The organism is Myxococcus sp. CA005, from assembly GCF_006518205.1.
GTDB lineage: Bacteria > Myxococcota > Myxococcia > Myxococcales > Myxococcaceae > Myxococcus > Myxococcus xanthus.
The window spans coordinates 55154-112824 of record NZ_SRLV01000006.1 but is presented as its reverse complement, the minus strand read 5'-3'; the positions used below and the strand labels follow the sequence as shown (position 1 = coordinate 112824).

Sequence of the window (57671 nt, the reverse complement as noted above, 5' to 3'; positions counted from 1 at the left end):
GACACCACCATCGTGAGCGGCCCAGCGGCGGTGACGAACGCCACCAGCGCGACGTTCGACTTCAGCTCGAACGAGAGCCCGGTGACGTACCAGTGCTCGCTGAACGGCGCGCCTTTCGCGGCCTGCACGGATCCGCAGTCGTACACGGCTCTGACCGAGGGCGAGCACACGCTGGCGGTGCGTGCGGTGGATGCAGCGGGCAACATGGACCCGACGCCCGCGACGTATGCGTGGACGGTGGACACGACGGCGCCGGACACGACGATTGTCAGCGGCCCTTCGGGGACGACGACGTCCCCCAACGCCACGTTCGATTTCAGCTCGAATGAGAGCCCGGTGACGTACCAGTGCTCGCTGGACGGCGCGCCCTTCGTGGCCTGCACCGACCCGCAGACGTTCACGGGCCTGGCGGACGGTGCGCACACCCTGGCGGTGCGCGCGGTGGACGCGGCGGGCAATGAGGACCCGACGCCCGCGACCCGGACGTGGACGGTGGATGCCACCGCCCCGGACACCACCATCGTGAGCGGCCCAGCGGCGGTGACGAACGCCACCAGCGCGACGTTCGACTTCGCCTCGAACGAGAGCCCGGTGACGTACCAGTGCTCGCTGGACGGCGCGCCTTTCGCGGCCTGCACGGATCCGCAGTCGTACACGGCCCTGACCGAGGGCGAGCACACGCTGGCGGTGCGTGCGGTGGATGCAGCGGGCAACATGGACCCGACGCCCGCGCAGTACGCGTGGACGGTGGACCTCACGTCCCCGGCACTGCCGACCATCGACTCGCCCGCGGACCAGGAGGAGGTCGCCACCACGACGCCGACGCTGACGGGAACGGGTGAGCCGGGCAGCGACATCTACCTGGAAGTGGGCGGCGCCACCTACGGCCCCGTCCTGGTCGATGAGGACGGCAACTGGACCTTCACCGTGCCGGATCCGCTCGTCGAGGGTCCGCACACCGTGTCCATCACCAGCGTCGACCCGGCGGGCAACTCCGCGGGCCCGGTGACGAGCACGTTCATCGTCGACCTCTCGGCGCCTGACACGTTCATCGACTCCGGCCCGACGCTGCTGACGCGGGACTCGTCCGCCACCTTCGACCTTCGCTCGGAAGGCGGAGGCGTGGCCTATGAGTGCAGCCTGGATGGGGGCGTCTATGTGGCTTGCGCCGACCCCGCGACCTTCACGGGTCTGGCGGATGGGGACCACCTGCTCCTGGTGCGCGCGGTGGACGCGGCGGGCAACGTGGACCCGACGCCCGCGCAGTACGCGTGGACGGTGGACACGACGGCACCCGACACGCTCGTCGTGAGCGGCCCGGCGACGCCAACCTCGTCGAATTCGGCCTCGTTCGAGTTCGCGGCCTCCGAGCCGGGCTCCTCCTATGAGTGCAGCCTGGACGGCGCGGCCTATGTGTCGTGCGAGGAGACGGTGACGTTCGACGGCTTCGCGGAAGGGGAGCACACGCTCCTGGTGCGCGCGGTAGACGCGGCCGGCAACGTGGACCCGACGCCTGCCGAGCACACCTGGACGGTGGATTTGACGCCGCCGGTGGCGCCGCTCATCACCACGCCCGCGAACGGCGCGGTGCTGGATGACGGGGTGGTGACCATCACCGGCACAGCCGACGGCGCTGAGTCCGTGACGCTGGTGCTGGATGGCGTGCCCTACGGCCCCATCCCGGTCGATGCCGGTGGCAACTGGACCTTCACGCCGCCGGTGACGCTGCCGGACGGCCCGTACACGGTCACCGTCACGGCGACGGATGAGGTGGGCAACACCAGTGCTCCGACGAGCTCCACCTTCACGGTGGATACGACGGCGCCGGATACCGCCATCGACAGTGGCCCGGCGGTGGTGACGAACGTGGCCACCGCGGACTTCGTCTTTTCGTCGAACGAGTCTCCGGTGACGTACGAGTGCTCGCTGAACGGCGCGCCTTTCACGGCGTGCCCAGCCCAGGCGCAGTTCGGCCCACTGCCGGACGGTGACTACACGCTTGCGGTGCGCGCGGTGGATGCGGCCGACAACGAGGACCCGACGCCCGCCGAGTACACCTGGACGGTGGATGCAACGCCGCCGGTGGTGGTCATCACCACGCCCGCGAACAACTCGGTGCTGGACGTGCCCGTGGTGACGTATTCCGGAACGACGGAGGCGGGCAGCACCGTGACGGTGGTGGTGGATGGCGTCCCGGTGGGCACGGTGGTGGCGGACCCGTCGGGCAACTGGTCGCTCCCCGTGAGCGACACGCTGTCGGAAGGTCCCCACTCGGTGTCCGTCACGGCGGAGGACGAGGCGGGCAATACCAGCACGACGGTGACGCACACGTTCATCGTGGACGCGGAGCCGCCGGAGACGACGTTCACCTCGACGCCGCCCGCGCTCTCCAACAGTGATTCGGCGACGTTCGACTTCGACTCGGACGAATCCCCAGTGACGTACGAGTGCAGCCTGGACGGCGCGGCGTACGTGCCGTGCTCGGACCCGGCCACCTTCACGGGCTTGGATGACGGCGAGCACACCCTGGCGGTGCGCGCAGTGGATGAGGATGGCAACGAGGACCCGACGCCGGCCAGCTACACCTGGACGGTGGACACCTCCGCGCCGGACACCCTCATCATCTCCGGCCCGCCGCTGACGGAAGCGCCTGGCACCGCGACGTTCGACTTCGATTCGGACGAATCCCCGGTGACGTACGAGTGCAGCCTGGACGGCGCGGCGTACGTGCCGTGCTCGGACCCGGTCACCTTCACGGGCCTGGCGGAAGGCAGCCACACGCTGAGCGTCCGCGCGGTGGATGAGGCAGGCAACGTGGACGGCACGCCGGCGATCTACAACTGGTCGGTCGCGGTCGACACGGATGGCGACGGCCTGACGGATGCCGAGGAGGTTGTGCTGGGCACCGACCCGGAGAACCCCGACACGGACGGTGACGGACTGCCGGACGGCATCGAGGTGAATACCGCGGGGACGGATCCGCTCGACGACGACTCGGATGATGACGGCATCCTGGATGGCAACGAGGACGCCAACCACAACGGCATCGTCGATGAGGGCGAGACGGACCCGAACAACTGGGATACCGATGGCGACCTGCTGTCGGACGGTCTGGAGCTGGGCCTCGCCGAGCCTCAGGGCGCCAACACGGACATGACGCGCTTCGTGGCGGACTCCGACCCGACCACGACGACGGACCCGCTCAACCCCGACACGGACGGCGGCAGCGTGCGTGACGGCATCGAGGACGCCAACCGCAACGGCCGGGTGGACCCGGGCGAGACGGATCCGCTCAACCCCGCCGACGACGTCGACTCCGACGGTGACGGCATCGACGATGCGACCGAAATCGCGTGGGGCCTGGACCCCAACGACGCGGACAGCGACGACGACGGCGTGCCGGACGGCATCGACGGCATCACCGACACGGATGGTGACGGCCTCATCGATGCGTTGGACCCGGACAGCGACAACGACGGCATCCTGGACGGCACGGAGATGGGCGTGACGCTGGAGAGCGCTCCGGCGGACACGGACCGCACCTCGCCCAATTTCCGTCCGGACGCGGACCCGAGCACCACCACCGATCCGAAGAACCCGGACACGGACGGTGACGGCCTGCTGGACGGCGAGGAGGATGCCAACCACGACGGCCGCGTCGACAGCACGGAGACGGACCCGAACAACCCGGACACGGACGCTGACGGCCTGACGGACGGCGTGGAGGTGCGTGGCTCCAACCCCACCAACCCGCTGAACCCGGACACGGACGGCGACGGCTTGCTGGATGGCGCGGAGGACGCCAACCGCAACGGCTCCTTCGACAACGGCGAGACGGACCCGAACAACGCCGACACGGACGGCGGCGGCGTGAACGACGGCGAGGAAGTCACCGGCGGGACCAACCCGCTGGACGGCAACGACGACTTCGTCATCTCCGGCCGTGGGTGCAGCACGAGCGGGGCGGGCACCTTCGCTCCGCTGGCGCTGCTGCTGCTCGGGCTGCCCCTGCTGGGCCGCTTCCGCCGCTCGGCGGGGCGGGCCGGTGGGGCCCCTGTGGCCGCCGCCGTGCTGGCGCTGGCGGTCCTGATGGTTTCGCGGCCGGCCGTGGCGCAGGTGCCCACGCTGTCCGCGTCCCAGTCCATCGACGTGCAGCAGTACAAGCCGGGGCCGAGCTCGAAGGACATCCTGGGCGTCCAGAGCGCCCAGGTGCATTCCCACCTGGGTTGGAACGTGGGCGTGTCCGTCAACTACGCGGACAAGCCGCTCAACTTCATGGACCCACGCTCGGGCCGGTTCATCACCGCGCTGGTGCGCAGCCAGGTGGGTGTGGACCTGATGGGCTCGGTGGGCCTCTTCGACCGCTTCGAGCTCGGCGTGCTGCTGCCGGTGACGCTCCAGCGTTCGCAGGCGGCGCCCATGGTGGACCCGTCCTTCGCCCAGGGCGTGGGCTCGGGCGGCATCGGTGACCTGCGCCTGGTGCCCAAGGCCCGCCTCCTGGAGGAGGGCTCCTTCGGCCTGGCCCTGACGGTGCCGGTGGTGCTGCCCACGGGCGGCGGCTCCGACTTCCTCGGGGGCTCGGGCGTGGGCGTGCAGCCGCGCCTGGTGGCCGAATACGGCGAGCGGTTTCGCGTGGCCGCCAACGTGGGCGTGGACTTCCGGGAGAAGCAGCAGCTGCGCAACCTGAACCTGGGCAACGCGGTGTCCTACGGCGTGGGCGCCGAGCTGCCCTTCACGGTGAGCGAGGTGCCGCTGGCGCTCGCGGCCACGCTGGTGGGCGCGGTGAACCTGGAGCAGCAGGACACCGAGGAGCGCCCGCTGGAGCTGTTGGCGGCGCTGAAGTACCGCGCGCTGGGCGGCTTCTCCGCGCACGTGGGCGGTGGGCCGGGGCTCACCCGCGGCTACGGCACGCCGGGCTTCCGGCTGCTCGCGGGCTTCAGCTACAGCCCGGAGCCGTCTCGTGAGCCGAAGCAGGTCGCGCCGGTGGACACGGACGGCGACGGCATCCTGGACATCGACGACGCCTGCCCGACGGAGCCCGAGGACAAGGACGGTTTCCAGGATGAGGACGGCTGCCCGGACCCGGACAACGACGCGGACGGCATCCCCGACACGGCGGACACGTGCCCGAACGAGCCCGAGACGGTCAACGGCTTCGAGGACACGGATGGCTGCCCGGATGTGGCGCCGCCTCCGCCGCCGGTGGACACGGATGGCGACGGCATCATGGATCCGGATGATCGCTGCCCCAACGACCCTGAGGACAAGGACGGCTTCCAGGACGAGGACGGCTGCCCGGACCCGGATAACGACCGGGACGGCATCCCCGACGCCGAGGACAAGTGCCCGAACGAGCCGGAGACCATCAATGGCTTCCAGGACGAGGACGGTTGCCCCGACAAGGGCAAGGTGAAGGTGCTCGTCGATGGCGAGCGCATCGTCATCCTGGAGAAGGTCTACTTCGCCACTGGAAAGGACGTCATCCTGGCCCGTTCGCACCCGCTGCTGAAGCAGGTGGCCGCGGTGCTGCGGGCCAACCCGCAGGTGGAACTGGTCCGCATCGAGGGCCACACGGACGACCAGGGCAATGACGCGAAGAACCTGGACCTGTCGCAGCGCCGCGCGAACAACGTGCGCGCCTTCCTGGTGAAGGAGGGCATCGCCGAGGGCCGCATGGAGGCGGTGGGTTACGGCGAGACGAAGCCGGTGGACACCAACAAGACGGCGAAGGGCCGTGAGAACAACCGCCGCGTGGGGTTCACCATCCTTCGCGTGGGGAAGGTGGAAGTGGAACGCGAGGCGCGCTGACCCACTGGCTCTGATTCCCTGGTGAAACACACCGGGTGATTTCAGCGAGGGTGGCTCCGAAAGAGATTTCGGGGCCACCCGTCGTTTTTTGGGGCATGCTGCGCCCCACCCGCCAAGCAGTGCCGTGTATCGCGAGTCAAGGGGCGAAGTTCACCCACCGCGTCGCACGCCTGCACGTCCATGCATTGGCGTAAGTGCGCGTCAGGACTCAGACGCGCAGCATCCCGCTACAGGCTCGTAGCGGAATACTTGCCAAAGCGTGGGACTTGCTGATGATTGTGGGGGTTGGGAGCACGCGCGCTGCATCGTGCGACTCCGGGCGAGAGGACCACCATGGACCAGTTCGATCAGAACAAGCAGGCCGCCAAGATTCGGGTCGTCGGGGCGGGTGGGGCCGGCTGCAACGCCGTCAATACGATGATCCTGTCCAAGCTGGACCGGGTGGACTTCATCGCCGCCAACACCGATGTCCAGGCGCTCGCCGCGAGCAAGGCGCCCACCCGGCTTCAGCTGGGCCAGACGCTGACGAAGGGCCTGGGCGCGGGCGCCAACCCGGAGATGGGCCGCGAGGCCGCCCTGGAGTCGCGTGACCAGATTGCCGCGGTGCTCGAGGGCGCCGACATGGTGTTCGTCACCGCCGGCATGGGCGGCGGCACCGGCACGGGCGCCGCGCCCATCATCGCGGACATCGCCAAGAGCCTGGGTTGCCTCACGGTGGGCGTCGTCACCAAGCCCTTCCTCTTCGAGGGCAACAAGCGCCGCAAGCAGGCCGAGCAGGGCATCGTGGAGCTCAAGGCCGCGGTGGACACGCTCATCACCATTCCGAACCAGCGCCTGCTGTCGCTCTCCAACGAGCCGATGCCGCTGCTGGAGACCTTCAAGCGCGCGGACGAGGTCCTGCTGAACGCCGTGCAGGGCATCAGCGACCTCATCCAGTACCACGGTTACATCAACGTCGACTTCGCCGACGTGAAGACCATCATGAGCGACAAGGGCATCGCGCTCATGGGCACGGGCAACTCGACCGGTGACAAGCGCGCGCTGATTGCCATGCAGCAGGCCATCGCCAGCCCGCTGCTGGAGGACGTCACCATCGACGGCGCCACGGGCCTGCTCATCAACATCACCGGTGGCCGCGACATGACCCTGCAGGAGGTCAACGAGGCCCTGACGCTGGTGCACGACGCCGCCGACAGCGAGGCGGAAATCATCTTCGGCTCGCTCATCGACGAGAACATCTCGGATGAGGTGAAGATCACCATCATCGCCACGGGCTTCGTGCACCGCGACGCGCCCAAGGTCCGCACGGTGGCGCCGGTGGTGCAGGTGCCGCTGTCGCGTCCGGCGCCGTCCGTGCTCGCGAACGCGCGCGAGGAAGTCGCCAGCCTGGTGCCCACGAAGGGCAGCGGCTCGCGGCCCCTGACCGTGGAGAGCGCCAAGTCGGTGAGCGCCCGCACCGCGGTGGTGAAGGACGCGCCGCTGCCGCTGGACGAGGACCAGTTCGACATCCCCACCTTCCTGCGGCGGCAGGGCCAGACGGAACTGCCGTAAGGGGCAGGGGAGACGCGGGGCTCAGCGAGCGGGAAGCTGGGCCACGCTGGCTTCGTCGCGTGCGGACAGGGTGTCCGCGCGGGCGAAGAGGCCGTCGACTTCCGAATAGAGCGCGTCCACGCGCTCCGGGAGCCGGGCCGCGGGCAGCACGCCGTCGCCGGACACTTCCTCCAGGCGCGCGTGGGCCCGCTGCAGCAACTGGAGCGCCTTCAGCAGGGAGAGGCCGCGGCGCGTGCCCTCCTCGGTGAAGAGGGTGCCGCTCTGCGTCAACGTCTCGAGCGTGGTGCGCACGAAGCGCACGCGGTCCGTGTGCCGGCCACGGTAGAGGTCCAGGCGCTTGGCGCGCCGCGCGTGGTGCAGATTGACCACGCCGCCAGGGCTTGAGGAGGTGGGGGGCGTCACGGGGAACAAGGTACGACACCGCCTCGTAGACCCGCAAATTTACTGGACTGTAGGGACCTGTTGCACGTCCGTTCGCACCCTTGTCTTGGGAGGGAGCGAGGGTTAGGTTCGCCGCCCTTTCGCACCCGCACCCCAGGGGTTTCGCCATGTTCCAGAAGCTGCTCATCGCCAACCGGGGAGAGATTGCCCGCCGCATCGGCGTGGTGGCCCGGGGCATGGGGCTCAAGACGGTCGCCGTCTATTCGGACGCGGACGCTGAGCTGCCCTTCGTGAAGGAGGCCGACGAGGCGGTGCGCATCGGCCCCGCGCCGGCCAAGGACAGCTACCTCAATACCGCCGCCATCCTGGAAGCCGCGAAGCAGACGGGTGCGCAGGCCATCCACCCGGGCTACGGCTTCCTGTCGGAGAACGGCGAGTTCGCCCAGGCCTGCGCGGACGCGGGGCTCATCTTCGTGGGACCGCCGCCGGAGGCCATGGCGCGGATGAAGGACAAGAGCCAGGCCCGAAAGTTGGTGTCCGCCGCGGGGGTCCCCGTGGTGCCCGGCAGCGAGGGCGTGGTGCCCGACGTGGCCAGCGCGCTGGCGGAGGCCGAGCGCATCGGCTACCCGGTGCTCGTCAAGGCGGCCAGCGGCGGCGGCGGCATTGGCATGGCGGTGGCCAGGAACGCCGCGGAGATGGAGAAGGTCTACCGCCAGTGCACGGACCGGGCGAAGGCCGCCTTCGGCAAGGAAGGCGTGTACGTGGAGCGCTACTTCCCGGCGCCCCGGCACATCGAGGTCCAGATTCTGGGGGACCAGCACGGCCACCTCATCCACTGTCTGGAGCGGGAATGTTCCATCCAGCGGCGCCACCAGAAGGTGGTGGAGGAAGCCCCCTCCGTGCTGTTCGCGGACGGGCGCAACCCGGAGCTGGCGCAGAAGCTCTTCACGGCCGCGGTGGCCGCGGCGAAGGCCTTTGGTTACGCCAACGCCGGCACGGTGGAGTTCCTCTACTCGGACGGTGAGGTCTACTTCATCGAGATGAACGCCCGCCTCCAGGTGGAGCACCCGGTGACGGAGCTGACCACGGGGCTGGACCTCATCGGCTGGCAGCTGCGCATCGCCGCGGGCGAGCGCCTCACGGTGAAGCAGGAGGACGTGAAGCGGCGCGGGGCGGCGCTGGAGTTCCGCATCTACGCCGAGGACCCGGTGAAGTTCTTCCCGTCTCCCGGGCCGCTGAAGGTGTTCCAGCCGCCCACGGGCGAGGGCGTCCGGCTGGACGCGGGCTACGGCGAGGGCAACACCGTCACGCCGAACTACGACCCGATGATTGCCAAGCTCATCGTCACCGGTGAGACGCGGGCGCAGGCGATTGAGCGCTCCGTGACGGCGCTCCAGTCGTTCCGCATCGAAGGCATCAAGACGAACATCCCGCTCCACCTGCGCATCGTGCAGGATGCGGCCTTCCAGGCCGGCGAGCTGGACACGAACTTCCTGGAGCACCACGCCAAGCCGGCGTAGCGGGGCCCGCTCCAGCCCCAACCACCCCTGAGGAGGCACGGATTCATGGCGGACGTAGCGGCGCACATCACCGGCACGGTGTGGAAGATTGAGGTTCAGGTCGGCCAGCAGGTCAACGCGGGCGACACGCTCGTCATCCTCGAATCCATGAAGATGGAGATGCCCGTGGAGGCAGAGGATGGCGGGACGGTGAAGGAGATTCGGGTGAAGGAGGCGCAGTCGGTCAACGAGGGCGATGTCCTCGTGGTGCTCGGCTAGCAGTGGAGCCCGTCGTCGCGACAGGTGCTTCGCTGAACGTCGAGGACCGCGACGACGGGGTCCGGGTGTTGACGCTGTCCAACCCGGCTCGCCGCAACGCGCTCGATGACGGCCTTCTGGCGCGGCTGGACGCGGCGCTGGAGCCCGCCCCGCATGTGCGCGCCTTGCTGGTGCGCGGCGCGGGCGGGGCTTTCTGTTCCGGCTATGACTTGACGCACCTGGGCCCGCCGGGCGCGGGCGGACGGCTGCCGGATGACTTGCTGGTGGAGTGCCTGTTGAAGCTGGAGTCCCATCCCGCGCCCAGTGTGGCGCTGGTGGAGGGCGCGGCGGTGGGCGCCGGCTTCGACCTGGCGGCCTCGTGCGACTTCCGCATTGGCACGCCCAACGCCGTCTTCCTCATGCCCCCAGCGAAGCTGGGCATCGTCTACTCCCCGGAGGGGCTGGCCCGTGCCGCGCGGCTGGTGGGCGTGGCGCGCGCCAAGCAGCTCTTCCTCGCGGCGCGGAAGCTGAGCGCGCGGGAGGCGCTGGAGTGGGGGCTGTTGGATGACTGCCTGGCGGACGCGGAGACGCGCGCGCTGGCGCTGTGCGCCACCCTGGCCGGCCATGCACCGCTGGCGGTGTCGGGGATGAAGGAGTCCTTCGGGCGCCTGGCTCGGGCCCCGTTGGAGGAGGCGGACCGGGCGCGGCTGCGCGGCTTGCGCGCGGCGGCCTTCGGGAGCGAGGACGCGAAGGAGGGGCGGGCGGCCTTCCTTGAAAAGCGCCCGCCCCGCTTCTCCGGCCGCTAGTCAGGGCGGCCGGCGGGGCACTGCCACGGCGACATCAGGTATCGCCGAAGAGCTCGCCCATGCGCAGTTGCAGGGCCGAGGCAATCTTGTACAGCGAGGAGATGGAGGCGGAGGACTCCGCGCGCTCAATCTGCGACAGCAGCGACACCGACAGGCCCGTGCGCCGCGCCAGTTGCTTGAGCGTGAGCTCCTGCGTCTTGCGTGCGTCGCGGATGGTGCGGCCAATGGCGCGGTGCAGGTCCGCCTCCGGGTCCTGGGACAAGCCCTTCTTCTGGAGGGCGTTGCGGACCGCGGTGATGAACTGCTCCGGCTCCATGGGCTTCTTGACGTAGTCGGAAGCCTGCGCCTTGAGCGAGGCCACCGCCGTGTCCACCGTGGGGTACGCGGTGGCGACGATGACGGCCACGTCCGTGTCGTACTTGCGAATCTGCTCCAGCACCTCGGTGCCCGACATCTGCGGCATCATCATGTCGAGGATGACGAGGTGGAAGTCGGAGCCCCGGAGGATTTCCACCGTCTGGGTGGGGTCCGTCGTGGTCACGACCTCGTAGCCTTCACGGGTCAGGACCAGCTTGAGGTAGTCGCAGTTGTCCTGCTCATCATCAACTACCAGGATGCGAATCTGCACAGCGTCTCCTCGCTGCAGTTCAGTGCCATGGGACCGGAATACCCCCGGGGGGCGAGGGTGATTCCGGCAGACCACTACTTCTTGGGATTCTCGTAACTCTCGACCAAACCCTTCACGCGCTCGTAGTACGCGTGATTGGGCGCAAGTTCCAGGAATCGCTTGTAGTGAACCGCGCCCTTCTCGGGCTGGTTGTCATTCGCGTAGGCGGACCCGAGGTAGAGGTGGCACTCGGCGCGGGTGGGTTCCAACTCGAGGCACTTGTTCAGCTGCTCGATGGCCTGCCGGTAGCGCAGACCCTTGATGTGCTCGAAGCCGTCCGCCTGGGCCTTGGCCGCCGCGGACTGCGCGGCGGGCGGCGCCTTCTCCGTGCCGGAGGAGGGAACCGCGGCGGGCGGAGCTGCCTTCTTCCGGGCCTCGGCGACCTGTGTCTTCAGCGCCGCGTACTCCTTGGCGAACGCCTTGGTGGCGGCGCTCTCGCGCAAGGCTTCCTCGGCCTCCGGCAGCTTGCCGTCGCCCAGGGCGTTGCGGACGTCATCGAGCCGCCGCTTCATCAACTGCTCGGCGCGCGCCTCGTCGAGCCGGGTCTCCACGTCACGGGGGCGCTGGCCGTTGGCATCCTTGATGCGCTCCAGCGCGTCCACGGCCGTGTCGAAGTCACGCGCCGCAATCGCCTTGTCAGCAACCGCGCGCTGCTCCTCCATGGAGGGGCCACGTGGGGGCGGAGGCGTTTCAGGCGTCTGCGCCGCCGCGGCTGCCGTCGTGGGCGGGGTGTCGTTGGCCGCGGCCTGTTCCTCGATGGCCGGCGGCGGATCCTCGTCCAGAGGGGGCGTGGGCGTGTGCGCGATGACGGGGGGCGCCGTCGGCTGGGTGCCCTGCTGGTTCATGTACCAGAAGGCTCCGCCGCCTCCGCCGAGCAGCAGGGCCGCGAGGCTCGCCACCAGGGGCAGCTTCGAGCGCGAGCCACCACCCGCGGCCACGTCGTCCGACGCGTCACCGGCGCTGACGAAGCGCAGCTTCACGTGCCCCAGTTCGATGATGTCACCGGTGGCGAGCGTGGCCTGTGCGTAGCTCTCACCGTTGACCGTCATCCCGTTGGCGGACTGCATGTCGATGACGCGCCACTCGCCTGCGTCCTCGCGGACGAGCTTGGCGTGGGTGCGCGACAGCGACCGATGATCCAAGGTGATGTCGTTGTCGTCGGTGCGGCCGATCCGCAGCTCCGTGCGGATGCAGGCGAACTCCTGGCCCTTGAGCTCGTCCGGAGACAGCACGAGCAGGCGGGGAGCGTCCTCGGCAGGCACGTCCAGCACCTTGCGCGGCCGATCCGCCTCCACCTGGTCCAACCGGATGATGGAGGTGGAGTGACGGCGCGCGTCCGCGGCGCTGAGGGAGGGCGGGGTGTGCTCGCTCTCCTCCGGCTCGTCGTCGTCGGAGTCGTCCTCCTCCGGCTCGGGCTCCGGCCGGCGGGCGGGCACTTTGGTGGTGATGGGGCCTACGGCATTGGCCGCGCCCTCCGCTTGGAGCGCGAGGTCGTAGTCGCCAATCTGGACCAGGTCACCCTCTTTCAGGGGCGACTGACCCGCGATTCGCTCGCCGTTGATCCGGGTGCCGTTATAGCTCCCCAGGTCTTCCACTACGACGTGGCCATTGAGTCGCACCAATCGTGCGTGACGGCGAGACACATTCCGTTCCGTCAGGCGGATGGTGTTTCCCTCCTGACGGCCGATGGTGATCTCGTCACGCACGAAAGGAACAACGGTCTTGCGCCCCTCGTCGTCTTCGATGATGAGCTTCAGCACGGGTCCGATCCGCGTACAGTCATAGCAGAACGGCCTTTCCCTGTACAAGCCATGTATCCCCCTCAAAAGACACGACTTTCTCCCGAGGAAGAGGGGCAGCCGAGGCTGTTGTCCATCGGTCAATCGGCCGGTGGAATGCGACTTGGGGGGGCGCCCTGGCTCACGTTGATCCTCGCCACCGTGCTGGTGGGTATCCACGGCGCGGCGCGAGCCGCGGGGCCGGTGGGGCTGGACACCCTGCTGCGGTGGGGCGCGAAGGCGGGGCCTCTGGTGGTGGACGCGGGCCAGGTCTGGCGGCTCGTCACCGCCCACTTCCTGCACCGGGACTTCCCCCACCTGGCGCTCAATGTCCTGGTGCTGTTGGCGGCGGGAAGCGGCCTGGAGCGCCTGTGCCGACGCCGGGACTACGCAGCGCTGCTGGTGGCGGCGGGGCTGGCCACCATGGCGGGCTCGCTCGGCAGCTCCGGGGGCGTGAGCGTGGGGGCTTCTGGGCTCGTGTATGCCTGTGTGGGTGCGCTGCTTGTCCTGGGCCGGCGTCACCGGGCGAAGCTGCCGGCGCGGTGGATGTCCAGCGAGGCCGCGGTGCCCACGGTGCTCGTCTTCCTATGGATGGGGTGGACGTCGGTAGGCGTGGACAACGCGGGGCACCTGGGCGGTTTGCTCGCGGGGCTGCTGGCCGGCGTCTTCCTGGAGCCGCGCTGGCACCCGGACACGGGCTGGCTGCGCCCGGTGGGGATGGTGGTGGCGGCGGTGGTGGTGACGGGGGGCGTGGTTGCGGAGCGCTCCGTCTGGCGCATGGAGCGGGATGACGGCTTTGGCCTCTCCGTGGCCCTGCCGCGCGACTGGCGGGGCGACGTGGACGGGCAGGGCCGGCGGGCCTTCTCCAACGGACTGCCGGGGCGTGGCCGCGCGACCTTCTCGGCGGAGGCCATCGAGGCGGGGGAGCCAGGAGACGGCTCGGTCCAGGCGCGGCAGTTCCAGCAGGAGGTGCTGGTTCAGGGCGCTCCGAGCCCCGAGGGGCGGACGCTGAAGGTGACGGAGCCGGTGGCGGCGCGCGTGGGCGGGCGGAGCGCGCAGCGGCTGCATGCGGAGTTGGAGGGGCCAGGGGGGCCCACTCACCTGATGGCGCTCTTCGTGCCACGGGGGGAGTGGGTGTACCGGCTGGTGTTCACCTGGCCCGCGGCGTACCCCGCCTATCGCGAGGTGGTGGACCGGATGGTGGCGGAGGTCCGCTTCGACGAGCCGTCCGTCCTACGCGAGGCGCGGGCTAGAGCGCTGCTCGTTCCGGGGGCGCCGGGACCGTTGCGCGCATTGGGCGGAGTGCTGCGCCGCCTGGGCCTTCCCAAGGAAGCAGTGGCGCCGTTGAGCGAGTCCGTGCGGTTGGCGCCCGCTCATGTGGAGACGCGTGTCGAACTGGCGCGCGCGTTCCTGGAGGCATCGCGCGTGGAGGAAGGGTGTCACGCCGCCGCGGAGGCGCGGGTGTACGGGCCTTGGGACACGGGCGCGTTGGAGGCGGGTGTGCGCTGTGAGCTGTCACGCGGCAACGTCGAGCGGGCCCTGGAGCGCCTGGTGGAAGCGCGCCGGGTGGACCCTCAGGATGCCCGACTGCGCGCGGCGGAACTCGCGCTGCGGACGGTGCTGGAGGCTGCGCCGCATCGCTGAAACCCAGGTCGGAAAATGTAGGCGAAACTCCTGAGAATCGTCGCAGATAACCCCAATGTAGGCCGAAGGCACACGCAGAGGGGGGACACCATGACGAGGATTTTTGGAAAGCCGACTGTTTCGCCCAGCAAGCCGCCCATCAATCTGGGCGCCACCGGGGTGGAAATCGGGGACCGGACCGTCAACGCACTTCAGCTTGGAGCGACCGGCGCGAAGAGCGTGGGAGGCAAGAGCGGGACACCGGAGCAGGTCCAGACGCCGCCGCACTCGGTGATGAGCCAGGTGGGCAGCATGTCCGGCACGGCGAACAACGCCATCAACGTGGCGGACACCTTCGAGTCGGGCGTCCGCGTCATCAAGGATGGGCTGCAGGGCAACATGCCTTCGTCGATGCCCTCGACGACCGTCGCGAAGACGGTGGGCAAGGCCGTGCCGTTCCTGAACGTCTTCAGCACGCTGTCCTCGTTGTCCAACACGCGGGACGTGTTCACCAACCCGACGTCCACGCCGTCGCAGAAGGCGCACGCGGTCATCGACTCGGCGACCTCTGTTCTCTCCGCGGTGCCTTACCCGCCTGTGGCGCTGGGGGCGACGCTCGTGAACGTGTTGAACGGCGCCGTCACGCCGACAGAGCCGAAGTGAGCCAGCGCTGGGCGCTCCTTGGGGGGAGCGCCCGAGCGACAGGCTTCAGTCTTCGTCCTTGAGCAGGAAGTCGTTGTTCGCATCATCGGGCGCCGAAAACTCGGACCGCGAGCCCGACGTTCGCGGTCCACTCACTGCGCCGGTCCAGCCCCGCGTCCCGGTGGACATAGGCCCCGCTCACCTGGAGCACCACGGGTTGGTCCGCCACCGCGAGCACGACGCGCTCCAGGCCCACGTCCGTCCTGGCGCGGAAGTGCAGCCCTCGCTCGATTCCGATGCTCCAGCCCGCGAGCCCCGATGCTCGCAGGGCCCACAGTCCGTCCCGTGACTCCACGCCCGCGTCGAACATCAGCTCGGTGAAGGGCGCCACCGTGTGCGAGACGCCCTCCCGGGAACGCCGCACCGCGTGCCCGGCGACGGGCCCCACGCCGAACCACACCCGCTCCGTCTCCGCGCGCATCGGGTCCAGCAGCAGGCCCAGCCGTCCCGTTTCCAAGGTCCAACCGGGGCCCTCCCAGACGCGGCGCTCCAGGTGTCCCAGTCGCAGCGCCACCGTCACGTCGAAGGGGAAGGGAATGCGCGCTGGCCGCGCCGTGGGCACCAGGATGAAGCCTTCCTCCAGGTGCCGGCGCAGCGTCCCGTCATACGCCGTGAAGGTGAGACCACGCTGCTCTCCATCCCACGCCTCCAGACCGAGCAGGCGGTGGTTGTTGAACCAGGGTGAGCCCTTGCTCCGGCTGCTGCGTCCGCTTCGGATGTGCACGCCCGTGCGCACGGCCTGCGCCATCGCCGAGCCGCTGAGCCGCGTGTGCATGCCCACCACGAAGCCGTCGCCAGGGTCGAAGCAGATGGGGTAGCGCTCACCGCGTTCGTCCAGGGCCACGCAGGCGTCGTCATCGGGCACGCCCCGCGGCATGTCCGCGGCAGTGGCCAGCAGCAGCGCCAGTCCGAGCATCAGCATGGAGGCCTACTCCTTCACGGACGTGGCCATGGGCGCGGAGCGGCGCGCGGGAGCCCAGAGGGAGAAGCGCAGGCCCGCGGACGCGGACCATTCCCACTGCTCGGGGACGCCCGCGATGTCGCCACGCTTCATGCCGCGGCCATCCACGAGCAGGCTCAACGGCTGGTCGTTGATGGCCAGGATGATGACCTCGTAGCCGGCCTGGAGCCGCAGCCGCTCCGGCCTCAGCGGGCGGCCCACGACGGCCGGGGCCAGCAACACTTTCTCCGCCTCCACTCCCAGCCGCAGGTGGTGGAAGCCGTCCTGGTCCAGCGTCAGGTCTGCTTCGAGCGCCGCGCCAGGGACGAAGGTGTTGAAGCCATTCGCGTAGTCCCGCTCGAAGGATGGACCGGCGCGCACGCGCACGTAGGACACCAGGTCCTTCGAATGCCACAGGTCCACCGTGGCGTGGAGCGTGCCCCAGGTGAGGAAGCGCCCCACTTCTCCGCCGCGTTCGAGCTCCTCCACGCGGAGCGTCTCCATCCACAAGCCCAGGTTGAGGTGGAGGTCATGCCGCCGCGGCTTGCCGAAGAAGGTCGTCACGCGGAAGAGCGGGTCGTCGCGCTCGACGCTGAAGTCGTAACGCGCCGCCGTCAGGTCGAGCGAGGGCACGCCCAGGTGCAGCTCCGTCTCCAGGAAGCGGAGCCGGTGCAGCCGCTTCCCCCGGTGGGACGGTGCCTCCACCGCGATGCCGAAGTCGGCGCGCATGCGACCCTGCACCTGGCCGTCATGCCACAGAGGCGCCCATGCGCCTCCGAGCCAGACGCGCCGGTTCAGGTCGAAGTTGAACTGCATCACCCGCCCGCGCTCGTCGCGGTACCAGCCGGGTGGGGCCGCCGCGCGGGCCGGCTCCATTCGATAACCCTTCACCCGCTCCGCTGTTTCCTCATCGAACGCGATGGAGCAGGTCGTCACCCGCGCTTGCAGCCGGTCCGTCTCCACGCCCTCGGCGTCCAGCTCCCTCAACGGGGACACCCGGCACGCCTGGGCGGTGTCGTCACACTGGGCCCGCCACTCGCCGGAGGGAACGTTATTCGTCGGTGGCAGCCGCAAGCACACCGTGGGGGCGTGCCACGCCTGGGCTGGAAGCGGGGTGGTGGGCGGCTGAAGGACGGGGGCCTCGTTCCCTGGCTGCGCGAGCAAGAGGGCGCAAGCCAGGGACACTGCGGGGGCGAGCATGATGTCTCCTCGGCGGCCATTTCCCGTCGGCCTCGGGAAGCACCGCCGGCCCCGGGCGTTTCAAGCGCCGTGCCTCTGCCAAGGAGCCATGCTTTCGCGGGGTTGGCGCCCCTGTCGTGTACATCTCCCTGCACAGCGGCGCGCAGTCTGGCTCACGGCGGAGGCCGTTGGCGGTGGTCGACCGGAGGGGGCCGCGGGGATATAACGCCGCGTCCTGCCGAGGGTGGGCCGCCCACCGCCCGGAACGACTCAAGGAGCTTCAGTCCGTGGAGAGCGAAGTCGAACAGCAGCGGGAGCAGACTTTCGCCGAGGCCATCCTCGGCAAGGACTTCTTCCAGGCGAAGTGGGCGAAGCGGTGGCTGGAGCTGTCCCTCAGTCTGCGCGTCGTGACGGCCACGGCGGGCTTCGCGGCCCTGCTCTTCCTTCCCTACCTGGGCGCGGTGGGGCTCTGGGACCCCTGGGAGACGCACTACGGCGAAGTCGCGCGGATGATGATTGTCCGCCAGGACTACGTGTATCCCTTCTGGGAAAGCTCGTGGTTCTTCTCCAAGCCGCCGCTCACGATGTGGATGCAGGCGCTGGGCATGAACGTGGTGGGCGCGGCGAACCCGGGTGGGATGCTGGGCCTCTATACGGAGTGGGGCATGCGGATGCCCTTCGCGCTCCTGAGCATCACCGCGGTGGCGCTGCTGTCACTGGCGGTGGCACGCGTGGTGTCCCGGCGCGCGGGGTTGGCCACCGGCTTCGTGCTGGCCACCATGCCGCTGTACTTCCTGCTCACGCGGCAGACGGTGACGGACACGCCCTTCGTCACCACCTTCATCTGCGCCATGGCGTGCGCGCTCATCGGCCAACTGGATGCGACGACGAAGCACCGCGCCGCCTGGTGGTACGGCTTCTATTTCTTCGCCGGCCTGTCCGCGCTGGCCAAGGGCCTGCTGGGCGTGGGCCTGCCCGCCGTCATCCTGGTGTTGTACGCGGCCCTGTCCGTCATTCCCTGGGACAGCGACAGCCTGGACGCACACCTGAAGTGGCTCACGCAGTCCCGCTTCCGCAAGGACGTGCGCGAGGGCCGTCAGCCCATGCCCGTGCTGTGGGGGCAGATGTTCAAGATGCACCTGGGCACGGGCATCCTGGTGTTCTTCGCGGTGGCGGGCCCCTGGTACCTGACGCTGTCCCTCTTCGGCTCCGTGGACGATGAGGGCAAGCTCTTCTGGTACCGCTTCTTCGTCCACGACCACCTCAACCGCCTCACGGCGGGCGTGCACACCACCACGCCGGGTGGCACGTTCATCTACTTCATCGAGCAGGGGGGCTTCGCCATCTTCCCCTGGGTGGCGCTGCTGCCCGGCGCCTTCTCGGTGGTGGCGCGGCTGAAGCTTCGCTCGGAGAAGGCGGCGGACCACCTGGCCATCATCGCGGTGCTGTGGGTGGCCTTCTCCTTCTGGCTGCTGTCGTCCAGCGCCACCAAGTTCCACCACTACGTCTTCCCGGTGCTGCCGGGCGTGGCCGTCCTCCTGGCGCTCTTCATCGACCGGCTGTGGGAGGAGGGCATCTCCGCGCACGCGGTGAGCCTCATCTTCGGGTTCCTGCTCTTCGTCCTGGTGGGGAAGAACATCGCGGAGAACCCGAAGATCTTCACCGACCTGTTCGTCTACAACTACGACCGGACCTATCCGCAGGACCTGGTGACGAAGCCCATCGCGTTCTTCACCTCGCGCTCGCTGTGGACGGGAGATTTGGTGACGCTGGTGCTGCTGGCCTTCGGCGTCTACCTGTCCTTCGATGCCTTCTCCGCGAAGGGGCGGGCGCGGACGACGCCGAGCGCGCGCGCCGTGGCGTTGATGCTGCTCCTGGGCGGCGTGGCGACGCTGGGCGCGGTGAGCGCCCAGGCCCAGGTGTCCGCCAAGGCGCTGGTGGGCGTAGCGGTGCTGGCGGTGGCTGGTTATCTGGCATGGGAGTCCATGCGGCCGGGCGCGGAGGGGCGCGCGTCGCTCCAGACACTGGCCGGCGTGCTGGCGGTGGTGGGCATCGCGTTCGCGGTGCGGGGCTTCCGCCAGCCGGCGGCGGAGGACTCGCTGCTCAAGGCGCTGTCGGAGCCCGTCAACATCAAGAAGACGCTGGGCTTCACCTTCGCGGTGGCGGGCGGCATGGCGGTGGTGGCGTCGCTGATGCGAGCGCGGGCGATGCTGTTCGGCACCTTCTGGGTGCTCGCGGCGGGCATGGCCCTCTGGTTCAACTGGAGCCACTGGGTGGACCTGTCCCACCACTGGACGCAGCGCGACCTCTTCTGGCGCTACTACGCGCAGCGTCAGGCGGGCGAGCCCATCGTCGCGTACATGATGAACTGGCGCGGCGAGACGTTCTACTCGCAGAACACGGTGGAGCAGTACCGCGTGTCGGACGCGAACGCGCGCATGCGCGCCCTGGCGCAGCGGCCGGGTCGTGAGTGGGCCCTGGTGGAGCACAACCGGCTCAACCTGCTGCGCACCGCGGTGGGCTCGGACAAGGTCGTCACGCCGGTGGACCGCGACATCAACAACAAGTTCGTCCTGGTGACCATCGATTGAGCGGCATCCACGTCCAGGACCTGGGCAAGCGCTTCGGAGACCGGGTGGCCGTGGAGGCGTTGTCCTTCCACGTGCGGCCCGGCGAGGTATTCGGCCTGCTGGGGCCCAACGGCGCGGGGAAGACGACGACGGTGCGCATGCTCACGGGGCTGCTTCAGCCCACCGAGGGCGAGGCCACCGTGTGGGGCCACCGGGTGGACCGCGACGGCGAGCCGCTGCGCAAGGTGGTGGGCCTGCTCACCGAGCAGCCCGGCCTCTACGACAGGCTCACCGCGCGGGAGAACCTGCGCTTCTTCATGAAGCTGCATGAGCTGGACGAAGCCGCGGCCTGGCCTCGGGCCCGGCACTACCTGGAGCGCTTCGGGTTGGGTGGGCGCGAGGAGGAGCCGGTGGGCGGCTTCTCCAAGGGGATGCGGCAGAAGCTGGCCATCGTCCGGACGCTGGTGCACGACCCGAAGGTCATCTTCCTGGACGAGCCCACCAGCGGCTTGGACCCGGAGTCCGCGCGCACCGTGCGTGACGCCGTGGCGGAGCTGGCGTCGGAGGGGCGCACCATCGTCCTGTGCTCGCACAACCTGGCGGAGGTGGAGCGCCTGTGTGAGCGCGTGGCGGTGGTGAAGCGCCGCCTGCTGGCCATGGGCCCGGTTCGCGAGCTGCGGCACGCGGGGCAGGCGCTGGAGGTTCGCGTGGAAGGGGAGGCGGAGCGCTTTTGTCTCGCGCTGGCCCAGTTGCCCTTCGCGCCCAACGTGCTGGCCGAAGGGCCGAAGCTGCGGGTGATGCTGGCGGACGATGCGCAGGCGCCCGACGTGGTGGCGTGCCTGGTGGGGGCGGGCGCGCGGGTGCACAGCGCGGTGCCCACCCAGCGTCCCCTGGAAGAGGTCTATCTGGAGCTGCTGCGCGAAGGGAGGGGGTAGCCCATGGCGTTCCGTCCGAAGCGGGCCCTGGCGGTGTTCTGGAAGGACTTCCTGGACCTGCGAAAAAACGTGGGCCTGCTGGTGTCCATGATGGTGCTCCCGGCCGTCATGGTGCTGGTGCCCATTGGCGTGGTGTGGACGTACGTGCGCACGCCAGACCACGCGGACCTGCGCAGCGTGGCGCTCTTCTACGACCCCACGCTGCCGTTGGGCGCCAGCGCCGCGCGCTTCCTCATCGACAAGACGCTCACCGACTGGTTCGGCATGTTCCTGGTGATGCCGGTGTTCGTGCCCATCCTCATCGCGTCCCAGAGCGTGGCGGGGGAGAAGGAGCGGCGCACGCTGGAGCCGCTCCTGGCCTCGCCCGTGACGGCGGCGGAGCTGGTGACGGGCAAGAGCCTGGCGGCGCTGGTGCCGTCCGTGGCGATTACGTGGACGGCCTTCGTCCTGTTCTGCGTGGGCGTGGACATCGTCGCGTGGCCGCTGGTGAAGATGCCGCTGATGCCCAACGCGCTGTGGACCTTCGGCGTGTTCGTCATCGCGCCCCTGTTCGCCTTCTTCGGCAACGGGGTGGCGGTGCTCATCTCCGCCCGGGTGAGCGAGGCGCGCATGGCCCAGCAGCTGTCCGCGCTGGTGGTGCTGCCCATCGTGGGCATGGTGGGTGGGCAGGTGGCGGGCGTGCTCAAGGCGGGCTTCGGCTACTACCTGCTCCAGGGCGCGGTAGTGCTGGTGCTGGACGCCCTCCTGCTGTGGGCCAGTATCCGCCTGTTGGACCGTGAGCGGCTGGTGAGTCGCTGGGGCTAGCGCGGACGCCGGCCGTCGCTTTCCAGGGCATCCAGCCTGTCGAGCGGCTAGGCTTTCGCCAGTAAAACTGGCATGTTGCGAGCAGGTGTCGGTACGCGAGCGCGCGCGCTTTCGTCCGGGATGCCATGCTCTTAAATAAAAGGGTTGGGGTGGCGGCGCGGGTTGACCGGCTGCCAACGCGGCCACGGAGGCGCTGACGGCAATGGGTATCTTCGACAGCATCAAGGGTGAGGCGAAGCGCAACTTCATCGCCCGGGCGGACTCGGCGAAGGGCGACATCATCTACAAGTATCCGGAGAACAACGTCCGGATGCTGACCCAGCTCACCGTCGATGCGGACGAGGTCGCCCTCTTCGTGAAGGACGGCAAGGTGGAGGGCAAGCTGGGGCCCGGCCGCCACTCGCTGGACACGAACAACATCCCGTTCCTGTCCCGCCTCATCGAAGGCTTCACGGGTGGCAACCTCTTCATCTCCGAAATCTTCTTCGTCTCCACCCGGGAGTTCGCCGGCGTGAAGTTCGGCGGCCCCATCGGTGACGTGCGCGACCCGGAGACGGGCCTGGGCATCGGCACCATGGTGTACGGCGACTTCTCCATCCGCGTGACGGACCCGGAGCGCCTGGTGGTGGGCCTGGTGGGCATGGGCCGCACCGGCAACGACGAGCTGCTCGGCTGGTTCAAGAACCAGGTGCTGAAGGTGACGCGCGACCGCATCGCGGAGCTGCTCGTCAAGAAGCGCTGGCCGCTGCTCGACGTGACGAGCGGCGCGTACACCGAGGAGATCGAGACCGAGGTCATCTCCGGGCTCAAGCCCCACGTGGACGGCTACGGCCTCACCGTGGTGCGGATGGGCAACTTCCACGTCTCCATCAAGGAGGAGGACGAGGCGACGCTGAAGAAGCTGGGCAAGGACGTGGCGTACTCGCGTCTGGCCGGTGGCTTCCAGCAGTACGCGCAGGGCCAGGCGATGCTCGGCGCGGCCGAGGGCATGGCCAAGGGCGGTGGCGGCGGTGGTGGTGCGGGCAACGCGCTGGGCGGCATGGGCATGGGCATGGGCTTCGGCATGGCCCAGCAGTTCATGAACCAGCAGCAGCACCAGCAGCGGCCTCCGGAGCCCGCGCCCGCGGCGCCCCCGGCGGACACGCGCAGCCCCGCGCAGCGCCTGAAGGAAATCAAGGAGCTGAAGGACGCAGGCGTCCTCAGTGACGAGGAGTACAATGCGAAGCGCGCGGAGCTGATGAAGCTCCTGTAGTTCCCTTCGTGTACCCCTGCGGTACCCAGAGCCTCCGTCCGACACCGGGCGGGGGCTCTCGTGTTTTCCCTGACATGCACTGGGGCTGGATGGACCTCAAACGTTCCCTGCGCTAGATAGCGGGCGCCGCGGTCGTCGTACGGTGTGCGTTTCAGGGCGCCCCACCTGGGGACTCAGATGGCGTGCGCCGTGCACGAGCGCGTGTGGGACGTGTCGCAGGAGATGCGTATTCCTGCGGGCCGGACGTCCCCGTGCCAGCCATGCGCTGGCCGCTCGTTCCCAGGGAGACAGGCGTTGATGCCCCTTCGTTTCAAGTCCCGCTCGGCGTTGTTGTGGCTCACCATTTCACTGTCCGCTTGCCGTGAGGATGTTCCGCCGGCGCCGGTCGTTCCGCCCATTGAAGACCCGCGGGAAGAGCAGTCCGTTCCGTACGTGTCCATCGATGGCATGGACAATGCGTCCGGCTTCCTGCGGGGCACCATCCAGGGGCAGGGCGACATCAGGGCCGTGGAAGTCCACGTGGACGGCGTGCTGCTCGGCTGGGCCGAGGTGAATGGTGACCAGTGGAGCATCCAATGGCTGCCCGGCGCGGCGATGCACTCCATCGAGGTGGTGGCCCATGACGGCTCGGGCACTCCGGCCCGCGCGTCGCTGGCGCTCCAGCCGTTGGACTTCGCCACGCCGCACGCGCTCTACCAGCCCCCGTCCCTGCTGACGCTGCCCACGAGCGAGTCCGCGACGACGCGCTACACGCTGGATGGCTCGACGCCGACGGCCCACTCGCCCATCTACACCTCGCCGTTGGTCCTGATGCGTTCACAGGGCGAGCCCACGCCCCTGTCCCTCATCCCCACGAATCCGCCGGAGACGCCGGTGGAGTGGCGATGGCTGCCGCCTCGCGGGCCGGTGAGCCGCGCCGCCGTGGTGCGGTTCCAGCAGTTCCAGGACGCCACGCCCGTGGGCGCCTCCGGCACGCGGAGCTATCTCATCGACAAGTCACATGGTCCGTTGCCGGTGATGTCGCTGACGGTGGACGCGGAGCACTTCTTTGGCTTCGAGCACGGCATCTACGTCCCCGGACGGATTCACGCGGAAGACCCCATGCCGGACGTGATGTGGGGCAACGGCAACTATCACCAGAGTGGCAAGGACTGGGAGCGCCCCCTCCACGTGGAGTGGTTCGAAGTGGAAGGCCAGCCGGTGATTTCGCAGGGGGCGGGCGTGCGCATCCACGGCTCGGGCAGCGCGGCGCTGCCGCACAAGAGCCTGCGCCTGTACGCGAAGGAGGACTACGGGCCGAAGACGTTCCGCGCGGCGGTGTTCCCCGGCGAGGCGCTGGATGAATACACGCGGCTCATCGTCCGCACGTCGGGCCAGGACCTGCTGTACTCCAAGATTCGCGACTGTGCGCTCCAGGGTCTGCTGCGGGAGACCGCGCTGCACCTGCAGGCTTGCCGCCCCACGGTCCTGTACCTCAACGGCGAGTACTGGGGCCTGCATGAGCTGCGCGAGCGATATGACGAGTACTACCTCGCGTCGCGCCACGGCATCGACCGCAAGAAGGTGGCCATCCTGGAGCTGGATGGGATGCTCGACACCGGCGAGGAAGGCGACGAGTCGCACTACCTGGCGCTGCTGGACTTCGTCCGGAACAACGACCTCTCGCTGCCGGAGAACCTGGCCCACGTGGAGTCGATGATGGATGTGGACGACTTCATCGACTATCAAATCGCGGAGATCTTCTTCGCGAACACGGACTGGCCCCACAACAACGTCAAGTTCTGGCGCTACGTCCAGCCGGAGTCCGGCGGGGCCGCGGCGAAGGACGGCCGCTGGCGCTGGCTGGTCTACGACCTGGACAACGCCTTCCTCGGTGACCCGGGCTACGACTCGCTGGCCCGGGTGATGACGGACGAGGCACTGCCGGAGTGGTCCGTGCTGCTCATCCGCCAGCTGATGACGAACGCGGACTTCAAGAACCGCTTCGTGTCGCGCTTCCAGTGGCACCTGGACAACACCTTCAGCGAGGAGCGCGTGACGGCGCAGCTGGAGTCGCTGGCCGACCTGATCGCCGCGGAGATTCCCGCGCACATCGAGCGTTGGGGCTATCCGGAGTCCGTGGAGTCGTGGCGCTACTACGTGGACGCGATGCGTGACTTCGCCACGCAGCGGCCCACGTACGTGCGCCAGCACCTGGAAGTGAGCTTCGGTCCCTTCTAGGGCGCCGGCGCGGGCGGGGCGGGGGGCGCGCTGAAGTCCTCCAGCCCCGGCGCGGCGGGGAGGATGGCGTCCTCCACGCCTTCGAGGTTGAGCTTCATGGGCACCTGGAGCGTGGTGCCCAGCCGCAGCAGCAGCACGTCCGGCTCGATGCCCTTCTCACCAATCGCCTGGGCCACCTCGCGCGCGGACATCGCGTTGCCCTTGGCCCACAGCGTCTTGAGGAACTCGCCCGCCTGCGACGTGCGCCACCACGCGGGGCCGAAGCGCGCCTTGAGCTGCGCCTGGAGCTGACCCGCCAGGAACCAGGCGCGGAAGCTGTCCGCGGATTGGAAGAAGTCCTCCTGGTCCACGAGGTAGCGCTCGGTGTCCTCGTCCGTCATCGGGATGTCGTCGGTGCGCGACATGATTTCGCGGTACAGCGCCTTCGGGTCGGCCTCGACGCGGCGGTGCAGCTCCAACTGGTAGAGCAGCCGGCCCGCGGCATGGCGGATGAGGAACAGCTTATGCGCGCTGGACGCGGCCAGGTACTGCGCGCGCTGCTCGCCGCTGACGCCCGCGTGCTCCTCCAGCCACACCGGGTCCTCGGCCAGGTCCTCGAAGAGGGCGGAGTAGGCCTCGCCCACGGTGGGGTTGCCCAGGCGCGCCAGTTCGAAGCGCGTCTCCGTGGTGAAGGCCGCGTGCAGCGCGTGGCCGAACTCGTGGAGCACGCGTGCCTGGTGCAGCACGCCCGTGCCCGGCTTGAAGGAGATGCGCACGTCGGAGGGCACGCGCACCGCCAGCGCCAGGGGGCGTGAGCTCTTGCCCTTCACGTCCCGCGCGTCGATGGTGACGTGGGGCAGCTCACCCAGGTCCAAGCCCATGCCCGCCAGCGTCCCGTGGGCCTTGAGCAGGGACTCGCCCTTGGGGAAGGCGTCCTCCACCTCGCGCGAGCGGAACAGGCGGGGGATGTCCGCGCGGGTGATGTCCTTGAACGCCATGCCCAGCTCGCGCTGGCTCAGTCGCTCCATCACCACGCGGTAGGGAGCCTGTGTCGCCTGGAGGATTTCCTCCGCCAGCACGCTCAGCCGTCCCAGGTCCGACTGCCGCAGCTCGCTGCCGAAGGCCTCGTAGGAGGCGAAGCCCAGCTCCCGCACCAGCTCGTCCGCGCGCTCCTCTCGGCGGCGCAGCGTCTGGTTGAGGCGTTCAATCGCGGGCGTGGCCGCGGCGTACAGGGCCCGGCGCCGCGCCACCGTGCGCTCGTTGGCGAGCAGCCGCTCCAGGTCCCGGTAGCGCACGTCCTTCCCGTCCACGGGGAAGGTGAGGGATGCTTCCAGATTGGCGGCCGCGTCGTTGAACTCGGCCAGCGCGTGGGACAGGTACTCGCCGGCGAAGTGCGAGTGCAGCGCGGTGAGGGCACGCACCTCGCGGGCGTCGTCCGTGAGCTGGCGCAGCCGGTCGATTCTGCGGATGTTCTCGATGGTGAAGAGCGCCTCCTGGCCGGCGTAGGTGGCGGCGACGTCCACGTGGCGGCCCTCCGTCCAGAAGTCCCACACCAGGCGGCTCTGGGCTTCGAGGAGGGTTTCGGCCTTCGAGGACATGGCGCTGACATCCGCCTCGAGCTGCTGCTTCTCGGAAAGGACCTGCCGGCCATCGGCGGGCGGGCCCTTGGGGCAGGCAGTGAGGCAGCAGGCGAAGGCCAGCAGCAGGGGAATCCTTGGGTGCATGTGGCTCCTCATGTTACTTGCGCGCTGCCCATGCCCAATCTTTCTCAATGGCGGGCCGCCCGGGGACGCCAGTCCCTCTACTCCGCCCTGCGACGTTTCTTCGCTGCCCACGGCTACCTGGAGGTGGAGACGCCGCTGCTCATCCCCACTCCGGGGATGGAGCCGCACATCAACGCGTTCGAGGCCGGCTTCATCCCGGAGACCGATGTGGGCTCCGCGCGGACGCTCTACCTGCACTCCAGCCCCGAGTACGCCATGAAGCGGCTGCTCGCGGACGGTGCCGGGCCGTTGTTCCAGCTGTGCAAGGTGTTCCGGAATGGGGAGGTGTCCCCGACCCACAATCCGGAATTCACGATGCTGGAGTTCTACCGGCCTCACGCGGACTACCACGCCATCATGGATGACCTGGAAGGGGCGCTGGCGGAGGCCGGCCGCGGCGCGACGGAAGGGGAGCCCGGGGCGGACCCGCTCTTCTTCACACGCACCCCCTACGAGCGGTTGACGGTGCGTGACGCGGTGCTGCGCGCCACCGGCGTGGACATCCGCCAGCATTCGGATGGCCCATCATTGAAGCGGGCGGCGGAGGCGGCCGGGGTGCGCACCGGGAACGCGGAGACGTTCGACGACGTCTTCTTCCACCTCTTCCTCCAGAAGGTGGAGACCGGCTTGGGCCACGAGCGGCCCACCTTCCTCATTGAGTACCCGGCGTCCATGGCGGCGCTGTCCCGGCTGAAGCCCGGTGACGCGGTGGTGGCGGAGCGGGTGGAGTTGTACGCCAAGGGTTTGGAGCTGGCGAACGGGTTTTCCGAGCTGACGGACCCCGTGGAACAGCGGGCACGATTGACAGAAGAACAGGAGCTCAGGCGCCAATTGGGCCGGGCCGTGTATCCTCTGGACGAGCGGTTCCTTGACGCGGTAGGGCGAATGCCACCCTCGGCGGGCATCGCCGTCGGGCTCGATAGAATCCTGATGCTGCTGCTCGGGGTCCAGCGCATCTCGGACGTGCTCCTTTTCCCCGCCCACGAGTTCGTTTGATTCGCAAGCTCCTGCAGACGGCCTTTGCTGGAACGGCGGCGGTGGGCATCACCGGTGTGCTGTCTCCCGTGGTGTCGGCGCTGTCGCTGCGCGACGCCAAGGACGCGGACGGCGTGCTGGTGCTGTGGGCGCGCTCGCTGCTGGCGTCCGCGGGGGTGCGGCACGAGGCGGTGGGCGTCGAGAACGTCCCCACCGACACCCACGTCGTCTTCGTGAGCAACCACCAGTCGCACTACGACGCGCTGGTGAACTTCGCCCACATCCGCAAGCACACGCGTTACGTGGCGAAGGCGGAGCTGTTCCGCATCCCCGTCTTCGGGCCCGCGCTCCGGCGCGCGGGCAACATCCCAGTGGAGCGCACCGGGGGGGCGGGAGACAGGGCCCGCCTGTCGGAAGCCGTCACGGCGCTGCGGGAACGGGTGAGCGTGCTCTTCTTCGCGGAAGGCACGCGCAGCACGGATGGGCGGCTGCGGCCGTTCAAGAAGGGAGCCGCGACGCTGGCCATCCAGGCGGGCGTTCCGGTGGTGCCCCTGGCCGTGTCAGGGACGCGCCTCATTCTTCCCAAGGGGGGTCGGGCCGTGCGGTGGGGACAGCGCGTGGCGCTGGTGGTGGGAAAGCCCATCCCCACCCAGGGACTGACGATGCAGGACCGCGACGCGCTCACGCGCCAGTTGGAAGACGCGGTCGCAGAACTCTATGCCGAGGCCTGCAAGCGCTCGGGAGACACGCCATGAAGAAGCCAATCCAGACCACATCCCAGGCGCACCCGTGGCACGGAATCACCCCGGGCGAGGACGCCCCCGAAATCGTCACCGCGTACATCGAAATCGTCCCCACGGACGCGGTGAAGTACGAGCTGGACAAGGAGTCCGGCATCCTCAAGCTGGACCGTCCGCAGCGCTTCAGCAGCCAGTGTCCCACGCTCTACGGCTTCATTCCGCAGACGTACTGCGACGAGCTGGTGGCGAAGCGCTGCGCCGAGCGTACGGGCCTGAAGGACATCAAGGGCGACGGCGACCCCATCGACATCTGCGTGCTGACGGAGAAGGTCATCTCCAGCGGCAACCTGCTGGTGCGCGCGATTCCCATTGGCGGCTTCCGCATGGTCGACGGTGATGAGGCCGACGACAAGATCATCGCGGTGCTGGAGTCCGACCTGGTGTACGGCGAGCTGCAGCACCTCGCGCAGCTTCCGCGCGCGCTGCTCGACCGCCTCAAGCACTACTTCCTCACCTACAAGCAGATTCCCGGTGAGGGGAAGCGCAGCGTGGAGATCGCCGAGGTCTACGACCAGCCGGAGGCGCTCGAGGTCATCAAGCGCAGCATGAAGGACTACGAGCGCATCTACGGCCCGCAGGTCACCACGAAGGCGCGCGCTGTCCGTACGCGTGGCGCGGCGGTGGAGGCGAAGATCGCCAAGCCCGCGAAGGCCAAGACGAAGGCGGCGCGCAAGTCGCGCGCGTCCTGAGCCCGCTCAGCGGACCTCGACCAGCCGCACGCGCTTGTAGATGCGGCGGTCCAGCGGCAGTCGGGTGTCGATGAAGCCGAGCGCTTCATCGAACTCGAAGCTGAAGGTGGGGATGGGCGGGCTGATGGAGATGAGCAGCTCGAACTCCCAGACGCTGGTGAGTCGCGAGCGGCCGCCCACGGCCTCGTCCGGCGGCGGGGGCAGCTTCTCCGCCGTGGCGCGCACGTCCTTGAGGGCCTCCTTGTCGACCTCGGGCTGGTGGCTGGGTTCCAGAAGGTGCACGTCCACGAGCTGGCCCGTCGCGTCCTGGACGACGCGGATGAGGGCACGGCGCGTGGTGCGGAACTCCTGACGCATCTGCTGGCGCAGCTCGCGGCGGGCATTGAGCGTGGGGTCTCCGGCGGTGCTGAGCGGCCTGCGCCGGTCTTCGCCCGGGCCGTTCTTCGCGGCGAACGAGCCCGACGCGCCGTAGTCCGCCGCGCGCTCCGCCCAGATGCGCGAGTACGCACGGCCGCGCTCCATGCCCATGTCGAAGTAGCCCTGGAGGCCGTGCGCCTTCACGGAGCGGTCGGCGTCCCACGCCTTCATCAACGCCTTGCCGAGCTGGCCGTAATACGGGTGCACCAGCCCGCGTTCCACCCGGCCTCGGCCCACGCTTTCGGATACCAGCTCTTCCACCAGGCCCTGGGCTGAAGGAGGCGCATGCGGGTCCACGCCGCCGTCGAGCTCCGCCGCCACATCGCGATGCGTTCCTGAAAGCGCGGTGACCTGACGGGCCGCGAGCAACAGCCGCGAGCCCGGGACGGCGTTGGTGCCGGGCTCCGCGCGGGGCATGTCCGTGGGGGGCGTCCCCGTCAGGGGCGCGTCCGCGAAGCGGAGCAGCGCCGGAGCCGAGTCCTGGGCCTCCGCGTGGCGTTCAGGCCGCGCGTCCGCTTGGGCGACTTGCGTGTCGTGGGCGGGCTGGGAACTCGCGTGGGTGGGTTCCGTGTGGCGCTCGGACCGGGACTCCGCTTGAGCGGGCGCGGCGTCGCGCTCCGGCGCCGGCTTCCCCGACGGAGCCCGGTGCTTCGCAGCCGTGCGGGGCGCAGGGGGCGCATGGACGCTGTCCGAACGCTTGGGTGGCACCGGCTGGGCGGCGCCGGCGACCGGGCCCTTGTCCGGCATCAGCGTGTCTCGCGATACACGGGCCTCCGCCACCTCCACATCGACCCATTCCAGGGCAGGCGGCGAGGACGCCGGAGGGGGCCTCGCGACCGGCTCCTCGCGCTCCAGGGTCAGCCACAAGAGCCCATGTACGCCCATGCTGGCGGCGAGCGCTGGCAGCAGGCGTCTGGTGGGCTCCCGAGGCATGCGCCTCCATTTAACCCCGCTTTCACGTCATGCCCTGGGAATCCGCGAGGGGAGGATAGGAAACGCAACCCTGACGCGCTTACTCTTCGCGGCATCGGAGGAAGGACCCCAAGATGTCGACCTCGCTGCTCGCGACGGATGGCTACAAGTTCAGCATGGCGGAGGCCGGCTGGCCGCTTCGTCGGGAAACGTTCTACTACTCGCACCGGCGGGGTGGTCTCCAGGTGATGCCGCTCGACGTGGCGGCCTTCGTCAAGTCGCTCATCCCGGAGCCCAAACCGGAGGACTACGACTACCTCAGCCGGTACGACTATGAGATGGGCGTGGGGTTCAAGGCGGCCATCCTCCGCCGTGAGAAACTCAGCATCCGCGCCATCCCCAAGGGCGCACTCTTCTATCCGCGCGAGCCCATCCTCACGCTGACAGGGCCGTCCGCCCTGGTGTCCTGGGTGGAGCCACTGCTGCTCCAGCTCAACTTCCGCATCCAGGTCGCCACCCTGGCGCTGTCGGACCGGGACGCGCTGGCCCGCGCGCTGGCCACCGTGACGTGCGACGAGCAGAAGGCCATCGCGCTGGAGACGCTCGACTCGGTGGGCGTGAAGGCGGTGCCCATCACCGTGGACACAGAGGGCTACGCCAAGCGCGTCTTCGCCACCGTCAAGGAGCTGGTGGACATCGTCGAGGACCCGTCCCGCATCTTCGAGGTGGGCCTGCGCGCGGCCACCTGTCTGGAGCAGCACGAGGTGGCGCTGCGAAGCTGCAAGGACGCGGGCGTCACGCGCACCTCCAACGTGGACGGGGCGGCGAAGCTGGGAATGGTCCCCGTGGGTACCATGGGACACGAGCACATCCAGCGCTATGGCTCGGATGAGGCCGCGTTCCGGGCCATGCGCGAGCGCCGGCCACAGCGCTCCAGCTACCTGCTGGACACCTTCGACACGCTTACGTCCGGAATCCCCGCGGCCTTCCAGCTCATCCAGGAGGAGCCCGGCAACAACGACTCCATCCGCTTCGACTCCGGCAACAAGAAGCTCCAGTACCTCTACGCGGTGACGCGGGCGCGGGACCTGGGGATTCGGCCCGTCAACATCCTGGAGGACGGACTGGACGCGGAGGCCACGCGGGAGTTCGAGGAGCTGCGGCGGCAGGTGGGCTGGGAGCCGTCGGCCCAGTTCTACGGCTACGGCGGCCACATCATCGCGCGGACCATGGACTGCCCGCTCACCCGGGACAAGGTGGCCGCCATCTACAAGCTGTCTCGCACGGGCAACACGCCGGTGATGAAGTTCGGCAACGAGTTGGCCGAGGGCAAGAAGAGCATCCCCGGCGAGCCCGTCCTCTTCCGCCGCCGCCATGGTTCGGGGCCCATCGGACTGGTCGGCCAGGTGGGAGAGCCCGTCCCGGACGGCTACTTCCCGCTCATGGAGAGCGCGCCGGAAACCCCATCGCTGGTGGGCGCGCAGGAGACGGCGGCCGAGGCGCGTGTCGCCTACACCGCCGCGACGCAGGCGCTGGTGGATGCGCTGCACCGCCGTCACTTCCCGCAGCAGCACCGCTGAGGCCGACATGCCCTTGCCCATTCCCCGCTTTCACGAGGACGCCCGCGTCAGCCAGCTCTACCTGGAGCGTGGCGCGGAGGTGGCCGAGGAGGCCCTCCGCTACGCGGCGGAGCACCGCATCCGCCCCGCGCGTGAGGACGCGACGCGCATCGCCGCGTTCGGCATCGACGTGCAGGTGGCCTTCTGCACGCCAGGCGCCAGTCTCTTCGTGCCCGGCGCGGTGGAGGACACCCAGCGCGCGCTGCGCTGGCTCTACGCGAACCTGGACCGGGTGACGGAGCTGGTGTTCTCGCTGGACACCCACCGCGCGTACCACGTGTTCCATCCGTCCTGGTGGCGGGACGCGGAAGGCCGGCCGCCGCCGCCATTGACGGCCATCACCGCGGCGGACGTTCGCTCCGGCCGCTGGCGGGCCACGCGCTTCCACGAGGAGAGTCTGGCCTACTGCGAGCAACTGGAGTCCAGCGGCCGGTACGTGCTCACCGTCTGGCCCTTCCACGCGATGCTAGGCGGACTGAGTCACGCGCTGGTGCCGTCCGTCTTCGAGGCGAGCCTCTTCCACGCCCTGGTGCGCGACGTACCCACGCACTTCGAGCTGAAGGGGGAGCACCCGCTCACGGAGAACTACTCCGTGCTCTCACCCGAGGTGACGGAGCTGAAGGGGCAGCAGGTCGGGGCCTTCAACACGCGCCTCTTCGAGCACCTGATGTCCTTCGACCGCGTCTACGTGTTCGGCCAGGCCAGCTCCCACTGCGTGCTGAACACGCTGCTGGACCTGCGGCGTCACATCGAGCGGACGGACCCGTCGAAGATGGGCCGCATCCACATCCTGGAGGACGCCATGAGTCCGGTGCCGGCGCCTCCCCTGGAGCCGCTGCCCGCCTCGTTGGACTTCCCCCGGTTGGCGAAGGAGGCCCTCCGGGACTTCCAGGCGGCGGGGATGCGGGTGGTCCGGACCTCGGACCCGCTGGAAGGGTAGCAGGGCGGCATTCCGGGCGAGTGCGCCCACGTACCCAGCGTGTGGTAGAATCTCCCGTTCGTTCCCGGCGAGGCTGGGGACCTCCGCGTCGGTGAAGGGGGAGTCATGGCCGCTCAATTCAATCCGCCTGCGTTCACGGTGCAGGTCGGCTCACACGGCGCGGATGCGCTGAGTGTTTCGAGCATTTCCGGCACCGAGGCGTTGAGCCACCTGTTCGACTTCCGGGTGGACTTCTTCGCCAAGGATGGCAACCCCATCGCCACCAGCGAGCTGCTGGAGCAGGACGCGTTGCTCACCCTCTCCATCCGCGACAGTGCGCCCCGCTACGTGCACGGCTGGGTCCGCGAGGTGGAATCGCTGGGCATGAAGACGGGCCGCCGCCGCTACCGGGCGCACGTGGTGCCCCGGCTGTGGCGGCTCACCCAGCACCACCGCAGCCGCATCTTCCAGCAGAAGTCCGTGCCGGACATCCTCAAGGACGTCCTGGACGCGGCGGGCGTGAAGACGCGGCTGGCCCTGTCCGGCAGCTACGCCCCCCGTGAGTACTGCGTGCAGTACCGGGAGAGCGACTTCGCCTTCCTCAGCCGGCTCATGGAGTGGGAGGGCATCTTCTACTTCTTCGAGCACACCGAGGAGGGGCACACCCTGGTGCTGGGGGACAAGCCCAGCGCGCACGCGCCCCTGCCGCAGGGCCAGCAGCTCCCGCTGCGTCCCAGCCTGGGCAAGGAGGTCGTGGAGGGTGAGTACCTCTCCGCGCTGGAAGTGGTGCACCGGCTGCGCCCCGGCGCCGTGCACCTGAAGGACTTCGACTTCGAGAAGCCAGGCCTGGATATCTCCGGCAAGGCGCAGGCGCCCGAAGGTGTCACGGAGCTGGAGCTCTACGACTATCCGGCGGGCTACGTGGCGCCGGGCGTGGGCAAGGCGGCGACCAACGTGCGCACGGAAGCGGCGAGCATGGGCGGGCGCACGCTGATGGGCCAGGGCGTGGCGCCGCGCCTCACGCCCGGGTACCTGCTGGAGGTGCAGTCCCCGGAGGATGGCACCTTCGCGGGCGAGTACCTGGTGACGGAGGTGGTGCATTCGGGCACGCAGCCGGACGTCAGCGCGGGCAGCGAGGCGATTCAGGGCCTGTACCGAAATCAGTACCAGCTGTTGCCCAAGGCCGTGCCCTTCCGGCCCCGGCGCCTGACGCCCTTGCCGCAGCTTGCGGGCCCGCAGACGGCCACGGTGGTGGGCCCCGCGGGCGAGGAGATTCACACCGACGAGCACGGGCGCATCAAGGTGCAGTTCCACTGGGACCGCGAGGGCAAGCGCGACGAGAAGGCCTCGTGCTGGGTGCGCGTGGGCCAGCCGTGGGGCGGCCCGGCCTGGGGTGACGTGTGGCTGCCGCGCATCGGCCAGGAGGTGGTGGTGCGCTTCCTGGAAGGAGACCCGGACCGGCCGCTGGTGGCGGGCGCCGTCTACAACGGCACCAACACCGTGCCGTATGGCCTGCCGGGGGAGAAGACGAAGTCCACGCGCAAGAGCGCCTCCAGCCTGGGCAGCGACGGCTTCAACGAGGTCCGCGTCGAGGATGCGGTGGGCCAGGAGGAGGTCTTCACCCACGCGCAGAAGGACGAGGACCTGCTCACGGAGAACGACAAGGACCAGCAGGTGACGGGCTTCGAGGACCTGCTGGTGAAGAAGGACCGCAAGCGCACGGTGGAGGGAAACCAGGAGCTGCGCGTGGGCGTGGACGACGTGGGCGTCGTCGAGCAGAACCAGACGTTGCTGGTGCAGGGCAACCGCTCCACCCGGACGACGCTGTCTCACGACGAGGAAGTGGAGGGCAACCAGACGATGACGGTGGGCGGTAACCTCACCGGGCTGGTGCTCCAGGGCGCCATGGAGAACGTAGGGGCCGCGAAGGCCACCACCATTGGCGGCGTCTACAGCGTCAACGTGGCGCTTGCCTACAACGAGGCCACCGGCGGCGCGCGCGGCCTCCAGGTCGCCGCCGCGCACACCGAGCACGTGCTGGGTTCGCGGCAGGAGACGGTCGGCAAGGACAAGACGGTGGACGTCGGCATGGACTGGGACTTGCGCACCAAGGGCCAGCTCACGCTGACCATCGGCAAGGACTGGGAAGAGGACATCGGGAAGACCACCAGCCTCTACATCACCGAGGCCATGGCGGGCCTGGCCAAGAAGTTCGAGCTGAAGGCAGACACCTTCTCGCTGCTCGTCGGTGACAACCTCATCCTGAAGATGGAGAAGTCCGGCAAGGTGACCTTCACCCTCAAGACGCTCACCGTCGACGGCAAGGAAGTGAAGATCAAGGGCGGCAAGGTGAAGATGGAGGCGGCTGGTTCGCTCAAGAGCGACTCGCGCAAGGCGAAGGAGCTGGAGCACTTCAAGGAGCCAGACCCCGTCAACGTCGAGTTCAACCTCAAGGGCATGGACGGCAAGCCCATCAAGGACCAGCCCTTCGAGCTGCACATGCCCGACGGCACCATCAAGAAGGGCCGCGTGGACGGGAGCGGGAAGGGCGTGGTGGAGAAGGTGCCGCCCGGCGACTACCGCGTCGTCTTCCCGGAGATGTCAGGCCGCATCAACAAGGGTTCCTGAGCCGTACCCGCCCGCGCGGGCACACGCGCCATTTCGGATAGGCCAGCGATGGAAACGTACGTCGTCAAGGACGGGGACTCCCCCGACTCAATCGCGCAGAAGTACGGGTTCAAGGAATGGAAGCTCATCTACGAGCATCCGGACAACGGGGGCCTGCGCGCCACTCGCGGCGCCAATGAAGTGAAGGCGGATGACCGGGTCATCATCCCGGACCTGCCAGAGAACCAGGTGTCCGCCGGAGGTCCGCAGAACCTCATCGCCACGCCGGGAACGCCGCTCACCTTGCCGCCCGTCCACTTCGACGCACACATGCACATCATGAGCGGTAACTGCACGCCCATGCCCGCGCTGGTGCAGATGATGAAGGACAAGGGCCTGGGCTTTCTCATCGGCACGGGCACCAGCCGCACCAAAATCAACCGCCTGGGCTTCTGGGCGGCGAAAATCCCGTTCGCGCCCGACATCGGTGATGTGTCCCACCGCGACACGCACCGCATTGGTGAAGAGGCCGTGCGCTCCAATGACAGCCTTGCCCAGGACCGGACGGGATACACCTCGGATGGAATGGGCAACGTGGAGGAGTACACCATCCCCGCGCCCCTGCGAGCCTATGCGTCCACGCAGGGCCACGCGGAGGCCAGCGCTTCCTACATGGGCATGTCCATCGTCCTCACCATGGACATGGATTACTGCCACCTGGCTGGCTACCAGGGGGACCCTATCTACAGCTCGGATTTTGATGGGGCCGAGCCCCGCTTCACCTATCGCTGGCGCACGAAGTCCGACGACCCTGGCGAGCTGATTGAAGCGAAGTCCGATGAGATACGGCTTCACGAGACGTGGGACCGGCAGCTCCGGCACACCGAGCAGGTGGTCGCGGAGAATCCCTTCCGGTTGCTGCCCATGTTTCATTTCGAACCGCGCCGCTTCATCAAGAACGAGGACAAGTCGTTCCCCTTCGAAAAGGTGGTGACGGCCTCCAAGGCGGCTCCCTACATCGGCTTCAAGATGTACACGCCCCAGGGCTACATGCCCAAGGAGCGCCATGCGCCGGTGAAGGACATCCTGAGCTGGTTCTTCTCCGAGTGCGCGTCGAACGACATCCCGCTGATGACCCACTGCACGCCGTCCGGCTTCTACACACACGAGCGGCGCTTCTACCTGGACCACGAGCCGGACGAGGCCATCCGAAACGACCCGAAGTACTGGCCCTCGAAGGACGCCATCGCCACCGCGGACGCGAACATCACCAAGGCGCGCGACTACGTGACGGAGCTGGAGGCGAGCTGGAAGAGCCACATCCCGCTCGTGCTCCGCCGCGCGCGCAATGGCGTGGAGGACGCCATCGAGGCCAAGGAGAAGCTGCTGAACCCGGGCCGGATGCGTTACTTCTATGAGAACTACGTGCACCCGGAAGCGTGGCGCCCGGTGCTCAATGACAATCCGAAGCTGCGCTTGTGCCTGGCGCACTTCGCCAGCGACGGCACCTTCTGGGACATCCGCAAGGGGTTGACCGTCAAGCAGGATGGCCAGAAGGTCCAGTACGACAAGAGCTGGATTGGCTCCATCGTCGAGCTGTGCAACGAGTTCCCCAACTTCTACACGGACATCTCCTATCTGGACCTGATGGAGAAGCAGAAGTGGAAGCTGCTGGCTGACATCCTCAAGTCCAGTCCGTGGATGCTGAAGAAGATCATGTTCGGCACCGACTGGTACATGATTACCGCCGAGCCCGTGGCGTACGCGGCTTGGTACAGCCGCACCATCCGCGGGCTGGAGTTCATCCAGAAGGAGCTGCCGACGCAGGTGAACCTCTTCACCCAGTTCGCCATCGTCAATCCCATGCGCTACTACCGCATGATGGAGGTCGCCCCGAAGATGAAGGAGGGCCTCAAGAAGCTTCAAACGGACCTCAACGTGACGGGCGCCGCGGTGGACAAGCTCGAGGACAACTTCACGACGCTGATGCGGCTGCAGCACCCGCTGGAGCAGATTGACAAGGCGGGCGGCCTGGCCAGCGGTCCCATGTTGTTCACCGCGACCACGAAGGCGAAGTAGGAGCCCCGCCCATGGAGCCCAACAAGGACCCCTTCCTGCTGACGCCTCAACTGCCCGCGGCCGCGGCGCCCGTGCGTCATCCCTCACCGTTCCCCTGGAATCAGGTGGCGCTCGTGTTTCCATCACCGGCGCCGGATTCGGTGTCGGTGCTCACGCTGAATGACAAGCTCTGGCGGCTGGAGCTGTCCGGCTCCGAGGTGCGCCGCGTCGAGGTGGATGACGAGTACCTGGAGCAGGTCTCCGGAGGCGAGCTGCAAGGGATGCAGCCTCCGTCACCCACGCACCTGGCGTACCTCCAGAGTCGAAGCCTGGTGATGTACGACCTCAAGTGGCAACTGGCCAAGACGTGGTTCATGGTCGAGCGACTGGAGGAGGTCGCCATCCGCGGCGCGTGGATTTCTCACGCCCCGCTGGTGGTGGCGGCGGAGCTGGAGGACACCACGAATTATGCCCGCACCTCCCGCATCTCCTTCCGGCTGCGCACCTGGCGGCTGGAGGGTGAAAAGCGCGCGAAGTTGGGCTCGCTGGAGCTGGGCTCCGTCGTCGGCGCGGTGAAGTGGGACGCGGGGGCGGGGCTGGTCGCGGTGCAGAAGCCCGGCGTGCCGCTGGAGCTCTACGGGCCTGACCTGGCCAGGCCCCAGCCGGAGCACCCGCTGGCGCTCGCGCTGCGCAAGCTGACGGTGGATGGCCTCACGTTGCAGTCGCTGCGTTTGCATCCCTCGTTGCCGGTGGCGCTCGTGGCTCTGGGCCGTGACGTGACGCCGAAGCGGGAGGAGGGGAAGGAGAAGCCCGAGGACCCTGGCATCTGGCGCGTGTCGTGGGAAGGCGCGCCCGCGGTGACGGTGCGGCTAGCGCGCTATGCCTCCGGGGAGTCGGTGACGCTGGGCTCGTTGTCGCCCGAGGGTGACTGGCTCTACTACCGCGTCCTGAACAGCGCGGGCCGCAACCCGCAGCTCTACGTGCAGCAGGTGGGCGCGGCCTTCAAGCCGCCCCTGGCGCTGGGCGCTGTTCCGGAGAAGGGCGCGGCGCTGCTGTGGACGGGCGGGGCTCCGTCGCTCGTCATGTATGACGGGACGAAGGACGCGCTGGTTCACTGGAAGCTGGCGGGCGCGGCGGCACCGGCGAAGCCTCCCGCGGCGCCGCCCAAGCCAGACGGGAAGTGAGGGGACGGCTCAGCGTCCCTTGAGGCGCTGGGCCGCCCAACGCGCGGCGGCTTCGCACAGCACCTTCGAGGCCGCTTCGCCCGGCTGGGCGTTGGCGCTCAGCTCCACCACCTCGTGGAAGAGGTCCAGCGCCAGGCCTTCGTCCCGCTGCACCTGTCCGGCGAAGAGCACCACCGGCGTGCCGTGCTCGCGGGCCAGCCTCGCGATGCCGCCCGGGCCTTTGCCCAGCGCTGTCTGCCGGTCGAAGCGCCCCTCACCGGTCAGCACCACGTCCGCCATCAGCACGCGCCGCTCCAGGCCCAGCGCGCGTGACACCAGCTCGTAGCCGGGCACCAGTCGCGCGCCAGCGAGGGCCAGCAGGCCAAAGCCGAAGCCTCCCGCCGCCCCCGCGCCGGGCCAGCCCGCGGACGTATCCCCCAGCACCGTTGCCGCGTGTGCCAACGCCGCCTCCAGTGCTTCCACGCCGGCCTCGTCCGCGCCCTTCTGCGGACCAAAGAGCCGCGCGGCTCCGTCCGGCCCCAAGAGGGGCGAGGTGACGTCCGTGGCACCCAGCAGCTCCACGGCGCCCAGGCGGGGATGACGGCCACTCGCGCCCACGCGGGCGAGCTGGGCCAGCGCCGCGCCTCCCGGGGGAAGAGGCTGTCCCCGCGCGTCCAGGAAGCGGAAGCCCAGGGCGCTGAGCGCCCCGGTGCCAGCGTCCGTGGTTGCGCTGCCACCCAGGCAGACGATGAGGCGTTCGCAGCCCGACTCCAGCGCCGCGTGCATCAGCTCGCCGGTGCCATACGTGGATGCCTTCAGCGCATCGCGAGCCTCGGGCGCCAGCAGCGACAGGCCGGACGCGGAGGCCATCTCCACCACCGCCGTGCGTCCGTCCTCCACCAGGGCCCAGTGTGCTTCCACGGGCGCGCCCAGCGGTCCACGCACCACCTGCTGACGACGCTCGCCGCGCAGGCCCGTCAGCAGCGCTTCCACCGTCCCTGGCCCGCCATCCGCGAGCGGTGCCACGTCCAGCACCACTTCCGGCGAGGACTCACGGAGGCCTCGAGCCATGGCTTCAGCCGCTTCCGCGGCGGACAGCGTTCCCTTGAATTCTTGCGGTGCGACGAGCCAGCGAGGAGAAATCACGGTGAAGGGCTTGGCGCTTTCTGAGGTGTCCAGGGAACTCCAGAAGGCCAGGGGACCTGTACCGCGTCCTCTACCTGCGAGAGCCCCCACCCCTGGCATACCACTCCCAGCGTCATTCCCACTCCTGGGGTGATGCGTGTTTCATCACTTCTGTGTATCAACCGGACGTTAGCGCCGCGAGTTCCTATAAAGACTTGAATTGAAAAATGGCAATTCAAGCTTTCGTTGCCGCGCGCCAGGCCTCCGCATGCCAGTCAAGCAAAGGGCGCGGAGCCTTCAGTGAAGGGGCCACGCGCTGAGACACACGCTCCAGCCGCTCCAGCAGCGTGGCCACCGTCTCCGCGGGTTGGCGTGAGGGGCCTTGGATGCGCTGGCAGAAGAAGGTCCGACAGCCGAAGGGCCGGTCCGCGTACACCGAGCAGCGCAGGCCCGTGGCGTCCAGGTAGGGACAGCCGCCGTCCGCGCGAGGTGGCGGCAGCGGGCGTCCTCGGGACAGCAGCTCCCATTCGGGCTGCCACAGCCAGGGCTGGCGCTTGGTGACGGCCAACTGGCAGCACTCGCCGCTGGCCGGGCAGGAGTAGGGGGCGTAGGCCGCGTCCGCCTGGCGGTAGACGGCGCGCACTTCCTTCAGCGCGCGCTCCCTCTCGCGGGTGCCACCCAGGGGCGCGTCGTCCGCCTCGTCGTCCCAGTCCCGCGTCCGCATGGGCGAGTCCTCAGAGCACCCGGAGCACGAAGCACTTCAGGTAGCGCGTCTCACGCAGGTTGAGCAGCACGGGGTGGTCCCGGCCGGCGCCGCGGCGCTCGATGATTTGCACGCGGCGGCGGGCATCCGCGGCGGCGGAGGCGAGCATGTCCTCGAAGGCCTGTTCGTCCACGTGGTACGTGCAACTGGCGGTGATGAGGATGCCGCCGGGCCGCAACAGCTGCAGGGCGCGGAGGTTGATTTCCTTGTACCCGCGCACCGCGGCTGGGATGGCGTCCTTGTTCTTCGCGAAGGACGGCGGGTCCAGGACGATGGTGTCGAAGCGTTTGCCCTCGTCCACCGCGTCGCGGAGGAAGTCGAAGGCGTTGGCCACCACCACGTCCAGGTTGTTCAGCTTGTTGGCCGCGGCGTTCTCCCGAAGCTGCGCCGAGGCCGCTTCGGAGATTTCAATCGCCGTGACGTGCCTGGCCCGCGTGGCGAGCTGGAGCGCGAAGCCGCCGACGTAGGAGAAGCAGTCCAGCGCCTCGCCGTGGGCATAGTGCGCGGCCATGACGTGATTCTCGCGCTGGTCCAGGAAGGCGCCCGTCTTCTGGCCCTCCAGCAGGTCCGCGCGCATCTTCACCAGGCCCTCGTCGAAGGCCACCGGGCCGGGATGTTCGCCGCGCAGCACGCCCTTCTCCGGGGTGAGGCCCTCCAGGTTGCGCACGCCCACGTCGGAGCGGTTGATGATGCCGCGCGGGTTGAACTGCGCCTGGAGCAGGTCGGCGATGAGCGCCTTGCGCTGCTCCATGGCGGGGACCAGGAACTGCACGCTGAGGAAGTCGCCGTAGCGGTCCACCACGAGCCCGGGCAACCCGTCCGCCTCGCCATGCACCAGGCGGTACGTCTTCTCCCCCGGGAGCGCCAACTGGCGCAGCCGGTCCGCGGCCAGGAGCCGCTCCCGGAAGAAGTCCGCGTCCACCGCGACGTCGTCGAAGGAGAGCCAGCGCAGGGAAATCTTCGAGTGCTTCGAATAGAAGGCCTTGCCCAGGAACCATCCCCGGGTGTCCGTCACGCGCACCACCTCGCCGCCGGGCAGCCCGGGGTCGCCATTCAGGTCCGCGCGGTAGATCCACGGGTGGCCGCCCTGCCAGCGCTCCACGCCGCGGCGCAGCAGCGACACCTGGGGAAGGCCGTCCGGGCCCAGCTCGGGCGAGGTGCGGTCCGGGGCGGGCTTCTCGGGGCGGGTGTGGGGACGGCCCCGGCCCTGCTGCTGAGAGGAGGGGCCCGAGGGCCGGTTTCCGCTTCGGCGCGGGTAGGGGGGCTTGGAAGAGGTGGACATGGCGTTCGCGGCGTATACTCGCAACCCGCGTGAGATACGAGTTGCTCCTCCAGACGATGACGCCGGGCTCGCCTTATGAGGCGGCACGGGTGGATGCCCTCCTTTCCGAGCGGGGTGTGGTCGCCCGGCCGGACGGCGTGCGCAGGTGGTCCTTCAAGAATGGCGACGTCGACATCGGCGAGCTGCGTGAGGGCGGACAGGTGGTGGCCACCGAGCTGCGCGTGCCGTTGTCGGACCGCCCCGACCTGATGCGCGAGGCCGTGGAGGCCGCGGCGGCCCTGGCCTCCGAGGCTGGTGTCCGGCTGGTGGACCCGCAGCTGGGCCGCTCGCTGACCGGCAATGACGACGCCGGAGTGCTGGAGCAGTACGTCCGCACGGCGCGCTACGCGGGCGAGGTGGCCGGCGTGCCCGAGGCGATGGGCGCGGGCAGCTACGCGCTGGAGACGGAGGGCTCCCGCGGCTTCCAGCTCTCCACGCGCATGGTCCTCATCGCCATTGGCATCTTCGTGGTCCTGTACCTGGTGGTGGACACCCTGGTGGGGCAGCTCGGCGGGCGCTGACGCGGCGGCGGAAGACGAGCACGACCCCTCTCGAAGAGTTACCTTGGGGGCGTGTTCCGCTACCTCCTCCTCGCCCTCATCGTGGTGCCCTTCCTCGAGCTCTACTTGCTCCTGGCCATTGGCCGGCAGATAGGGCCCATGCCCACGATTGCCTGGGTGCTGGTGTCCGGCCTGGTGGGCACCGCGCTCTCCCGGCGGGAGGGCAGGCGGGTGCTGCGCCACTGGCGTGAGTCCATGGCGCGCGGCCAGGTTCCCGAGGAAGGCATTCTCAGTGGCGTGCTGGTGCTGGCCGGCGGCGTGCTGCTCGTCATCCCCGGCATCATCACCGACGTCGTGGGGCTGCTGCTCCTGCTGCCGCCCGTGCGGCGCCTCATCTCCGCGCGCGTGCGTCGCACCCTGGAGCGCAAGGTGCGTGAGGGCTCGATGCACGTCACCACCTTCGGTGGCGGGGCGTTTGGGGGCGGCTTCCACGCGTCCATGGGAAGCCCTTTTCCCGGAGGCCCCGTGCCGCGTTCTCCGCGGACTGGTGCGCTGGAGCCGGACGCCGGCGGCACCGTGGCCCGCCGGCCTCAGGGGCCGCAGCAGGAGGTGGATGCCGAGTTCACCGAGGAGGAGCCCAGGCGGAGCTGACGCGCCGCCCGGACGTCAGTTCCCGCGCGAACCCAGGCTGCCCACGCTGGCTTCCAGCGTGGTGGAGCCGGTGCGCCACGGCCGGGCCTGGTCCCTCAACCACGTCCCAATGCGGGCCACCAGGGCGCAGCCCACCAGCAGCGATACGCCGATGCCCAGTCCCTCCGGAAGCGTCAGGGTGGGGCCCACGCGGCTGGACAGGCCCGCGTAGCTGGACCAGCCGTACACGATGGGCAGGTGCAGGACGTAGACCCAGAGCGACAGGCGGCCCAGGGGCGCCAGCAGGCCGCTGACCTTGCGCGGCAGCATGTTGACCACGCCCAGCACCATCATCCCCTGGCCCACGCGGTACGCCACCAGCCACGCGCTGGCGGTGCCCCAGTCCTGGTTCTGTCCGCGCATGAACCAGAAGAGGCCGCCGCCCAGAATCAGCAGCGCCAGCCCCTGCGGCACGCCGGGGCGGAGGGTGCCCAGCAGGCTGGCGGCCAGGGCGCCCGCGAAGAAGTAGCTGGCCCACGGGAAGAAGGGGAAGCGGCTGGCGCCGCCACTGCCGATGAACTGGGTCAGCGGCCCGGGCAACCCTTCGCCCAGGGTCCACAGGGTCGCGCTCACCAGCGGCAGGCCCACCGCGACCACCGCCAGCATCACCGTGCGTCCCCAGCGGCCCGGCGTCACCGCCAGCAGGGTGGCGCCCACCAGGAGGGCGAAGCCGATGCACTGGAGCGCGTCGAAGACGAGCACCTTCGTCAGCATCCGCTCGGTCAGCCCCATCTGGATGACCGTGGACCACCCGGGCCAGTGGACGAGGTAGCCCAGGAAGATGAGCAACAGCGCGCGCCGCACCCGCTTGCCGTAGGTGTCCCGGGCCGCCGTGGGCTTCGAGCCCAGCGCCGCGACCACCGCCCACCCCGCGACCATCAGGAACAGGGGCGCGGTGATGCCTCGGCAGGTCCAGTAGTGCTGGACCCACACATCCGCGCGCACGACCGGCGACAACACCGCGTCCAGCGTGTGGCCAATGACCATCGCCATCACCGCGAGCCCGCGCGCGCAGTCGAGCCCGGGGTGCCGGGTGTCTCGTTTCTGGAAGGTGAAGGTAGGGCCGAGTTGACTCACGAGGTCTCCAGCATAGGCCGTGACTCGGGCCACGTCTCGAAAACGCATGAACCCGTCAGCCCCCACTTCACGGAGAGACAGGGCACCCTGACGCGTCGTGTGGTGCTACAGGGAAAGACATGCGCCTGCACGCCCTGCTGCCCAGCTCGCTGTTGCTTGTCTTCCTGGCTCCTCTCGGCGCGCGCGCCGCGTCGGGGGATGAGTGGCTGGGGCCAGACAAGCCCAAGCACTTCGCGGCGTGTTTCGTGTTCGCGGGCGCGGGGTACGCCGGGGGTGCGCTGCTCTTCGACAATCCCCACGCGCGCTGGCTCACCGGCGCGGGGCTCGCGATGGGCGCGGGGGTGGGCAAGGAACTCTATGACTTGGGGCGCGGGACGACGTTCTCGATGAAGGACCTGGCGTGGGACGCGGTGGGCACGGCGTCCGGGCTCGCGGTGTCGTACGTGGTGGACCGGCTCGTCTTCCGCCGTGACGACACGCCGTCCGAGGTGGCCCGCCGGGTGCGGCTACGTCGCCCCCTCGCGCTCCGCCTCCACGTCGCCGGGGACGGGGGCCTCCCGGGTGGGCTCGCCACGCGCATGGCGTTCGACGAGCTGTACCAGCTCCTCTCGATGCAGCCTCGGGTCCACCGTCACCAGGGCGCCGCCGCGGCCGGAGTCGCTGGAGACGAGCACGGTGACCTTGCCGCGCGGGCACTGGTTCATGCAGCCGGAGGGGAGTACGCGGACCTGTCCCCCCAGGCCGCGTTCGGTGAGCGTGCCTTGGAGCCAGCGCGGCAGGTCCAGTCCTCCGGCACGCGTGCCGCCCTTCATCAGACACTTCCGGCAGACGAGCACCTCTACGTCCTCCACCGGTCCACCGCCGCTGTCGTCCCGCATCCGTCCTCCATCGTCTCGTCGATGCCGCTCGATGCGCCGCGCGCCCGGCCCTGAGGCACAGGGGCCCTGTTGGCTGAAGCACGCACGGCGACCTGAGACTGGGAGGTAGCGCGCTGTCGGGAGTCCCGCAGGCCGCCCTGGTCGTTCGAGTGCTTCCGGAGCGGGAAGGCGGCCCGGTGGCTGATGGGTCCGGAAAGCGGACGTACAGGGATATCACGACGCGGCATTCCTCCCGGGCTGATTGCTGGTAGCTTGCGCCGCGCTATCGAAGCGGCCATGGAGGGCTTCCATGATTCAGAACCGGTGGGTCTCGCTGCTGTCGCTGTCCGCTTTGGGCGTCAGTGCGCTCACGGGGTGTGAGCGGACGCCGCCGTCCGCCGAGGCGCCCGTGGCCGCGCCGGAAGCCCAGAAGCTGCCGGCGCCCAAGCCGATGACGGCCGAACAGCTCGCGCACTTCTTCAAGCCGCTGCCCCAGCGCAAGGACGCGCCGCCTCCCCCCGAGGACACCGACGCCCAGGTGGCGCTGGGGCGGATGCTCTACTTCGAGCCGCGCCTGTCGAAGAACCACGACGTGTCCTGCAACACCTGTCACGGCCTGACGACCTTCGGCGTGGACAACAAGGCGCTGTCGGACGGCCACAAGGGGCTGAAGGGCGCGCGCAACTCGCCCACCGTGTACAACGCGGCCGGGCACATCGCGCAGTTCTGGGACGGGCGCGCGGACACGCTGGAGGCGCAGGCCACGGGCCCCATCCTCAATCCGGTGGAGATGGCCATGCCGGATGAGAAGCGCGTGCTGGCCACGCTGACCTCCATCCCGGAGTACACGAAGCGTTTCCGTGAGGCCTTCCCGGGCGACAAGAAGCCGGTGACCATGGCCAACACCGCGCGCGCCATCGCCGCCTTCGAGCGCAAGCTCGTCACGACCTCGCGCTTCGACGCCTTCGTGGGCGGCAAGCACGACGCGCTCACGGAGCAGGAGCAGCGGGGCCTGCAGCTCTTCGCCACCACCGGGTGCACCACCTGCCACAACGGCCCCGCCGTGGGCGGTACCTCCTTCCAGAAGCTGGGCCTCATCGAGGACTACCCGGGCCTGAAGGACGCGGGCCGCTTCGACGCCACGAAGAACGAGGATGACCGGGGCAAGTTCCGGGTGCCCACGCTCCTCAACGTGGACAAGACGGGGCCGTACCTCCACGACGGCAGCGTGGTGGAGCTGCCGCAGATGGTGCGGCTGATGGCGAAGCACCAGCTGGCGCGCACGCTGACGGACCCGGAGGTGGACGACCTGGTCGCCTTCCTCAAGAGCCTCACGGGGGAGCTGCCCCCCGCGGAGTTCATCGCTCCGCCGGAGCTTCCCCCCAGCACCGCGAAGACCCCCAAGCCGGACCCGTCTTGAAACGTGCGCGGCGCCCCGCGCGTTGCTAAGCAGCGAGGCCCATGGACCGAATGCTCTTCTACGCCCACTCCGGGCTCCGCTATCTGGTGCTGCTGGCTGGAATCCTGGCCCTCGCGTACTTCGCTTACGGGCTCGCCACCCGGAAGCCCTTCGACAAGCTGGGGCGCATCCTGGGCTCGGCCTACTCCGGGCTGCTCCAGCTTCAGGTGCTGCTGGGCGTCGGCGTGCTGGTGACGCGCTTCTATTACCCGGCGCTCATCGGGCACATCGTGATGATGGTGCTCGCCGCCGGCGTGGCGCAGGCGACGCTGTCCATCAACCGCCGCAAGCCGCAGCCGGCCTTCGTGCTGCCGTTGGTGGGCGTGGTGGTGTCCATCATCTTCATCATCGGCGGCATCATGGCCATTGGCCGTGGCGTGTTCACCACGACGGCGATGTGAGCCGCGCCGGGTAAATGCTGCGCTGAATCACGGCGCGCGGCGCAAATGCTGCGCGCATCAGGCCAACCCCCACGCATGTTCGCCTGGGTGTTGGCCTTTCGTCATTCTGGCCCTCGCATTGCAATTCGTGTCGTGCGTGCCGGGCAGTGAGCCCGGCCTCCCTTCGAGGAGGGGCACGCGGCGATGCGGACACACGCCCAGGAAGGACGACCGCGCATGGCGCGGGGGCTCGTCCCCGTCATTCAGCTTCTGGCCCTGGTGGCGGCGCCAGTGGCGGGAGCGCAGAGCGCCTCGCAAGGGGCCACGCTCTTCACGCAGCGCTGCGCCACCTGTCACACGGTGGGCGAGGGCGACCGCGTGGGGCCGGACCTGCACGGCGTCATGGAGCGGCGCGACGAGGCATGGGTCACCCGCTTCATCACCAGCCCCGGCGCCGTCATTGACGAAGGCGACCCGGTGGCCAACGCGCTGCTGAAGCAGTTCAACGGCATCCGCATGCCGGACCAGCAACTCGCTCCCGAGGAGCTTGGCGCCCTCTACGCCTTCTTCCGCGACTGCACGAAGAAGGGGGAGGGCGGCTGCAAGCCGTCGCCCGCGGCGAAGATGGGCACGGACGCGACCTCGGAAGAGGTTGCGCGCGGCCGCCGGCTCTTCGAGGGCACGGAAGCCCTGGCGAAGGGCGGTCCCGCCTGTTTCGGCTGTCATGACGTGCGCGGGCTGGGCGTGGCGGGTGGCGGCACGCTGGGCCCCAACCTCACCTTCGCCTTCGCGCGCATGGGCGAGCGCGGCATGCGGCCTCTCCTGGCGAAGCTGGACACGCCGATGATGGCCGCGCTGTACGCGAAGGCCCCGCTGGAGGAGGAGGAGCAATACGCCCTCAAGGCGTACCTCGCGGACGTGTCGCGCGACGGCAGCAAGCCTCGCACGGACAGGGACTTCTTCTACCTGGGCCTCGTCGGGATGCTCGCGGTGCTCGGGTTCATGGGCGTTGCCTTCAACGCGCACACCAAGCGAGGTCAGCCGTGAGTGAAGCCCTCTTCTCCGCCATCCCCTACGTGGCGGCGGGCGCGGCCGTGGCGGGCGTGGCGCGCCGGCTGATGGCACGCGCACCCGCGAGTGCCCCCAGCGCTCCCACGCCCTGGACGCTCTCTGGGCGGGCCGTGCTGGCGGGGGGCGTCATCGTGGCCTTCATCCACCTGCTGGGGCTGGTGGCGCCGCGTGCGATGCAGGCCTTCAATGCGTCGCCGGGCCGCCTCTTCACGCTGGAGGCGGTGGGCCTCATTGGTGCGCTGCTGCTCGCCTGGGGCCTGGTGGGCCTGACGCTGCGCCGCGCGCGAGAGGGGCAGTGGAGCACCGCCGCGCTGCTGGGGTTGCTGTTCGCGCAGTCGTGCTCTGGCCTCTACCTGGCGGTGGCGCTGCGCTGGGGCTCGGCCTGGTACGTCCACGTGGTGGTGCCGTACCTGCGCTCGGTGCTGGCCTTCCAGCCGGACGCGTCGCTGCTGGCGCAGGCGCCCTTCATCGTCCAGTTCCACACCCTGTTCGGGATGGTGGTGCTGGCGCTGGCTCTCTTCATCCGCGCGCGGCCCGAGCCCATCACCGCGCCCCTGCTCGTCACGCCTCGGGAGGAGACCGCCCGCTGACGCGGCGGCACACCCGTCATGAAAGACGCCTCGACTCGCTTCTCTTGTCGTGCCCTGACCGCTGCCTGGATGGGCCCGCTGGCCGCGCTCTCCCTGGCGGGCTGTAGCGGCCCGGTGAACAACCAGCAGGGCTACATGCCCGAGCAGCCCGTGGCCTTCTCCCACGCCGTCCACGCCGGGCAGTACGGCCTGGATTGTCAGTACTGCCACGTGGGCGCGGAGAAGAGCCGCCACGCCGGCGTGCCCTCCACCAGCGTGTGCATGAACTGCCACACGCAGGTGAAGACGGACTCGCCCGAAATCCAGAAGGTCGCGGCCGCGGTGGCGGAGAACAAGCCGCTGGCGTGGGTGCGCATCCACCGCCTGCCGGACCACGCGTACTTCAACCACGCCAGCCACGTGGGCGCGGGCCTGGACTGCCAGACGTGCCACGGGCCCGTGCAGGAGATGGTGCGCGTGGAGCAGAAGGAGCCCATGACGATGGGCTGGTGCCTGGATTGCCACCGCGACACGGCGGCGAAGCAGGTGTCCGCGCCGCCGCCTTCCGCGCCCCGCGCTGGAGAGCTGCTGGCCCTGTCGTCCGGCGCACCCGCACCGGAGCCATTGAAGGCCCCTCGAATCCTGCAGCCCCCCACGGACTGCTCGAGCTGCCACCGCTGAGGAGTCCCATCCATGTCCGACCCACTTCCCAAGTATTGGCAGAGCCTGGCGGAGCGCGCTGGCGACCTTGGCGCGCTCGCACAGACGCAGGACGAATTCGCGGAGCCGCTCCCCGTGGGCGTCGCCGCCACGCCTCCGGATGCGAACAGCCGCCGTGACTTCTTCAAGCTGATGGGCCTGAGCGCCGCGGCGGCCATGGTGGCCTGCCAGCGCGCGCCGGTGCAGGAAATCATCCCCTACGTGGCGCGCCCGGATGAAGTCACGCCGGGGCTGGCGCTCTGGTACGCGTCCACCTGCAACGGGTGCAGCGCCCGGTGCGGCCTGCTGCTGAAGACGCGCGATGGCCGCCCCATCAAGGTGGAGGGCAACGACGAGCACCCCGTGTCGCGCGGTGGCGTGTGCGCGGTGGGCCAGGCGTCGGTGCTGTCGCTCTACGACGCGAGCCGCGCCCGTTACCCCACCCGCGGCGCCACGCGCGTGTCCTGGACGGACCTGGACGCGGACGTCACGCAGGCCCTGCGCAAGGCCACCGAGGCGGGAAAGGGCATCCGCGTGGTGTTGCCCTGGCACCTGGGGCCCACGGCGGAGGCGGCCGTGAAGCGCTTCCTGGCCGCGTACCCCACCGCGCGGACCGTGCGCGACGAAGCCCTGGGGGAGCTGTCCGCCATCGCCGACGCCCACCGCGTCACGCATGGCGTGCACGCCGTGCCGGACTACCGCTTCGACAAGGCCGCCGTCATCGCCAGCTTCGGCGCGGACTTCCTGGGGACGTGGGTGTCGCCCGTGGCGTTCACCCGGCAGTACGCGGAGTCGCGCGACGCGGCCCGGCGCCGGACGATGTCGCGGCACTTCCAGGTGGAGCCGGTGATGACGCTCACCGGTGCCGCCGCGGACCGCCGCTTCGTGGTGGCGCCTTCCGATGTGGCGCTGGTGCTGGCGGACCTGGTGCGGCGGCTGGCGGTGAAGGCGGGCCGCGAGGTGCCCGGACTGGGGTCGCTGCCGCCGCCCGCGCTGGACGAGGCCGCGAGGGTGGAGCTCGCGGACTCGCTGTGGGCCCAGCGTCAGGACGCCCTGGTGGTGGCGGGCGGTGATGACGTGGCCACGCAGGTGCTGGCCAACGTCGCCAACGCGCTGCTGGGCAACGAGGGCCACACGGTGTCGCTGGCGGACGGCACGGCGCTGGACGCGGACGCGCTGTCCTTGGGGACGCTGCTGACCGAGCTGCGCGCCGGCAGCGTGGGCGCGGTGCTTTTCATGGGCGCCAATCCCGTCTACAGCGACCCGCGCGGCGCGGAGCTGGCCGCGTTGCTGAAGGACGTGCCGCTCACGCTGTCCACCAGCGACCGGCGGGACGAGACGGCTGTGCACGTGGGCCTCCATGCACCGGAGTCCACCGCGCTGGAGTCGTGGGGCGACGCGGAGGTGCGCCGGGGCGTCGTGTCACTGCGCCAGCCCGCGGTGGCGCCGCTACATGAGACGCGCAGCGGCGTGGAGTCGCTGCTCCAGTGGGCGGGAGCGCCCCAGCCGCACTACGACTTCCTCCGCGCTCGCTGGGAGGCGGAGGTCTTCCCCCAGGCCAGCGGCCTGGGGCAGGGCTTCATCGCTTTCTGGGACGATGCCCTCCGTCGGGGCGTGGTGACGCTCGGCGCCGCCGCGGCGGAAGCGCCCGCCTTCCGCGAGGAGGGGCTGGCGAAGGCGCTGGCCAGCGTGGCCCGTCATGCCGCGGAGTGGGAGCTGGTGCTGTACCCCACGGTGGCGCTGCGTGACGGTGCCCCCGCGAACAACGCCTGGCTCCAGGAGGTGGCGGACCCCATCACCAAGGTGACGTGGGGCAACCCGGCGTGCATCGCTCCGGCCCGCGCGAAGGCGCTGGGACTGAAGGATGGCGACGTCGTCCAGGTGCGCGCGGGGAGCACGACGCTGTCGGTGCCCGTGCTGGTGCAGGCGGGGACGCACCCCTCCGTCATCGCGGTGGCGGTGGGCTACGGCCGCACGCAGGCCGGGCGCGTCGCGGATGGCATCGGCGTCAACGGCTACCCGCTGTCGGCGGTGGTGGACGGACGCGCGCGGCGCACGGTGCCCGGCGTCACGGTTCAGGCCACGGGCGAGCAGCAGCCCCTGGCGCTGACGCAGACGCACCACCGGCTGGAGGGACGGCCGCACGTGCGCGAAGCGGAGCTGGCCGCCTTCCTGGCCAACCCGCGCGCGGGCAACGAGGTGCAGGCGGGGCACGGCGGGGGAGGGCACTCGCTCTCCCTGTGGTCGGGGCACGAGTACAAGGGGCACCGGTGGGCGCTGGCGGTGGACCTGAGCGCCTGCACGGGGTGCTCGGCCTGCGTGGTGTCGTGCCAGGCGGAGAACAACATCCCCAGCGTGGGGCGCGACGAGGTGCTGCGCCGGCGGGACATGCACTGGATGCGCATCGACCGGTACTACCAGGGGGACGAAGCCAATCCCCAGGTCGTCCACCAGCCGATGATGTGCCAGCACTGTGAGAATGCGCCGTGCGAGACGGTGTGCCCGGTGCTGGCCACGGTGCACTCCAGCGAGGGCCTCAATCAGCAGGTCTACAACCGCTGCGTAGGGACGCGGTACTGCGCCAACAACTGCCCCACGAAGGTCCGCCGCTTCAACTGGTTCGACTACGAGCACGCCGAGCCGTTGGAGCGGATGGTGCTCAATCCGGACGTCGTGGTGCGCAGCCGGGGCGTCATGGAGAAGTGCTCGATGTGCGTGCAGCGCATCCAGGAGTCCAAGGCCGCCGCGAACCGGGAAGGCCGTCCGCTGCGTGACGGGGACATCCAGACGGCGTGCCAGCAGAGCTGCCCTGCGAAGGCCATCCACTTCGGTGACGTGAACGACCCCGACAGCCAGGTGGCGCGACTGGCGAAGGACGGGCGGGCGTTCCGGCTGCTGGAGGAGCTGAACATCGGGTCGTCCATCACCTACCTCACGAAGATCCGGAACACCGGGTCGGGAAGCGGCACATGAGCAACCAGCATCTGTCCCCGCTGCGCGAACCGCTCGTCACCGAGCCGCGCTCCCTGGGCCAGCTCACCGAGGAGATCTGCGCCCCCATGGAGCGGGCCCCCACGTGGAAGTGGTGGGTGGCCTTTGGCATCGCGGTGTCCGTGCTCGGCACGGGCGCCGGCATCGTCGGCTACCAGGTGGCCACGGGCATCGGCGTGTGGGGCCTCAACAAGACGATTGGCTGGGCCTTCGACATCACCAACTTCGTGTTCTGGGTGGGCATCGGCCACGCCGGCACGCTCATCTCCGCCATCCTCTTCCTCTTCCGGCAGAAGTGGCGCACCAGCATCAACCGCGCGGCGGAGGCGATGACGCTGTTCGCCGTGATGTGCGCGGCGCTCTTCCCCGTCATCCACATGGGCCGGCCGTGGCTGGCCTTCTGGGTGCTGCCGTATCCGAACGACCGCGGCAGCCTGTGGGTGAACTTCCGCTCGCCGCTCTTGTGGGACGTGTTCGCCATCTCCACGTACTTCACCGTGTCGGCGGTGTTCTGGTACGTGGGCCTGATTCCGGACCTGGCCACGGTGCGCGACAGGGCGAAGGCGGGGATTCGCAAGGCCGTCTTCAAGGTGATGTCGCTGGGGTGGACGGGCTCGAACCGGACGTGGAGCCGCTACGAGACGGTGTACCTGCTGCTGGCGGGCCTGGCGACGCCGCTGGTGCTCAGCGTGCACACCATCGTCTCCATGGACTTCGCCACATCGGTCATCCCCGGCTGGCACACCACCATCTTCCCGCCGTACTTCGTCGCAGGCGCGGTGTTCAGCGGCTTCGCCATGGTGCTGACGCTGATGATCATCACCCGCGTGGTGCTGGGCTACGAGCACCTCATCACCCTGCGTCACCTGGAGAACATGACGAAAATCATCATCGTCACGGGTGGCCTGGTGTCGCTGGCGTACGCGACGGAGTTCTTCATCGCCTGGTACTCGGGCAACCCCTACGAGCGCTTCGCCTTCATGAACCGCGCCTTCGGCCCCTACGCCTGGGCGTACTGGATCATGGTGACGTGCAACGTGGTGTCGCCGCACCTCTTCTGGTTCAAGAAGATTCGCACCTCGCCCGCGGCCATCTTCGTCCTGTCGCTGGTCATCAACGTGGGCATGTGGTTCGAGCGCTTCGTCATCATCGTCACCAGCCTCCACCGCGACTTCCTGCCGTCGAGCTGGGCCATGTACACGCCGACGATGGTGGAGGTGGGGACCTTCATCGGCACCTTCGGCCTCTTCTTCACGCTGTTCCTGCTCTTCGTCCGCGTGCTGCCCATCATCTCCATCGGCGAGGTGAAGAGCGTGCTGGGCTTCGCGCGTGATGGCCATGCGGCGCAGTCACACCCGCCCGCGAAGCCCGTCGCCGAGGAGCCGCACCCCGTGGCCCACCGGCCCGCGTCGCCGGTGCCGCTGGCCATCGCCACCCGAAAGGATGCACCTGTATGAGTGCCCCGGTTCTCATCGGCTACTTCGACAGTGAGGCGCAGGTGCTCGACGCCACCCGGGCGGTGCGGGAGGCGGGCTTCGTCCTCCACGACGTGTACACGCCGTACGCGGTGCACGGTTTGGATGACGCCATGGGCCTCAAGCCCAGCCGCCTCACCTGGGTGTGCTTCGGCGCGGGCCTGCTGGGCTGCACGCTGGCGCTGTCGCTCCAGTACTACACCAGCGTGGTGAGCTGGCCGCTCAACGTGGGCGGCAAGCCCTTCAACTCGTTCCCGGCGTTCATCCCCGTGACTTTCGAGCTGACGGTGCTGTTCGCGGCGCTGGCGACGGTGGCGGCCTTCCTGGCGCGGGCGAAGCTCTTCCCCGGGAGCCGCCGCTCGGTGCTCCCGCGTGTCACGGATGACCGGTTCGCCATCGCGGTGACGCCGCGCGAGGCCCCCTCGGAGCTGGACGCGGCCGAGGACCTGATGCGCCGCCACGGCGCGGTGGCGACGGACCTGCTGGAGGAGGTGGCGTCGTGAGAAGGCTGCACCTGGGCGTGGTGGTCCTGAGTCTGACCGTCACGGGCTGCGAGCAGGACGAGACGCGGCCCAACTTCGAATACGCGCCGGACATGGTGTCGTCCGTGCCGTTCGACACCTTCGCGGCCAACCCCGTCACCGTGGACGGCAAGACGCTGCTGGCGCCGGTGAAGGGGACGGTGCCGCGTGGGTATCAGCCGCTGCACCTGGCCGCGGGCGCCGAGGAGGCGGCACGCGCGGGGCGGGAGCTCCAGAATCCGTACCCGGCCTCTCCGGAGGTCCTGGCGCGGGGCAAGGTGACCTTCTCGCGCTACTGCGGGCCGTGCCACGGCCCGGAGGGCCTGGGAGACGGGCTCGTCACCGCGCGCTTCCCCATGCCGCCGTCGCTGCTGGCGGAGCGCGCGAAGCAGCTCCCCGACGGGCAGGTGTTCCACATCATCACCCACGGGCAGGGGCTGATGCCGGCCCATGGCTCGCAGGTGGCTCCAGAGGACCGGTGGAAGATCGTCCACTACGTCCGGACCTTGCAGGACCCCGCGCGGACGGCGCGGAAGGACGTGCCATGAGCGCTTCGACGCATGGGGAGGCCGCTGTTTCGACCAGCGGCTTCGAGGTTCCTCCCGCCGTGCACCGCGCGGCGCAGGTGTTGGCCGGCGTGGGCCTGGGCATCCTGGTGGCGGGGTTGGCCATCGCGCGTGAGCGTGCCCTGACGAGCCTGCTGACCAGCGGCTTCTACTTCCTCTGCCTGGGCCTGGGCGGCGCGGTGTTCCTGGCGCTGATGTACGTGGCCAACGCGGGCTGGTTCACCGTGTTCAAGCGCATCCCCGAGGCCTTCGCGGCCTACGTGCCCTGGGGTGCCGTGACGATTCTGGCGCTGCTGCCCTTCGTGTCCTCGCTGTATCCGTGGGCGAAGCCGGGCGTCATGGAAACGGACCACCTGCTGCACGAGAAGGCCGCCTTCCTCAACGTGCCCTTCTTCGCGGTACGCATGGTGGTGATGCTGGCGCTGTGGGTGGGCTTCACGTGGATGCTGCGGCGCATCTCCCTGCGGCAGGACGCGGAGCGCTCCCTGGAGCTGGCCGGGCGCAACGTGACGGTGTCGGCGGTGTTCCTGGTGCTCTTCTCGCTGACCTTCTGTCTGGCCGCGTTCGACTGGTTGATGACCCTGGAGCCGCACTGGTTCAGCACCATCTACGCGCTCTACAACATCGCGGGCCTGCTCAGTTCCACGGTGTGCGCCATCACCGTGACGGCGATCCTGCTCCACCGCGCGGGCGCGCTGCCGCAGCTCAACACCAGCCACCTTCACGATTTGGGCAAGCTGATGTTCGGCTTCGCCACGCTGTGGGCCTATCTGTGGTTCTCGCAATTCCTGCTCATCTGGTACGCCAACATCCCGGAGGAGACGGTCTACTTCGTCACCCGGCTGCACGGCACCTGGGCGGTGGCCTTCTATGTGAACGTGGCGCTCAACTGGGCGCTGCCCTTCGTGCTGCTGCTGCCGAGGCCCGCGAAGCGCAATCCGTCGCACCTGCTGCGGGTGGCCGCCATCCTCCTGGTGGGCCGCTGGCTGGACCTGTACCTGATGGTGGTGCCTGGTGGTCAGCCGGACGGTGTCGCCCTGGGGGTGTTCGAGCTCGCCGGCTTCGTGGGAATGGCGGCGCTCTTCACATTGGCGGTGACGCGCACCGTGCGCTCCACGCCCATGGTGCCGGTGGGTGACCCGTACCTGGTGGAGAGCCTGCACCACCACACCTGAGCCTGTTCCAGAGAAAGGGAGCGGTGGAAGCCTCGGCGCCGAGGCCTCCCCGGAAGCCCGCTCCCGACCGCGACGCCGCCCGTCCTCCTCGGCGGGCGGCGTTGCCCTTTCCAGGGTAGGGTGCGACATGGCCTTCTCCTCTCCTGGACGAGCACCCCTCCGAGTGGCCTTGCTGGGCTTCGGCATCGCGGGCAGGTCCATCCACGCTCCGCTGATTCAAGGTGTGGACGGGCTGGTGCTCCAGGTCGTCGCCTCGCGCCAGGAAGAGGCGGTGCGGTCCACGCTGCCTCACGTCACCCTCTGTGGCTCCCATGAGGACGGAGCCACACATGCCGACGTGGACCTGGTTGTCATCGCCACGGCGAATGACCGACACGCGCCGCTGGCCGAGGCCGCGCTCCGGGCGGGAAAGCACGTCGTCGTCGACAAGCCCTTCACCATCACCCTGGCCGAAGCCCGCGCGTTGCGGGCCCTGGCGGAGTCGCGTGGCCTGCTGCTCTCGGTGTTCCACAACCGGCGTTGGGACACCGACTTCCTGGCGTTGAAGGCGCTGCTGGCGGAAGGCACCCTGGGCCACGTTGCTCACGTCGAGTCGCGCTTCGACCGGTTCCGTCCGGAGGTCCGCACCCAGTGGCGGGAACAGAGGGTTCCGGGCGCGGGCGTGTGGTTCGACCTGGGGCCGCACCTCGTCGACCAGGCGCTGCAACTGTTTGGACTGCCGGAGTCGGTGTCCGGTACGCGCGAGGTCTTGCGCGAGGGCGCTTTCGTCGATGACTGGTTCCAGTACACGCTCGTCTATCCACGGCGGCAGGTGGTGCTCCAAGCCTCCATGCTCATCGCGGCCCTGATGCCTCGCTTCGCCGTACATGGCTCGCGGGGCTCGTGGCTCACCTTGGGTAGGGAGCCGCAGGTGCCACGTCTGGTGCTGGGTGAGTCTCCAGAAGGCGCGGGGTGGGGCGAGGCCCCGCCGCCTGGACGGGATGGAGCGCCTACCGTCGCTTCGGCAGGGGACTACCGCCAGTACTATGCGGGCATTCGGGATGCCCTGCTGGGAGGGGCGCCCAACCCCGTGACGCCCATCCAGGCCGTGGCCGTCCAGGCCGTGCTGGAGGCGGGCATCCGGGCGCAAGAGCGTGGCGGCGCACAGGGCCTGGACCTCTCGGAGGCGGAGCGTGCCGCCTTCGACGCAGGCGCTGCTTGATTCCCGCCCGGTGGGATGCCTACTCCTAGCCCCGTCGTGGACTCTCCTTGTCGCCTGCGCGACCCCCTGAGGACCTCTTGAGCTCGAAGAAGCCCGGCCGAAACGACCCGTGTCCCTGTGGCAGTGGCAAGAAGTACAAGGTCTGCCATGCCGCCGAGGACCGGGCCCGCGCCGCGCCGCCCGCCGCCCCCGCCTCGTCCGCCAGGGCCGACCTCGAGGCGGCGATGGAAGTGCTGGGCGACCCCGATGTGTCCAATCTGTCCGGTGCTCTGGAGCGGCTGGCGGAGTTGCTGACGGACTGGGGCCCGGCGCCGGGCCTGCGCTTCGACGTGAAGGCCTTCTCCGAGCACGTGGGGA

46 protein-coding genes (2 of these 46 running past the window's edge) are annotated in these 57671 nt (G+C 69.3%); 35 read left to right on the top strand and 11 right to left on the bottom strand.

Features of this window, described 5'->3' with window-relative positions; translation table 11 throughout:
• Positions 1-5808: the 3' portion of an Ig-like domain-containing protein gene (locus FMQ63_RS04330; protein ID WP_044276409.1), read on the top strand. The gene continues 2178 nt to the left of window position 1, outside the view; the window shows 5808 of its 7986 coding nt (coding positions 2179-7986); its start codon lies beyond the left edge, outside the window; its stop codon occupies positions 5806-5808.
• A gap of 333 nt (positions 5809-6141) precedes the next feature.
• Entirely contained in the window at positions 6142-7359 is a 1218-nt protein-coding gene (gene ftsZ / locus FMQ63_RS04325) for a cell division protein FtsZ (RefSeq protein ID WP_011555551.1), read from the top strand.
• Positions 7360-7380: 21 nt separating this feature from the next.
• Here ftsZ and FMQ63_RS04320 read toward each other — a convergent pair whose 3' ends face one another.
• Entirely contained in the window at positions 7381-7770 is a 390-nt protein-coding gene (locus tag FMQ63_RS04320) for a hypothetical protein (protein ID WP_011555550.1), read from the bottom strand.
• Positions 7771-7907: 137 nt separating this feature from the next.
• On the opposite strand from FMQ63_RS04320, the gene FMQ63_RS04315 reads away from it, so the two are divergent.
• From FMQ63_RS04315 to FMQ63_RS04305, 3 genes are read left to right on the top strand one after another with little or no spacing between them, the layout of a single operon-like run.
• On the top strand, positions 7908-9260 hold the full coding sequence (locus tag FMQ63_RS04315) for an acetyl/propionyl/methylcrotonyl-CoA carboxylase subunit alpha (protein ID WP_011555549.1): 1353 nt from the start codon (positions 7908-7910) through the stop codon (positions 9258-9260).
• Positions 9261-9305: 45 nt separating this feature from the next.
• On the top strand, positions 9306-9518 hold the full coding sequence (locus FMQ63_RS37780; RefSeq protein WP_011555548.1) for a biotin/lipoyl-binding carrier protein: 213 nt from the start codon (positions 9306-9308) through the stop codon (positions 9516-9518).
• Positions 9519-9520: 2 nt separating this feature from the next.
• Positions 9521-10303, top strand: coding sequence for an enoyl-CoA hydratase/isomerase family protein (locus FMQ63_RS04305; RefSeq protein WP_011555547.1), 783 nt, complete (start codon positions 9521-9523; stop codon positions 10301-10303).
• 34 nt (positions 10304-10337) lie between these two features.
• Here the strand turns inward: FMQ63_RS04305 and FMQ63_RS04300 are convergent, their stop codons facing one another.
• Both FMQ63_RS04300 and FMQ63_RS04295 read right to left on the bottom strand, forming a co-directional pair.
• Complete coding sequence (locus FMQ63_RS04300; protein ID WP_002634367.1) at positions 10338-10931, bottom strand: response regulator; 594 nt, start codon at positions 10929-10931, stop codon at positions 10338-10340.
• 74 nt (positions 10932-11005) lie between these two features.
• Positions 11006-12676 carry an FHA domain-containing protein gene (locus FMQ63_RS04295; protein ID WP_228556360.1) on the bottom strand — a complete coding sequence of 557 codons (1671 nt, stop codon included), beginning with the start codon at positions 12674-12676 and terminating at the stop codon, positions 11006-11008.
• A 189-nt stretch (positions 12677-12865) separates the two neighbouring features.
• On the opposite strand from FMQ63_RS04295, the gene FMQ63_RS04290 reads away from it, so the two are divergent.
• A complete protein-coding gene (locus FMQ63_RS04290) occupies positions 12866-14392 on the top strand; it encodes a rhomboid family intramembrane serine protease (RefSeq protein ID WP_011555544.1) in 1527 nt (508 codons plus the stop codon).
• A gap of 90 nt (positions 14393-14482) precedes the next feature.
• A complete protein-coding gene (locus FMQ63_RS04285) occupies positions 14483-15034 on the top strand; it encodes a hypothetical protein (protein ID WP_011555543.1) in 552 nt (183 codons plus the stop codon).
• 82 nt (positions 15035-15116) lie between these two features.
• Here FMQ63_RS04285 and FMQ63_RS04280 read toward each other — a convergent pair whose 3' ends face one another.
• Complete coding sequence (locus tag FMQ63_RS04280; RefSeq protein WP_011555542.1) at positions 15117-15995, bottom strand: hypothetical protein; 879 nt, start codon at positions 15993-15995, stop codon at positions 15117-15119.
• Between the two features lie 6 nt (positions 15996-16001).
• Entirely contained in the window at positions 16002-17213 is a 1212-nt protein-coding gene (locus FMQ63_RS04275; RefSeq protein WP_011555541.1) for a hypothetical protein, read from the bottom strand.
• A 266-nt stretch (positions 17214-17479) separates the two neighbouring features.
• Here FMQ63_RS04275 and FMQ63_RS04270 point away from each other — a divergent pair, with 266 nt between their 5' ends.
• From FMQ63_RS04270 to FMQ63_RS04250, 5 genes are all read left to right on the top strand, one after another.
• A complete protein-coding gene (locus FMQ63_RS04270; RefSeq protein WP_020478935.1) occupies positions 17480-19783 on the top strand; it encodes a glycosyltransferase family 39 protein in 2304 nt (767 codons plus the stop codon).
• On the top strand, positions 19780-20697 hold the full coding sequence (locus FMQ63_RS04265; protein ID WP_011555538.1) for an ABC transporter ATP-binding protein: 918 nt from the start codon (positions 19780-19782) through the stop codon (positions 20695-20697). The genes FMQ63_RS04270 and FMQ63_RS04265 overlap by 4 nt, the downstream gene beginning before the upstream one ends.
• 3 nt (positions 20698-20700) lie before the next feature.
• Entirely contained in the window at positions 20701-21501 is an 801-nt protein-coding gene (locus FMQ63_RS04260; protein ID WP_011555537.1) for an ABC transporter permease subunit, read from the top strand.
• A gap of 202 nt (positions 21502-21703) precedes the next feature.
• Positions 21704-22753, top strand: coding sequence for an SPFH domain-containing protein (locus tag FMQ63_RS04255; protein ID WP_011555536.1), 1050 nt, complete (start codon positions 21704-21706; stop codon positions 22751-22753).
• Between the two features lie 297 nt (positions 22754-23050).
• Positions 23051-24973 (top strand): CotH kinase family protein, encoded by a 1923-nt coding sequence (locus tag FMQ63_RS04250; protein ID WP_225909461.1) that lies wholly within the window; start codon positions 23051-23053, stop codon positions 24971-24973.
• Here the strand turns inward: FMQ63_RS04250 and FMQ63_RS04245 are convergent.
• On the bottom strand, positions 24970-26676 hold the full coding sequence (locus FMQ63_RS04245) for a chromosome segregation protein SMC (RefSeq protein ID WP_194866435.1): 1707 nt from the start codon (positions 26674-26676) through the stop codon (positions 24970-24972). The two genes, FMQ63_RS04250 and FMQ63_RS04245, sit on opposite strands and share 4 nt — an antisense overlap.
• Positions 26677-26706: 30 nt before the next feature.
• Here FMQ63_RS04245 and epmA point away from each other — a divergent pair, with 30 nt between their 5' ends.
• Genes epmA through FMQ63_RS04230 form a run of 3 tightly spaced genes read left to right on the top strand, consistent with a single transcriptional unit; the run spans position 26707 to position 29179 of the window.
• Positions 26707-27711: an EF-P lysine aminoacylase EpmA gene (gene epmA / locus FMQ63_RS04240; RefSeq protein WP_026113768.1), complete on the top strand. Its 1005-nt coding sequence runs from the start codon at positions 26707-26709 to the stop codon at positions 27709-27711.
• Positions 27708-28445, top strand: coding sequence for a 1-acyl-sn-glycerol-3-phosphate acyltransferase (locus tag FMQ63_RS04235; RefSeq protein ID WP_011555532.1), 738 nt, complete (start codon positions 27708-27710; stop codon positions 28443-28445). The genes epmA and FMQ63_RS04235 overlap by 4 nt, the downstream gene beginning before the upstream one ends.
• A complete protein-coding gene (locus FMQ63_RS04230; protein WP_011555531.1) occupies positions 28442-29179 on the top strand; it encodes an inorganic pyrophosphatase in 738 nt (245 codons plus the stop codon). The genes FMQ63_RS04235 and FMQ63_RS04230 overlap by 4 nt, the downstream gene beginning before the upstream one ends.
• A gap of 6 nt (positions 29180-29185) precedes the next feature.
• Here FMQ63_RS04230 and FMQ63_RS04225 read toward each other — a convergent pair whose 3' ends face one another.
• Positions 29186-30529: a TonB C-terminal domain-containing protein gene (locus FMQ63_RS04225; protein ID WP_011555530.1), complete on the bottom strand. Its 1344-nt coding sequence runs from the start codon at positions 30527-30529 to the stop codon at positions 29186-29188.
• A gap of 113 nt (positions 30530-30642) precedes the next feature.
• Here FMQ63_RS04225 and FMQ63_RS04220 point away from each other — a divergent pair, with 113 nt between their 5' ends.
• The 5 genes from FMQ63_RS04220 to FMQ63_RS04200 all read left to right on the top strand — a co-directional run bounded on the left by FMQ63_RS04220 (position 30643) and on the right by FMQ63_RS04200 (position 38895).
• The gene (locus tag FMQ63_RS04220) at positions 30643-32088 is read left to right on the top strand and encodes a nicotinate phosphoribosyltransferase (protein ID WP_011555529.1); all 1446 of its coding nucleotides are present in this window, start codon (positions 30643-30645) and stop codon (positions 32086-32088) included.
• Between the two features lie 7 nt (positions 32089-32095).
• The gene (locus tag FMQ63_RS04215; protein ID WP_011555528.1) at positions 32096-33067 is read left to right on the top strand and encodes a nicotinamidase; all 972 of its coding nucleotides are present in this window, start codon (positions 32096-32098) and stop codon (positions 33065-33067) included.
• A 105-nt stretch (positions 33068-33172) separates the two neighbouring features.
• Positions 33173-35674: a type VI secretion system tip protein VgrG gene (tssI, locus tag FMQ63_RS04210; RefSeq protein ID WP_011555527.1), complete on the top strand. Its 2502-nt coding sequence runs from the start codon at positions 33173-33175 to the stop codon at positions 35672-35674.
• A gap of 48 nt (positions 35675-35722) precedes the next feature.
• Positions 35723-37732: a LysM domain-containing protein gene (locus FMQ63_RS04205; protein WP_011555526.1), complete on the top strand. Its 2010-nt coding sequence runs from the start codon at positions 35723-35725 to the stop codon at positions 37730-37732.
• An 11-nt stretch (positions 37733-37743) separates the two neighbouring features.
• Positions 37744-38895 (top strand): hypothetical protein, encoded by a 1152-nt coding sequence (locus FMQ63_RS04200; RefSeq protein WP_011555525.1) that lies wholly within the window; start codon positions 37744-37746, stop codon positions 38893-38895.
• Positions 38896-38904: 9 nt separating this feature from the next.
• On the opposite strand, the gene FMQ63_RS04195 is transcribed toward FMQ63_RS04200, so the two are convergent.
• From FMQ63_RS04195 to FMQ63_RS04185, 3 genes are all read right to left on the bottom strand, one after another.
• Positions 38905-40020, bottom strand: coding sequence for a glycerate kinase (locus FMQ63_RS04195; protein WP_011555524.1), 1116 nt, complete (start codon positions 40018-40020; stop codon positions 38905-38907).
• Positions 40021-40234: 214 nt separating this feature from the next.
• The gene (locus tag FMQ63_RS04190) at positions 40235-40723 is read right to left on the bottom strand and encodes a YkgJ family cysteine cluster protein (protein ID WP_011555523.1); all 489 of its coding nucleotides are present in this window, start codon (positions 40721-40723) and stop codon (positions 40235-40237) included.
• A gap of 10 nt (positions 40724-40733) precedes the next feature.
• Positions 40734-42044, bottom strand: a complete 1311-nt coding sequence (locus tag FMQ63_RS04185; RefSeq protein WP_026113767.1) for a class I SAM-dependent rRNA methyltransferase — start codon at positions 42042-42044, stop codon at positions 40734-40736.
• Positions 42045-42073: 29 nt separating this feature from the next.
• On the opposite strand from FMQ63_RS04185, the gene FMQ63_RS04180 reads away from it, so the two are divergent.
• Together FMQ63_RS04180 and FMQ63_RS04175 are read left to right on the top strand one after the other, a co-directional pair.
• The gene (locus tag FMQ63_RS04180; protein WP_011555521.1) at positions 42074-42604 is read left to right on the top strand and encodes a hypothetical protein; all 531 of its coding nucleotides are present in this window, start codon (positions 42074-42076) and stop codon (positions 42602-42604) included.
• Between the two features lie 51 nt (positions 42605-42655).
• Entirely contained in the window at positions 42656-43234 is a 579-nt protein-coding gene (locus tag FMQ63_RS04175; RefSeq protein ID WP_011555520.1) for an FxsA family protein, read from the top strand.
• Between the two features lie 15 nt (positions 43235-43249).
• On the opposite strand, the gene FMQ63_RS04170 is transcribed toward FMQ63_RS04175, so the two are convergent.
• Positions 43250-44416 carry an acyltransferase gene (locus tag FMQ63_RS04170; protein ID WP_011555519.1) on the bottom strand — a complete coding sequence of 389 codons (1167 nt, stop codon included), beginning with the start codon at positions 44414-44416 and terminating at the stop codon, positions 43250-43252.
• 53 nt (positions 44417-44469) lie between these two features.
• Between FMQ63_RS04170 and FMQ63_RS04165 the strand changes: the two genes are divergently transcribed.
• The 13 genes from FMQ63_RS04165 to FMQ63_RS04105 all read left to right on the top strand — a co-directional run.
• Complete coding sequence (locus FMQ63_RS04165) at positions 44470-45282, top strand: hypothetical protein (protein WP_011555517.1); 813 nt, start codon at positions 44470-44472, stop codon at positions 45280-45282.
• A 235-nt stretch (positions 45283-45517) separates the two neighbouring features.
• Positions 45518-46627 (top strand): cytochrome-c peroxidase, encoded by a 1110-nt coding sequence (locus FMQ63_RS04160; protein ID WP_011555516.1) that lies wholly within the window; start codon positions 45518-45520, stop codon positions 46625-46627.
• Positions 46628-46668: 41 nt separating this feature from the next.
• Complete coding sequence (locus FMQ63_RS04155) at positions 46669-47067, top strand: hypothetical protein (RefSeq protein WP_011555515.1); 399 nt, start codon at positions 46669-46671, stop codon at positions 47065-47067.
• A 216-nt stretch (positions 47068-47283) separates the two neighbouring features.
• Positions 47284-48093: a c-type cytochrome gene (locus tag FMQ63_RS04150; protein WP_011555514.1), complete on the top strand. Its 810-nt coding sequence runs from the start codon at positions 47284-47286 to the stop codon at positions 48091-48093.
• Positions 48090-48707, top strand: coding sequence for a respiratory nitrate reductase subunit gamma (locus tag FMQ63_RS04145; protein WP_011555513.1), 618 nt, complete (start codon positions 48090-48092; stop codon positions 48705-48707). The genes FMQ63_RS04150 and FMQ63_RS04145 overlap by 4 nt, the downstream gene beginning before the upstream one ends.
• Before the next feature lie 18 nt (positions 48708-48725).
• Positions 48726-49367 (top strand): cytochrome c3 family protein, encoded by a 642-nt coding sequence (locus FMQ63_RS04140; protein ID WP_011555512.1) that lies wholly within the window; start codon positions 48726-48728, stop codon positions 49365-49367.
• Between the two features lie 12 nt (positions 49368-49379).
• Entirely contained in the window at positions 49380-52358 is a 2979-nt protein-coding gene (locus FMQ63_RS04135; protein WP_011555511.1) for a TAT-variant-translocated molybdopterin oxidoreductase, read from the top strand.
• Positions 52355-53833, top strand: coding sequence for an NrfD/PsrC family molybdoenzyme membrane anchor subunit (gene nrfD / locus FMQ63_RS04130; RefSeq protein WP_011555510.1), 1479 nt, complete (start codon positions 52355-52357; stop codon positions 53831-53833). Before FMQ63_RS04135 ends, nrfD begins: the two co-directional genes overlap by 4 nt.
• On the top strand, positions 53830-54354 hold the full coding sequence (locus FMQ63_RS04125; protein ID WP_011555509.1) for a DUF3341 domain-containing protein: 525 nt from the start codon (positions 53830-53832) through the stop codon (positions 54352-54354). Before nrfD ends, FMQ63_RS04125 begins: the two co-directional genes overlap by 4 nt.
• Positions 54351-54920 (top strand): cytochrome c, encoded by a 570-nt coding sequence (locus FMQ63_RS04120; protein ID WP_020478931.1) that lies wholly within the window; start codon positions 54351-54353, stop codon positions 54918-54920. The genes FMQ63_RS04125 and FMQ63_RS04120 overlap by 4 nt, the downstream gene beginning before the upstream one ends.
• Positions 54917-56113 carry a hypothetical protein gene (locus FMQ63_RS04115; protein WP_011555507.1) on the top strand — a complete coding sequence of 399 codons (1197 nt, stop codon included), beginning with the start codon at positions 54917-54919 and terminating at the stop codon, positions 56111-56113. Before FMQ63_RS04120 ends, FMQ63_RS04115 begins: the two co-directional genes overlap by 4 nt.
• A gap of 127 nt (positions 56114-56240) precedes the next feature.
• Positions 56241-57314 (top strand): oxidoreductase, encoded by a 1074-nt coding sequence (locus tag FMQ63_RS04110; protein WP_011555506.1) that lies wholly within the window; start codon positions 56241-56243, stop codon positions 57312-57314.
• 77 nt (positions 57315-57391) lie between these two features.
• Positions 57392-57671, top strand: partial view of a YecA family protein gene (locus tag FMQ63_RS04105; protein ID WP_225909460.1) — the beginning only. Its footprint extends 1016 nt past the window's final position; 280 of the gene's 1296 nt are visible here — the first part of the coding sequence; it begins with the start codon at positions 57392-57394; its stop codon lies off the right edge, out of view.

Coding starts and splice junctions, on each gene's coding strand:
- epmA (WP_026113768.1), top strand. CDS start 26,707: ATGCCCAATCTTTCTCAATGGCGGGCCGCCCGGGGACGCCAGTCCCTC.
- FMQ63_RS04190 (WP_011555523.1), bottom strand. CDS start 40,723: ATGCGGACGCGGGACTGGGACGACGAGGCGGACGACGCGCCCCTGGGT.
- FMQ63_RS04215 (WP_011555528.1), top strand. CDS start 32,096: ATGCCCTTGCCCATTCCCCGCTTTCACGAGGACGCCCGCGTCAGCCAG.
- FMQ63_RS04225 (WP_011555530.1), bottom strand. CDS start 30,529: ATGCCTCGGGAGCCCACCAGACGCCTGCTGCCAGCGCTCGCCGCCAGC.
- tssI (WP_011555527.1), top strand. CDS start 33,173: ATGGCCGCTCAATTCAATCCGCCTGCGTTCACGGTGCAGGTCGGCTCA.
- FMQ63_RS04275 (WP_011555541.1), bottom strand. CDS start 17,213: ATGCTCGCCCCCGCAGTGTCCCTGGCTTGCGCCCTCTTGCTCGCGCAG.
- FMQ63_RS04140 (WP_011555512.1), top strand. CDS start 48,726: ATGAAAGACGCCTCGACTCGCTTCTCTTGTCGTGCCCTGACCGCTGCC.
- FMQ63_RS04250 (WP_225909461.1), top strand. CDS start 23,051: ATGCCCCTTCGTTTCAAGTCCCGCTCGGCGTTGTTGTGGCTCACCATT.
- FMQ63_RS04285 (WP_011555543.1), top strand. CDS start 14,483: ATGACGAGGATTTTTGGAAAGCCGACTGTTTCGCCCAGCAAGCCGCCC.
- FMQ63_RS04115 (WP_011555507.1), top strand. CDS start 54,917: ATGAGCGCTTCGACGCATGGGGAGGCCGCTGTTTCGACCAGCGGCTTC.
- FMQ63_RS04220 (WP_011555529.1), top strand. CDS start 30,643: ATGTCGACCTCGCTGCTCGCGACGGATGGCTACAAGTTCAGCATGGCG.
- ftsZ (WP_011555551.1), top strand. CDS start 6,142: ATGGACCAGTTCGATCAGAACAAGCAGGCCGCCAAGATTCGGGTCGTC.
- FMQ63_RS04110 (WP_011555506.1), top strand. CDS start 56,241: ATGGCCTTCTCCTCTCCTGGACGAGCACCCCTCCGAGTGGCCTTGCTG.
- FMQ63_RS04155 (WP_011555515.1), top strand. CDS start 46,669: ATGGACCGAATGCTCTTCTACGCCCACTCCGGGCTCCGCTATCTGGTG.
- FMQ63_RS04185 (WP_026113767.1), bottom strand. CDS start 42,044: ATGTCCACCTCTTCCAAGCCCCCCTACCCGCGCCGAAGCGGAAACCGG.
- FMQ63_RS04230 (WP_011555531.1), top strand. CDS start 28,442: ATGAAGAAGCCAATCCAGACCACATCCCAGGCGCACCCGTGGCACGGA.
- FMQ63_RS04315 (WP_011555549.1), top strand. CDS start 7,908: ATGTTCCAGAAGCTGCTCATCGCCAACCGGGGAGAGATTGCCCGCCGC.
- FMQ63_RS04205 (WP_011555526.1), top strand. CDS start 35,723: ATGGAAACGTACGTCGTCAAGGACGGGGACTCCCCCGACTCAATCGCG.
- FMQ63_RS04260 (WP_011555537.1), top strand. CDS start 20,701: ATGGCGTTCCGTCCGAAGCGGGCCCTGGCGGTGTTCTGGAAGGACTTC.
- FMQ63_RS04255 (WP_011555536.1), top strand. CDS start 21,704: ATGGGTATCTTCGACAGCATCAAGGGTGAGGCGAAGCGCAACTTCATC.
- FMQ63_RS04160 (WP_011555516.1), top strand. CDS start 45,518: ATGATTCAGAACCGGTGGGTCTCGCTGCTGTCGCTGTCCGCTTTGGGC.
- FMQ63_RS04280 (WP_011555542.1), bottom strand. CDS start 15,995: ATGCTGATGCTCGGACTGGCGCTGCTGCTGGCCACTGCCGCGGACATG.
- FMQ63_RS04135 (WP_011555511.1), top strand. CDS start 49,380: ATGTCCGACCCACTTCCCAAGTATTGGCAGAGCCTGGCGGAGCGCGCT.
- FMQ63_RS04290 (WP_011555544.1), top strand. CDS start 12,866: ATGCGACTTGGGGGGGCGCCCTGGCTCACGTTGATCCTCGCCACCGTG.
- FMQ63_RS37780 (WP_011555548.1), top strand. CDS start 9,306: ATGGCGGACGTAGCGGCGCACATCACCGGCACGGTGTGGAAGATTGAG.
- FMQ63_RS04200 (WP_011555525.1), top strand. CDS start 37,744: ATGGAGCCCAACAAGGACCCCTTCCTGCTGACGCCTCAACTGCCCGCG.
- FMQ63_RS04245 (WP_194866435.1), bottom strand. CDS start 26,676: ATGCACCCAAGGATTCCCCTGCTGCTGGCCTTCGCCTGCTGCCTCACT.
- FMQ63_RS04165 (WP_011555517.1), top strand. CDS start 44,470: ATGCGCCTGCACGCCCTGCTGCCCAGCTCGCTGTTGCTTGTCTTCCTG.
- FMQ63_RS04150 (WP_011555514.1), top strand. CDS start 47,284: ATGGCGCGGGGGCTCGTCCCCGTCATTCAGCTTCTGGCCCTGGTGGCG.
- nrfD (WP_011555510.1), top strand. CDS start 52,355: ATGAGCAACCAGCATCTGTCCCCGCTGCGCGAACCGCTCGTCACCGAG.
- FMQ63_RS04125 (WP_011555509.1), top strand. CDS start 53,830: ATGAGTGCCCCGGTTCTCATCGGCTACTTCGACAGTGAGGCGCAGGTG.